Annotated in this window: 54 protein-coding genes and 1 tRNA gene (2 of these 55 only partly in view); 23 read left to right on the forward strand and 32 right to left on the reverse strand. The window is 33.8% G+C overall.

Annotated elements, in window-relative coordinates; genetic code table 11:
- On the forward strand, nt 1-155 hold the final stretch of the coding sequence (locus tag A0O34_RS02785) for an ABC transporter substrate-binding protein (RefSeq protein WP_066750932.1). It extends 577 nt beyond the left edge of the window; the window shows 155 of its 732 coding nt (coding positions 578-732); its start codon lies off the left edge, out of view; its stop codon occupies nt 153-155.
- A gap of 236 nt (nt 156-391) precedes the next feature.
- Here the strand turns inward: A0O34_RS02785 and A0O34_RS02790 are convergent, their stop codons facing one another.
- Nucleotides 392-841 carry a GAF domain-containing protein gene (locus A0O34_RS02790; RefSeq protein ID WP_066750933.1) on the reverse strand — a complete coding sequence of 150 codons (450 nt, stop codon included), beginning with the start codon at nt 839-841 and terminating at the stop codon, nt 392-394.
- A gap of 12 nt (nt 842-853) precedes the next feature.
- Complete coding sequence (locus tag A0O34_RS02795) at nt 854-2281, reverse strand: nicotinate-nucleotide adenylyltransferase (RefSeq protein ID WP_066750934.1); 1428 nt, start codon at nt 2279-2281, stop codon at nt 854-856.
- Nucleotides 2282-2335: 54 nt separating this feature from the next.
- Here A0O34_RS02795 and A0O34_RS02800 point away from each other — a divergent pair, with 54 nt between their 5' ends.
- Together A0O34_RS02800 and A0O34_RS02805 are read left to right on the forward strand one after the other, a co-directional pair.
- Nucleotides 2336-3103, forward strand: a complete 768-nt coding sequence (locus tag A0O34_RS02800; protein ID WP_066750935.1) for an MBL fold metallo-hydrolase — start codon at nt 2336-2338, stop codon at nt 3101-3103.
- A gap of 74 nt (nt 3104-3177) precedes the next feature.
- Nucleotides 3178-3259, forward strand: a tRNA-Leu gene (locus A0O34_RS02805).
- A gap of 73 nt (nt 3260-3332) precedes the next feature.
- Here A0O34_RS02805 and A0O34_RS02810 read toward each other — a convergent pair.
- Together A0O34_RS02810 and A0O34_RS02815 are read right to left on the reverse strand one after the other, a co-directional pair.
- A complete protein-coding gene (locus A0O34_RS02810) occupies nt 3333-5042 on the reverse strand; it encodes a glycosyl hydrolase family 28-related protein (RefSeq protein ID WP_066750936.1) in 1710 nt (569 codons plus the stop codon).
- A gap of 193 nt (nt 5043-5235) precedes the next feature.
- Nucleotides 5236-6654: an aminotransferase-like domain-containing protein gene (locus A0O34_RS02815; protein ID WP_066750937.1), complete on the reverse strand. Its 1419-nt coding sequence runs from the start codon at nt 6652-6654 to the stop codon at nt 5236-5238.
- 123 nt (nt 6655-6777) lie between these two features.
- On the opposite strand from A0O34_RS02815, the gene A0O34_RS02820 reads away from it, so the two are divergent.
- From A0O34_RS02820 to A0O34_RS02830, 3 genes are all read left to right on the forward strand, one after another.
- Nucleotides 6778-7293, forward strand: coding sequence for a hypothetical protein (locus tag A0O34_RS02820; protein WP_066750938.1), 516 nt, complete (start codon nt 6778-6780; stop codon nt 7291-7293).
- Between the two features lie 517 nt (nt 7294-7810).
- A complete protein-coding gene (locus A0O34_RS02825; RefSeq protein WP_066750939.1) occupies nt 7811-8176 on the forward strand; it encodes a hypothetical protein in 366 nt (121 codons plus the stop codon).
- A gap of 49 nt (nt 8177-8225) precedes the next feature.
- Nucleotides 8226-9641 carry an aminotransferase-like domain-containing protein gene (locus A0O34_RS02830; protein WP_066750940.1) on the forward strand — a complete coding sequence of 472 codons (1416 nt, stop codon included), beginning with the start codon at nt 8226-8228 and terminating at the stop codon, nt 9639-9641.
- Between the two features lie 13 nt (nt 9642-9654).
- Here A0O34_RS02830 and A0O34_RS02835 read toward each other — a convergent pair whose 3' ends face one another.
- The gene (locus A0O34_RS02835) at nt 9655-10332 is read right to left on the reverse strand and encodes a TIGR02117 family protein (protein WP_066759448.1); all 678 of its coding nucleotides are present in this window, start codon (nt 10330-10332) and stop codon (nt 9655-9657) included.
- A 360-nt stretch (nt 10333-10692) separates the two neighbouring features.
- A complete protein-coding gene (gene queG / locus A0O34_RS02840; protein ID WP_066750941.1) occupies nt 10693-11637 on the reverse strand; it encodes a tRNA epoxyqueuosine(34) reductase QueG in 945 nt (314 codons plus the stop codon).
- A gap of 124 nt (nt 11638-11761) precedes the next feature.
- Here queG and A0O34_RS02845 point away from each other — a divergent pair, with 124 nt between their 5' ends.
- Nucleotides 11762-12061, forward strand: a complete 300-nt coding sequence (locus tag A0O34_RS02845) for a rhodanese-like domain-containing protein (RefSeq protein WP_066750942.1) — start codon at nt 11762-11764, stop codon at nt 12059-12061.
- A gap of 28 nt (nt 12062-12089) precedes the next feature.
- Entirely contained in the window at nt 12090-12707 is a 618-nt protein-coding gene (locus A0O34_RS02850; protein ID WP_066750943.1) for an HD domain-containing protein, read from the forward strand.
- Nucleotides 12708-12751: 44 nt separating this feature from the next.
- On the opposite strand, the gene A0O34_RS02855 is transcribed toward A0O34_RS02850, so the two are convergent.
- From A0O34_RS02855 to A0O34_RS02920, 14 genes are all read right to left on the reverse strand, one after another.
- The gene (locus tag A0O34_RS02855) at nt 12752-13525 is read right to left on the reverse strand and encodes an alpha/beta fold hydrolase (RefSeq protein WP_066750944.1); all 774 of its coding nucleotides are present in this window, start codon (nt 13523-13525) and stop codon (nt 12752-12754) included.
- A gap of 15 nt (nt 13526-13540) precedes the next feature.
- On the reverse strand, nt 13541-14530 hold the full coding sequence (locus A0O34_RS02860; RefSeq protein ID WP_228394344.1) for an NAD(P)H-dependent flavin oxidoreductase: 990 nt from the start codon (nt 14528-14530) through the stop codon (nt 13541-13543).
- 110 nt (nt 14531-14640) lie between these two features.
- Entirely contained in the window at nt 14641-15138 is a 498-nt protein-coding gene (locus A0O34_RS02865) for a hypothetical protein (RefSeq protein ID WP_066750945.1), read from the reverse strand.
- 84 nt (nt 15139-15222) lie between these two features.
- Nucleotides 15223-16593 carry a peptidylprolyl isomerase gene (locus A0O34_RS02870; protein ID WP_066750946.1) on the reverse strand — a complete coding sequence of 457 codons (1371 nt, stop codon included), beginning with the start codon at nt 16591-16593 and terminating at the stop codon, nt 15223-15225.
- 87 nt (nt 16594-16680) lie between these two features.
- A complete protein-coding gene (locus tag A0O34_RS02875; RefSeq protein WP_066750947.1) occupies nt 16681-17604 on the reverse strand; it encodes a PfkB family carbohydrate kinase in 924 nt (307 codons plus the stop codon).
- A 28-nt stretch (nt 17605-17632) separates the two neighbouring features.
- The gene (gene gldD / locus A0O34_RS02880; RefSeq protein WP_066750948.1) at nt 17633-18190 is read right to left on the reverse strand and encodes a gliding motility lipoprotein GldD; all 558 of its coding nucleotides are present in this window, start codon (nt 18188-18190) and stop codon (nt 17633-17635) included.
- A gap of 283 nt (nt 18191-18473) precedes the next feature.
- Nucleotides 18474-19517 carry an A/G-specific adenine glycosylase gene (gene mutY / locus A0O34_RS02885; RefSeq protein WP_066750949.1) on the reverse strand — a complete coding sequence of 348 codons (1044 nt, stop codon included), beginning with the start codon at nt 19515-19517 and terminating at the stop codon, nt 18474-18476.
- Between the two features lie 115 nt (nt 19518-19632).
- Nucleotides 19633-20091 (reverse strand): hypothetical protein, encoded by a 459-nt coding sequence (locus A0O34_RS02890; RefSeq protein ID WP_066750950.1) that lies wholly within the window; start codon nt 20089-20091, stop codon nt 19633-19635.
- Nucleotides 20092-20171: 80 nt separating this feature from the next.
- The gene (locus tag A0O34_RS02895; RefSeq protein ID WP_066750951.1) at nt 20172-21536 is read right to left on the reverse strand and encodes a DUF5458 family protein; all 1365 of its coding nucleotides are present in this window, start codon (nt 21534-21536) and stop codon (nt 20172-20174) included.
- Nucleotides 21537-21557: 21 nt separating this feature from the next.
- Nucleotides 21558-22106 carry a type VI secretion system contractile sheath small subunit gene (locus A0O34_RS02900; RefSeq protein ID WP_082891087.1) on the reverse strand — a complete coding sequence of 183 codons (549 nt, stop codon included), beginning with the start codon at nt 22104-22106 and terminating at the stop codon, nt 21558-21560.
- 155 nt (nt 22107-22261) lie between these two features.
- Nucleotides 22262-24358: a M13 family metallopeptidase gene (locus tag A0O34_RS02905; RefSeq protein WP_066750952.1), complete on the reverse strand. Its 2097-nt coding sequence runs from the start codon at nt 24356-24358 to the stop codon at nt 22262-22264.
- A 422-nt stretch (nt 24359-24780) separates the two neighbouring features.
- Complete coding sequence (locus A0O34_RS02910) at nt 24781-26853, reverse strand: M13 family metallopeptidase (RefSeq protein ID WP_066750953.1); 2073 nt, start codon at nt 26851-26853, stop codon at nt 24781-24783.
- A gap of 75 nt (nt 26854-26928) precedes the next feature.
- Nucleotides 26929-30327, reverse strand: a complete 3399-nt coding sequence (locus A0O34_RS02915; protein ID WP_066750954.1) for a trifunctional glycoside hydrolase family 18/polysaccharide deacetylase/glycosyltransferase family 2 protein — start codon at nt 30325-30327, stop codon at nt 26929-26931.
- A gap of 85 nt (nt 30328-30412) precedes the next feature.
- Nucleotides 30413-31663: a CinA family nicotinamide mononucleotide deamidase-related protein gene (locus A0O34_RS02920; RefSeq protein WP_066750955.1), complete on the reverse strand. Its 1251-nt coding sequence runs from the start codon at nt 31661-31663 to the stop codon at nt 30413-30415.
- Between the two features lie 116 nt (nt 31664-31779).
- Between A0O34_RS02920 and A0O34_RS02925 the strand changes: the two genes are divergently transcribed.
- A complete protein-coding gene (locus tag A0O34_RS02925) occupies nt 31780-32256 on the forward strand; it encodes a DUF7832 domain-containing protein (protein WP_066750956.1) in 477 nt (158 codons plus the stop codon).
- A gap of 178 nt (nt 32257-32434) precedes the next feature.
- Here A0O34_RS02925 and A0O34_RS02930 read toward each other — a convergent pair whose 3' ends face one another.
- The 3 genes from A0O34_RS02930 to A0O34_RS02940 form a co-directional block, all read right to left on the reverse strand.
- Nucleotides 32435-32974, reverse strand: coding sequence for a lipocalin family protein (locus A0O34_RS02930; RefSeq protein WP_066759454.1), 540 nt, complete (start codon nt 32972-32974; stop codon nt 32435-32437).
- Between the two features lie 189 nt (nt 32975-33163).
- Entirely contained in the window at nt 33164-33898 is a 735-nt protein-coding gene (locus A0O34_RS02935) for a LytR/AlgR family response regulator transcription factor (protein ID WP_066750957.1), read from the reverse strand.
- A gap of 59 nt (nt 33899-33957) precedes the next feature.
- Entirely contained in the window at nt 33958-35730 is a 1773-nt protein-coding gene (locus A0O34_RS02940; RefSeq protein ID WP_228394345.1) for a tetratricopeptide repeat-containing sensor histidine kinase, read from the reverse strand.
- A 184-nt stretch (nt 35731-35914) separates the two neighbouring features.
- Between A0O34_RS02940 and A0O34_RS02945 the strand changes: the two genes are divergently transcribed.
- The 5 genes from A0O34_RS02945 to A0O34_RS02965 all read left to right on the forward strand — a co-directional run bounded on the left by A0O34_RS02945 (nt 35915) and on the right by A0O34_RS02965 (nt 41079).
- The gene (locus tag A0O34_RS02945; protein ID WP_066750959.1) at nt 35915-36268 is read left to right on the forward strand and encodes a hypothetical protein; all 354 of its coding nucleotides are present in this window, start codon (nt 35915-35917) and stop codon (nt 36266-36268) included.
- A gap of 117 nt (nt 36269-36385) precedes the next feature.
- The gene (locus A0O34_RS02950; RefSeq protein WP_066750960.1) at nt 36386-37336 is read left to right on the forward strand and encodes an SIMPL domain-containing protein; all 951 of its coding nucleotides are present in this window, start codon (nt 36386-36388) and stop codon (nt 37334-37336) included.
- A 102-nt stretch (nt 37337-37438) separates the two neighbouring features.
- Nucleotides 37439-38113 carry an SIMPL domain-containing protein gene (locus tag A0O34_RS02955; protein WP_066750961.1) on the forward strand — a complete coding sequence of 225 codons (675 nt, stop codon included), beginning with the start codon at nt 37439-37441 and terminating at the stop codon, nt 38111-38113.
- A gap of 152 nt (nt 38114-38265) precedes the next feature.
- Nucleotides 38266-39861, forward strand: coding sequence for a DUF4139 domain-containing protein (locus A0O34_RS02960; RefSeq protein ID WP_066750962.1), 1596 nt, complete (start codon nt 38266-38268; stop codon nt 39859-39861).
- Nucleotides 39862-39879: 18 nt separating this feature from the next.
- A complete protein-coding gene (locus A0O34_RS02965) occupies nt 39880-41079 on the forward strand; it encodes a VWA domain-containing protein (protein WP_066750963.1) in 1200 nt (399 codons plus the stop codon).
- Nucleotides 41080-41157: 78 nt separating this feature from the next.
- Here A0O34_RS02965 and A0O34_RS02970 read toward each other — a convergent pair whose 3' ends face one another.
- Entirely contained in the window at nt 41158-42363 is a 1206-nt protein-coding gene (locus tag A0O34_RS02970; RefSeq protein WP_066750964.1) for an NAD(P)/FAD-dependent oxidoreductase, read from the reverse strand.
- Nucleotides 42364-42478: 115 nt separating this feature from the next.
- Between A0O34_RS02970 and A0O34_RS02975 the strand changes: the two genes are divergently transcribed.
- Both A0O34_RS02975 and A0O34_RS02980 read left to right on the forward strand, forming a co-directional pair.
- On the forward strand, nt 42479-42859 hold the full coding sequence (locus A0O34_RS02975) for a SpoIIAA family protein (protein ID WP_066750965.1): 381 nt from the start codon (nt 42479-42481) through the stop codon (nt 42857-42859).
- Between the two features lie 49 nt (nt 42860-42908).
- Nucleotides 42909-43385, forward strand: coding sequence for a Dps family protein (locus tag A0O34_RS02980; protein WP_066750966.1), 477 nt, complete (start codon nt 42909-42911; stop codon nt 43383-43385).
- Between the two features lie 41 nt (nt 43386-43426).
- Here A0O34_RS02980 and A0O34_RS02985 read toward each other — a convergent pair whose 3' ends face one another.
- A complete protein-coding gene (locus A0O34_RS02985; protein ID WP_228394346.1) occupies nt 43427-44620 on the reverse strand; it encodes an MFS transporter in 1194 nt (397 codons plus the stop codon).
- Between the two features lie 139 nt (nt 44621-44759).
- Between A0O34_RS02985 and A0O34_RS02990 the strand changes: the two genes are divergently transcribed.
- Entirely contained in the window at nt 44760-45620 is an 861-nt protein-coding gene (locus A0O34_RS02990; protein ID WP_066750967.1) for an AraC family transcriptional regulator, read from the forward strand.
- 269 nt (nt 45621-45889) lie between these two features.
- On the opposite strand, the gene lipA is transcribed toward A0O34_RS02990, so the two are convergent.
- Complete coding sequence (lipA, locus tag A0O34_RS02995) at nt 45890-46756, reverse strand: lipoyl synthase (RefSeq protein WP_066750968.1); 867 nt, start codon at nt 46754-46756, stop codon at nt 45890-45892.
- Nucleotides 46757-46864: 108 nt separating this feature from the next.
- Here lipA and A0O34_RS03000 point away from each other — a divergent pair, with 108 nt between their 5' ends.
- Entirely contained in the window at nt 46865-47497 is a 633-nt protein-coding gene (locus tag A0O34_RS03000; RefSeq protein WP_066750969.1) for a hypothetical protein, read from the forward strand.
- 36 nt (nt 47498-47533) lie between these two features.
- On the opposite strand, the gene A0O34_RS03005 is transcribed toward A0O34_RS03000, so the two are convergent.
- Complete coding sequence (locus A0O34_RS03005) at nt 47534-48094, reverse strand: RNA polymerase sigma factor (protein ID WP_066750970.1); 561 nt, start codon at nt 48092-48094, stop codon at nt 47534-47536.
- A gap of 488 nt (nt 48095-48582) precedes the next feature.
- Here A0O34_RS03005 and tyrS point away from each other — a divergent pair, with 488 nt between their 5' ends.
- Entirely contained in the window at nt 48583-49878 is a 1296-nt protein-coding gene (gene tyrS, locus A0O34_RS03010) for a tyrosine--tRNA ligase (protein WP_066750971.1), read from the forward strand.
- Nucleotides 49879-50085: 207 nt separating this feature from the next.
- Here the strand turns inward: tyrS and A0O34_RS03015 are convergent, their stop codons facing one another.
- On the reverse strand, nt 50086-50532 hold the full coding sequence (locus A0O34_RS03015) for a hypothetical protein (protein ID WP_066759459.1): 447 nt from the start codon (nt 50530-50532) through the stop codon (nt 50086-50088).
- 269 nt (nt 50533-50801) lie between these two features.
- On the opposite strand from A0O34_RS03015, the gene A0O34_RS03020 reads away from it, so the two are divergent.
- The 3 genes from A0O34_RS03020 to A0O34_RS03030 all read left to right on the forward strand — a co-directional run bounded on the left by A0O34_RS03020 (nt 50802) and on the right by A0O34_RS03030 (nt 53418).
- Nucleotides 50802-51440, forward strand: coding sequence for an alpha/beta hydrolase (locus tag A0O34_RS03020; protein WP_066750972.1), 639 nt, complete (start codon nt 50802-50804; stop codon nt 51438-51440).
- 115 nt (nt 51441-51555) lie between these two features.
- Nucleotides 51556-52881 (forward strand): PDZ domain-containing protein, encoded by a 1326-nt coding sequence (locus A0O34_RS03025; protein ID WP_066750973.1) that lies wholly within the window; start codon nt 51556-51558, stop codon nt 52879-52881.
- 6 nt (nt 52882-52887) lie between these two features.
- Complete coding sequence (locus A0O34_RS03030) at nt 52888-53418, forward strand: hypothetical protein (protein WP_066750974.1); 531 nt, start codon at nt 52888-52890, stop codon at nt 53416-53418.
- On the opposite strand, the gene A0O34_RS03035 is transcribed toward A0O34_RS03030, so the two are convergent.
- The 3 genes from A0O34_RS03035 to A0O34_RS03045 form a co-directional block, all read right to left on the reverse strand.
- Nucleotides 53415-54434, reverse strand: a complete 1020-nt coding sequence (locus A0O34_RS03035) for a L,D-transpeptidase (protein ID WP_066759461.1) — start codon at nt 54432-54434, stop codon at nt 53415-53417. The genes A0O34_RS03030 and A0O34_RS03035 overlap by 4 nt on opposite strands.
- A gap of 122 nt (nt 54435-54556) precedes the next feature.
- The gene (locus A0O34_RS03040; RefSeq protein WP_066750975.1) at nt 54557-55033 is read right to left on the reverse strand and encodes a hypothetical protein; all 477 of its coding nucleotides are present in this window, start codon (nt 55031-55033) and stop codon (nt 54557-54559) included.
- Nucleotides 55030-56001 carry a heme-binding domain-containing protein gene (locus A0O34_RS03045; protein ID WP_066750976.1) on the reverse strand — a complete coding sequence of 324 codons (972 nt, stop codon included), beginning with the start codon at nt 55999-56001 and terminating at the stop codon, nt 55030-55032. Before A0O34_RS03045 ends, A0O34_RS03040 begins: the two co-directional genes overlap by 4 nt.
- Nucleotides 56002-56170: 169 nt before the next feature.
- Between A0O34_RS03045 and A0O34_RS03050 the strand changes: the two genes are divergently transcribed.
- Nucleotides 56171-57283 carry a LytTR family transcriptional regulator DNA-binding domain-containing protein gene (locus A0O34_RS03050; protein WP_066750978.1) on the forward strand — a complete coding sequence of 371 codons (1113 nt, stop codon included), beginning with the start codon at nt 56171-56173 and terminating at the stop codon, nt 57281-57283.
- A 50-nt stretch (nt 57284-57333) separates the two neighbouring features.
- On the opposite strand, the gene A0O34_RS03055 is transcribed toward A0O34_RS03050, so the two are convergent.
- Nucleotides 57334-57671: the 3' portion of a DinB family protein gene (locus A0O34_RS03055; RefSeq protein ID WP_066750980.1), read on the reverse strand. The gene runs 160 nt beyond the window's last position; the window shows 338 of its 498 coding nt (coding positions 161-498); the start codon falls outside the window, past its right edge; its stop codon occupies nt 57334-57336.

Below are 57671 nucleotides of genomic sequence, written 5' to 3' on the forward strand. Positions count from 1 at the left end.
CATTTAAAGAGAAACATATTGAGGAATTAAGAGAGTTTTATCCAAATAAAAAGATCATGATCGTTGATGGAGAAGCGTTTTCATGGTATGGAACCCATATTGCGAAATGTGACAATTATTTTAAAGAACTGATTTCTGAGGCGAATTTTGTTTAAACACAAATTTCACTAATGCTTTCCACAAATGACACTAATTGTAAGCTTTACTTTTAAGCTTTGGCTAAAGCCAATTTGATTTTACTATTTTCCCAAAACGGGCTAAAGCCCGTTCCTATTGATCACATTTCTCTTGAAAATTTGATACTGAATTTATTGGAGATTGAAGCCTCAAGGTCACCAATAGCATACATAAAAAAACTCCGACCAGAAGATCGGAGTTTATATTTTTTCAATTATAGAATCTTAGAAACTTCTTTGCAAAGCCATTCTAATAATTCTCGGTCTTCATCCGTAAAAGGATCTATTTTGTGAGAATCAATATCAATCTGACCGATGTTTTGTCCGTCTTTGAAAATCGGAACTACAATTTCAGCTTTCGTATCAATTGAGCAACTTAAATAGTTATCCTGTTGATGAACATCAGGAACAACAAATGTCTCATTAGAAACGGCAACCTGACCACAAATTCCTTTTCCGTAAGGAATAATATCGTGGTCTGTAGGAGCTCCAACGTAAGGACCCAATTTCAACTCGTCCTTATCTCCATTTTTAAAATAGAAACCTGTCCAGTTGAAATAAGAAATTTCCTGATCCAAAAGATGGCAAACTTTCTGAAGCTTTTCTTCAGTATTATGTTTTGGACTTTCAAGTATAGAAGAAAGTCTTTTCTTTAATTCTGACATTATATTTTGTTTTTAGGAGAATTGTTTTAGCGAAAGTTCTTGTTTATACCCGAACATTCCGCGCTCTTTTATCATTTCAGCAACACCTTCAGGAAGTTGATTTTCCCAACCTTTGATGTTCCCTGCAATTTTTCTTAATATTTCTCTTGAATAAATTTCCAAGAACTCAGGATTATAGTTTTTAATATCTACAATACGGTTGTTGAGTTTAAAATATTTATAAAGTTCTTTAAGATTTTCTTCTACTTTAAGATTTTCAGAATCTAATAATTCATGAGTTTCAGGATCTTTGTAAGGATACAGATATACTCTCATTCCGTTTCTGAAAAATTTACCGAAAGCTTCCAAAATTCCGCCTGATAAATTCTTATAATATTTCTCGTCAAATACCATCAACAAGTTATTTACACCCATTGCTACCCCAATATTCCCAGTGGTGTAAGATGCAAAATAATCAATCAATCGGTAATATTCAGAGAAGTTTGAAATAATAACAGTGTAACCTAATTTACCAAGAACGTCTACTCTATCAAGGAAATCCCTTTCATCAATATCTCCGTCTGCTCTAAGGTTGGAAATGGTAATTTCAATTAAAATTTCCGTTTCTTCATGGGTACAGACCGCATCTTTCAAAAACATATCAATCCCGTTTTGAAGCATATCAATATTTACCTTGGTCACAGGTCTGAAACTTCCTCTGATCGCAAAAATGTTTTTCTTGTATAAACTGTCTGCCGGAAGCATATTGCTACCTTGAGAGTTGAAGATAACCGCATCTGTCATGTTATTTTTAACCAACTGAAGAGACATTAATCTGTTGTCAACATACGCGAAAGCCGGCCCGCTGAAATCAATCATATCAATTTCAAGGTTATCGGTTGCAACGTCGTCGAAAAGAGATTCAATTAGCCTTCTTGGGTTATCATAATATGTAAAGGCTCCGAAAATAAGATTTACCCCCAAGTTTCCTAGAGTTTCCTGCTGTAAAGTAGCATCATTCTCTTTGAATTTTACGTGGATAACGATCTCATTATAATCTTCATTTTCCTTCACCTGAAAACGAATTCCTACCCAACCGTGACCTCTTACAGTCTTATCAAAGTTAATTGTTGTAACGGTATTGGCGTAAGAAAAAAACTTTCTGTTCGGGTTGTTATCTCTGGAAATTCGTTCTTCAATTAAAGCTACTTCATAACGAAGCATTTTACGAAGTCTATTTTGAGTAACATACCTGTTTTTAACCTCTTTTCCGTAGATGGCATCACTAAAATCTTTGTCGTAAGCAGACATCGCTTTAGCAATCGTACCGGAAGCCCCTCCTGCTCTAAAAAAGTGTCGAACAGTCTCCTGCCCTGCTCCAATTTCTGCGAAAGTACCATAAATAGTAGGATCTAGATTAATTGTTAATGCTTTTTGTTTAGGAGTTAGTTTCTGATACATTAGGACATTAAATTTTTCGTAAATTTACCAAAATTAAACCAACCTCAAAAGAAAATGAAGTTGAAATTTTTAGGAACGGGAACTTCCCAAGGCGTACCCGTTATTGGCTGCACCTGTGAGGTGTGTACATCACAAAATCCCAAAGACAATCGTTTTCGATCTTCTGTGATGATTTCTACAGAAGAAAATAAAAAAATCCTGATCGATTGCGGTCCGGATTTTCGGCAGCAAATGCTTCTAAATCATGAAAATACAATTGATATCGCTCTTATTACTCACGAACACAATGATCATGTGATCGGGCTTGACGATATGCGACCTCTTATTTTTAAAAGTGGAAAAAATATGCCAATTTATTGCTATCCAAGAGTCGGACACGAGATAAAAAATCGTTTTCCTTATGCTTTTGCGGACGAAAGATATCCTGGTGCGCCCGCATTTGATCTTCATGAAATTGAAAATGAACCTTTCACTGTTTTAGATACAGAAATTACTCCGATTGAAGTGATTCATTTTAAGATTACCGTTTTTGGATATAAGTTTAAAAATATGGCTTACATCACAGATGCCGGCTTTATTTCTGACACGGAAAAGGAAAAACTGAAGAATTTGGATGTCTTAGTTTTGAACTGTATCCGAAAATTTGATCCGCATCCGGCACATTTTATCCTTCCAGACGTTATAAAACTGTTCGAAGAGCTAAAACCTAAGAAATTATTTTTAACTCATATCAGTCATCATTTAGGTTTACATGATGTTGAAGATAAACAACTTCCGCTCGGAATGCACCTTGCCTACGATGGTTTGGAGATAAATTTTTAAAATTTTTTCTGTAAAAACTTTTGAGCATTAAAAAAAGTTTCTATATTTGCACACCAATTTAAAACAAACATCAAGCCCAGTTGGCGGAATTGGTAGACGCGCTAGACTCAAACTCTAGTATCGAAAGATGTACCAGTTCGATTCTGGTACTGGGTACTAAAACCTCCAAAATCAATGATTTTGGAGGTTTTTATTTTTATAATTGCGTCACTTTCGTGGCTATTATAATTTAATATTCAGAAATAAGATTTATTCCAACTACCAAATCAGTTCCAGAAAAAGTCGTCGGCGTAAGATGAATAACATATTTATCATTTTCATGTAACATCCCATTTCTCGGATCTAAAAGAATTAATCCTTCATCTGTATCAAAATTACCTTCTGTAATAAGTATTGTTTCTGTTTTATCAAAAACTTTGATATTATGAACTTGAGAAAAATAATTAAATCCGCCAATATCTGTTGCTTTTTTGAATACAATCTTTCTTTCAGTAATATATTGATCAGGTATATTTAAGTTAATTTTAACTGTATTTCCTAATGAAACCGTTGGCAAATAAACTCCATCAGAATTTGCATTTACTCCTGAAATATGCTTTGAAACATTCCATCCATAAGGGCTATTCTGAGCTGCTTTTTTCCAAGGTCTGTACCAAGAATTCGTATTACAGTTTTCGAAAATATAGATAGGGTAAGAAGAAATATTTCCTACTGCATTGCAAATAGACTGATTAATTTGATCAAGTGTAGGTGCAATATTTTTGAAAATGATTCTCAACGGAGATAAATAATCTTCGCCATTATCAATATCATGTGAAATTTTATAATTATACCAATTCGAACAGGTATCAAAAATAATAGTTCCCTTACCTTTAGTCTCAATAGCAGGTAAGCCATTCTTAATAGTAGATCCTCCCATGCCACAAGAATCAAATTTAAATACAAAATTAACACTTTTATTAAAGACTTGAATGAGTTTTGCGCCATTCAGTAATTCAAACCTTGGGCCCCAAAATGAAATATGCGGTTGAGTTCCTCCTCCAAAAGTATCTGGATTAGCATTGCTATTAATTCTAATAACCGTACCTCCTGCACCAGGCATAATAGAACCTTGATAATAAGAGATAGTTTGTCCTTCTATAAAATCAAATAAAATGCCAGTAAAACCTTCTATATCTGTACCATAAAATCTCCAGTTTACTCCTTGATCATTAGCAAGTTTAAAATAAACTGCTGAAGTATCTCCTCCTTTAATTTTACAATCTGTAAAAGTAACTTCTGAAGCCATATCTCCCCCATTACAATCAATGATTTGATTAAAACCTTCAAAAAAACACTTTTCAAATATCATACTTTGAGCATTTGACGCCAATGGTAAACCGCCAACAAAATTCAGAAATTTTCCTTTACTTTTAGAGGTAAATTGAATACCTTTAAAAGTAGAAAAACCAATGATTCCTTGGTTATCCAACATAAAATCATTATTGTTTTCAGGCTCATAAATAATCTCTGTATTTTGCCATCCATCACCTTCAAAAATAAATCTTGCAGAATCCATAGAAACTTCAAGAAGATTTCCGGTAATCTTATATTTCCCGGCGGGAATGACTAGTTTCATAGGATTTCTCCATCCTAAATTCGGAGAGATTGGAACTGATAGATTGTATACTTTTTGCATAGCCAACTTTAATGCATTAGTATCATCAGTAATGCCATCTCCTTTTACTCCAAACCACTTTACATTGACTCCGTTGTCAATTTGTCTTTTATAAAAAGTGTTAACACTTTTTCTATAGATATAATTATCGTCAACCAGGTTTGTTTGTGTATCACATCTTACATAGAAAACATTTTCATGTGTTATATCATCTATTAATTGTACCAAAGGGTCTAATGGTAAAGTATTTGTCGGTTTAAAAAAATCGTCTGCGTAGGTCATAATTTAATTTGTATTAAAATTTTAGTAATCTAGTTTTGTGATTGATCAATCGTTGAATATTCTAATGCAAATCTAACCCTCGCCAACGCCAAAACTTGACGTGTTTTAATAAATGATTGTTTTCCGTAAAAAAAATTATGAAATAGATTTCAGAGTTTTTAATTTTAAACTTTAGTTCAAAAAATATAAATAATTAGTTCAAAAATTCTTTAGTTTTTTCACCTACCTTTTTCAATGACAGGATACTTTCCGAAGTTATACGATCAGCAAACACAGCCCGAAAATGATATTTATATTCATCTGTAAAAGAAAAAGTATCACCTGGAGTAAATAAAATTTTCTGACTTTCACAATACTCATAAAAAGCTTCCATATCCAGATTTTGTGGCAACTCTCCCCAAATACTGTATCCACCCTGAGGTCTGTGGAAATAAGAATTTTCAGGGAAATATTTTCTTAAAGCATCTAATAATTCTATCGCCTGTTTTTCCAATTGTTTTCGAAATGAGCGCAAATGCCTATCATAACTGTTACTTTCCAAAAGTTTTATCATTAATTCCTGATAAATTGGGGTAACAGATCTGCCGAGAGAGAATTTTAATCTTTCAGTTTCAGCATAAAATTTACCTGGATTCAGCCATCCGAGACGAATTCCCGGCGCTAAAGTTTTAGAAAATGATGAAAAAGTCATCACCAAACCTGTTTTGTCAAAACTTCGAATGTTGGAAGGTCTTGTTCCACCAAAATAAAGATCTCCGTAAATATCATTTTCAATGATTGGGATTTGATGAATTTCCGCAATGGAAAGAAGTTCTTTTTTACTTTCATCTGTCATAAGAATCCCTGTAGGATTATGAAAATTTGGAGTAACGACAACTGCCCGAACAGGATTTTCATCACAAATATTCCTGAAATAATTTACATCAAAACCATCTTTATAATGTAAAGGAATTTCAATCGTTTTCAAATTCAAATTAGAAATAACCTCCAAAATAGAGAAAACACACGGACTTTCAACTGCAATCAAATCACCAGCCTTAGTTACAGACGCCAAGGCAATATAAAGAGCCTGCAACGCGCCGTCTGTGATGATCAATTCTTCTGCATTCATCATGCATCCATATTTTGCAGAACGTTCTGTAATCTTTTCTCTTAATAATAATGAACCATTTAAAGGATAATAACGAAGAAGTGAGGCTCCTTTTTCACGGATAACTTCCTGCATCTTTCTTAAAATCAATTTTTGAGGGATTAAAATATCTGTTGGCGATGTAGAATTGAACGAATTGTACTCAAAAGCTTTACTTCGTGTTGATGTGAGTTCAAGGTTCTTATTAAATAGCGAATTTTTTGCAACTGCTAATTGTTTTATTGTGTTTTCAGGAATAGTTTCCTTTTGATTAAAAGCTACAAAATAACCCGAACGCGGAATATTTTCAACCAAACCTTTCATTACAAGATAATCATATCCGTTCTGAACCGAACTTATGCTTAAATGATATTTTTCTTTGATTTCTCTAACAGAAGGCAAACGGGTTCCCAACTTCACTGCTCCACTTTTTATCTGTTCTTCCAAAATAGAAGTAAATATTTCATATTTATAAGTTTGCATACATCTCGAATCTAACTGTTCTGAACAAAATTACAAAATTTACAACTGTACCGATTCAATTTTTCATAACTGTATCTAAATTAAAGCTCAATAATCTCTTACCTTCGAATAAAAAAGAATCCAATGGAAATAGTTTCAAAATTCGCAGTAGGATCCGATAAAGGAGTTGATGATCTTTTTGATGTAAAAAAAGCATTTATTAGAGATACTTATAAGGAAATTGCTTCTTCCGAAAGTATAGAAAATTATATCAAAGAACATTTGGATCACAGGAAAATGATCAATATTTTGAATGATTTGTCGAATCAGCTTATTATGGTTTTTGTGGATGAGCAACCTGCAGGATATTGTTTATTTAAAAGTGGTTCAAACTATTCCGATGCTTCTGAAGGTAAAAAAATGACAGAGATTATAGATTTTGGAATACTTTCAGAATACAATTCATCAGAAGTGAGGATTTCACTTTGGAATAAGGTAAAATCTGCAATCAAATTCACAGATAGTATTTGGATTAATATCAATCAAAATCATCCTCAGCTTGATCTTTTTAAAGATAACAGATTTGAGTTGGTTAAAGAATCACTTTCCGATCCTTTTGGAATCGCTTCTTCCATCTATGAACTGAATATTTCAAATTAACAACACCATTTTTAAGTATAAAAACCTTTGAGATTAACCAATTTCAAAGGTTTTCTTTTGTTTAATTTGTCTCGACTTTTGATATAAAGATTATTCAAAGAATTATGCCTCTTCTTTATTAAATAACTTAGCAGTTTTTTTGACGCAAAGTTTTATGATGCAGAATGATTTATTTAAGTGAGCAAAGAATAATCAACCAAGTTGATTTGATGAAACTGTATTTTCAAGCTTCGCAAAGTAAATTTTATTTGCCTTTGCCTCCTAAAAAATCAAAAGTATGTAATAAAATCTTTGCGTTAAAAAATAAAATTCAAACAAATGAAACCTTGCATAATAAATAAAAGACTTTTAGACAACTCATAAAAGTCGAGATGATTTGGTTTACACTGTTCTATAAAAATTTTAAATTCAACTACTATTTTAAAAATAAAAACCTGTACCCATAATAATACACACTTCTGTATCTGTAACCATAATTTAAGACTTCATAGCTTTGTACTATATAAAGCAAAATATTATGGAAACTACCCTTAAACCTCAAAAACAACTTCAAATCTCAGAAGTTTATATTGCAGATATAGTAGAACTAAAGAATATTTTTCTTCAAATCTCAAACCTTGAAATAGTGACCGAAAATTTTGGTATTCCTTTTCTTATGATCAGGCAAAAAAATAATATCATAGCCTTTGCAAGTCTTATTATTAATCAAAAAGGAGAAACTGATTTTGTGATTTATGAAAAATCAAGTTTAAATGTGGAAGAAAAAGAGAACTTCTTTGCTCATGCTCAGAACTATTTTAAAAGAAATAATTCTGCAAATTACCGTGATCCTGTGCAACTTAAAAGCAGTATCGAGAGAATGATCAATTGGTTGAATATTTGATAAAATCAGCCTAAGAATTTCATACATTTACTTAAAATCCTAACCTTTTATGGCTAAAGATGTCTTATATCTTAAAATAGCAAAAATAATTACCGAACAAATACAAAGTGAGACTTTACAGTTTGGCGACAGATTACCATCACTTCGCAGCGCTCAGAAATTATATAATGTAAGTCTGAATACCATAAAACTGGCCTACATGGAATTGGAAAGCCGTTCTCTTGTTGAATCCAGACCAAAATTCGGATATTTTGTAAGCCAGACCTCAAAACGGAAGTTGGCGCTTCCTTCAGTGATAAAAATTAAAGAATCAGGATTAGAAAAACCGCCTCAAGATTTAATAGATAAGGTTTTCGGAACCATTTCTCATCCCGATCTCACCCAATTTGCATTGGGAATTCCCGGAAAAAGCTTTCTTCCTTTAGCCAAATTGAAAAAATCGATGCTGAATGTTGTGAAGAATAAAAATGACAGCGGAACAAATTTAGAACCAGCACAAGGAAATGAAAATTTGCGCCGCGAAATGGCAAAATGGGCACTGGTTTTAGAGGGGAAAATCACTGAAGATGACCTTGTGATCACTTCCGGTGCGATGAATGCTATTTATCATTGTCTTATGGCCGTTACAAAGCCCGGAGATTCTGTTGCCGTGGAGAGTCCTGTTTATTTTGGGATATTACAGGCCATCCATTTATTAGGATTGAAAGCTGTGGAAATCCCCACCCACCCTATTTATGGAATCGATCTGAATTCTCTGAAAAAAGTTTTACCTAAAATCTCAGCCTGTTGTTTTGTGACCAACTTCAATAATCCGCTAGGTTTTCAAATGCCGGATGAGAATAAAAAAGAACTGGTAAAACTGATCACTGAATATAATATTCCTTTGATAGAAGACGATCTTTATGGTAATTTATACTTCGGGACAGAAAGACCAAAACCCTGCAAATTCTATGACGAAGCAGATCTTGTGATGTGGGTCGGTTCGGTTTCTAAAACATTAGCTCCCGGATATCGTGTGGGCTGGGTGGCTCCGGGGCAGTTTAAAGATAAAATTATTCGTCAAAAATTGGTTCAGACTGTATGCAGTCCGTCATTTTATTCTGATGTTATTACTGATTTTCTTGAACATGGACGATATGATCATCATTTAAGAATGTTTAGAAATAAATTATATTCCAACTATCTTCAAATTCAAAAAGCAGTTGCTAATTATTTTCCTGACAATACTAAAGTTTCTGAACCCAAAGGTGGTTTTATGCTCTGGCTGGAACTCGACAAAAGAATCTGTACAGAAGACCTTTATGATGAAGCTTTCAGCAAAAAAATAAGTTTTGCTCCAGGAAGAATGTTTTCTCAGCATAATCAATACACGAATTGCATGCGTTTGAATTACGCACTGGAATGGACCGATCGTGTAGAAAGTGATCTTGAGAAATTAGGGAAGATGATTAAAAACAGTATTTAATAAGCAAGAAAATCTATTTATAATGCTGAAAAATTCCGGAATCTGTAGGCGTCCAGAATGCTGCTTTTTGTCCGGCTGCTTTTAAGGCATTATTCGACCAAGTGTTGCAGGTATACAGAAAACTGTATTTTCCCTGAGCATCATAAAATGCATCATTATCGCTGTAAACCGCATTGGTAGGAATCAAAATGAAATTTCCGTTTTGATCTTTATCGAATTTATCTTCAACAAACTTTGCAAGATCTTTGTATTGAGATCTGCTGATCATGATTATTTTACAATCGTCTGCTTCTTTCATTGATTTATAATAGGTACAATGCATTGCAGATTCGCCCAACCAAAATGCTGCTTTGAAAGCCGTTGAAAATTTCAGATCTGCCCAAGTCGGCGTGTCTAGATAAAAACCTTTGTCGCCCCACCCGACTCCAATATAATTATAATCTGTTTTCTTTGATTTTGTATTGGCAAAAGGGATTTTCGTACTCCAATCCTGCATATCGTTTTTCACAGGCATTACAATATCTGTATGCACCCCGTTGGTGTAAATATAAATCGGAATTTCTTTTTTCTCTCCGTCATCCTTTTCAGAAATCTCAATAAACGGCAGAAAATAAGCCATTAAGCCGTACAGAACAATAATTCCGACAATGACACCTAAAATTTTAAGGATAGACAATAATACCATCTTCACACTCATATATTTGAATAAAATTTAATTAATAATTTTTCGTAAAAGTATTTGTTTTAATCGGAAAAATGATTAAATTTAGTTACGAAATACACACAAATATGCGTAAAAACATCAAATCCCAGAAAAGATTGAAAGTAAGAGTAAAAACTGCTCCAAAAAGAGTTCAAAAAAAACGTTGATTTTCTAAGAGATTTTATCTTTTTGAAAGTCATTTTTTCTTTTTAGGACAGGCTTTTATTGAGTTTTACTTACCTCTATCTTACCCTCCTTTACAACAAAAAGTATAAGGAATGGACGATTAACCGCTTTTGTTTTGGAACCGAAAAATTCCAGACGAGGATTTATCACCAAAAATCTGAACTATTTTTTATCTGAAGTCTTTTCTAAAAATTCAATATTTCTTTTCAAACCTGCAAATTTTGTTCTCTTGACAGGAGATTTTCTGAAAATTTCTGAGAATAATTCCTGAGTAAGTTCTTTCCATTCCACTTTTTTGAAATTTCTAAGAGCTTCATTCGGTGCAAATCTGGTTTGAAGATTAGGTGCTGAAAATCGATTCCACGGACAAACATCCTGACAGATATCACAGCCAAACATCCAGTCTTCCATTTTATCTTTAAAAGAATCCGGAATTTCATTTTTCAATTCTATTGTTGCGTAAGAAATACACTTGTTTCCATCAATAAGCTTCTCAGAAACGATGGCATCTGTGGGACAAGCATCAATACATTTTCTGCAAGTTCCGCAGTGATCGGTGGTTTCATGATCTGGAATTAATTCTAAATCACAAATAATTTCTGCTAAAAAATAAAAGGAACCATTTTGTTTTGTTATCAGGTTTGCATTTTTTCCAACCCAGCCAATTCCTGATTTTCTGGCCCAGCTTCTTTCCAAAACCGGTGCAGAATCAACAAAAACCCGACAATCAAAATCTCCAATCTCTTCTCTTAATTCATCAACCATTTCACGAAGAATTTCTTTTACCACTTCGTGATAATCCTCTGCGTAAGCATATTTTGAGATCTTATAATTCTCTAATGTTGAAATTTTTTCTTTGGGGAAGTAATTATAGGAAAGTGAAATCACGGATTTTGAACCTTCAACCAACAATCTTGGATCAAGTCTTTTATCAAAATAATTTTCCATGTATTTCATTTCGCCATGAAAATTATTCTTCAACCAATTTTCCAGATTTCTAGCATCTTCTTCCAAAAAATCAGCCTTAGAAATACCATAGCTTTGAAACCCAAAACGCTTGGCTTTGGATTTAATTAATTGTGAATATTTTTCGGCATTCGAATTCATGATTTTTACATTGCAAAACTAAGATTATTTTATAAATTTGTTTAGGCTTTGAATAAATGAATTAAAGCAGGACTTTTTTTCAAAAATCCATGGTCTATATTTAACTTTAAATACAAATACAATTATGTCTTTAACAGAAGTATTAAAATCAGGAAACTATGAATTAATCGACGTTCGTGAGCCAATGGAATTGGAAATGGACGGCAATATAGAAGGTGCAAAAAATATCCCGTTAGGCGAAGTAGAAGATAGAAAAGAAGAATTTTTATCTATTGAAAAGCCTGTGATCATCTTCTGCAGAAGCGGAAACAGAAGCGGAAAAGCATTGGAATATCTTAATTCTCAAGGCTTGAAAGACGGTTACAACGGCGGTGGCTGGGCAGACCTAAAGGCAACTATTGAAGCAAATCAAGGAACTTTTTAAGTTCCTTTTTTATTTAAAATATTTTGTGATGGAACTTAAAGACAGATTCAATCAGCCTTGTTTACAATTTACCCAAGATCAAAACTTGATTGAAAATTTGTGGCTAGAAATTGAAAAGAAATATTCTGAAAAAGGCAGACATTATCATAATCTGGAGCATTTGGAAAATATGTTTTCTGAACTTGAATCTGTGAAAAATAAAATTTCAGACTTCAATATTATTTCTTTTTCAGTTTTTTATCATGATGTAATTTATGATGCTTCATCAAAATCTAATGAAGAAAAAAGTGCTGAGTTTGCGAAGACAAGACTTGAAAACTTAAATATTGAGAAACAATCGATTGAGATAATTTTCAACCAAATTATTGCTACAAAAGCGCATCAAAAATCTGATGATCAAGACACCAATTATCTTTTAGATGCTGATCTTTCAATCCTTGGAAAAGATGTTGAAACCTATCTTGAGTATACCAAAAAGATCAGAAAAGAATATTCTATTTATCCAGATTTTCTTTACAAGCCGGGAAGGAAAAAGGTTTTACACCATTTTTTAGAATTAGAAAATATTTTTAAAACTGATTATTTTAAAGAAAAATATGAAGTTCAGGCGAGAGAAAATATTGAGTTTGAAATTAGTCTTTTATAAGTTTTGGCTAAAGCCGATTTGATGGTTTCAAATTTAAAAGCGGACTAAAGTCCGCTCCTATTGATAAAATCAACCGATTTACTTAAAACCAAATCAGGAACTTCTTTATGAGGTGTGTGCCCAACATTCGGAATAATATATTTTTCTGACTTTCCACTAATCTGACTGATTGTTTTTTCAACCTGATTCAGCGTTCCGTATTCATCCTTTTCTCCCTGAATAAAAAGTAATGGACTTGTGATATTTTTTAAAAGATATTCAATATTCCAGCTTTTGAATCTGTCGCTTAGCCAAATTTCCGTCCAAGCTTTAACGATCATCGGAACTTTATCGCCGTGATATTTTGCTAAACGTTCCGGTAAATCGGTTGTTTTATACGCTTCAAAAGCATCTGAAACTCCTTTAACCGTAATATCTTCAACGAAAATATGTCCAGCCTCACAAATTACAGCTTTTACCTTTTCAGGATATTTTGAAGCGGCAATTAAAGCAATTGTTCCGCCGTCGCTGTGACCAAAAAGAATTGCATTATTGATGTTTAATTCTTCTAATAATTCATTCAATACATCTGCTTCAAGCTCCATGTAATTATTTTCCCTTTCATGAGAAATCATAGGAAAAGATTTTCCGTAACCCAAACGGTCATAAACTAAAGTATTACATTGGGTTTCTTCCGTAATTTTAGAAGGAAAATCTCTCCAAAGTTGTGTACAGCCTAAAGAATCGTGTAAAAAGACGATTGTTGGTTTATTTTTAAATGAATTATCATGTTCTATATAAATTTTTTCACCCTGTACATCTATTATCCTTCCTTCCATTCTGATCAACTTTAATTAAAAGCTCGGAGCTTTTGCTTCTTCAAATTCTCTCAACAAATTACTGAAAACGTTTTCTACAGGTAAAATATCATGAATCAATGCTGAAACCTGACCGATTTCCAATTCGCCATCTTCCATATCACCTTCAAACATTCCACGCTTGGCTCTTGCACGGCCTAATGAAGCAACTAAAGCCTCTGTATTTCTTCCGGTCTGATAAATCCCCTCTAATTCGTTAAAGAACTTGTTTTTGACCATTCTTACGGGTGCCAATTCCTTTAAAGTAAGATGGGTATCGCCTTCATTAAGTTCTGTGATCTTCTTTTTCCAGTTCTCGTGTGCGCTGGCTTCAGTGGTTGCGGCAAAACGAGATCCAATCTGAACTCCGTCTGCGCCAAGAATCATGGCAGCTTTCATTTGGGAACCTAATGCGATTCCGCCGGCTGCGATCAAAGGTTTAGAAATATGTAGTTTTACATTCGGAATCAGACAAAATGTTGTTGTTTCATCTCTTCCGTTGTGTCCGCCCGCTTCAAAGCCTTCTGCTACGATCGCATCAACTCCGGCATCTTCACATTTCACTGCAAATTTGGTGGAGGAAACAACGTGAGCAACTTTTAATCCTTCTTTTTGAAGAGTTTCGGTATATGTTTTAGGATTTCCAGCAGAAGTAAAAACAATTTTCACTCCTTCTTCAATAATGATTTGAATTACTTCATCCAAATTCGGATATAACATGGGTACATTCACTCCAAAAGGTTTATTGGTAGCCTGCTTACATTTTTGGATATTCTCTCTTAAAACGTCAGGATACATGCTTCCTGCGCCAATTAAACCTAATCCGCCACAATTAGAAACAGCGGAAGCCAATTTCCATCCGGAATGCCAGATCATTCCCGCCTGAATAATCGGATATTGTATATTAAAAAGTTCTGAAATTCTATTCTGACTTTGCTGCATCTCGTGAAGTTTTTTAGCTGAATTAAAATCTATAAAATTGCTCATGCTGTAAAAATAATATTTTTTAACGCAAAGGACGTGAAGGTTTTTACTAATGTTGAGAATATTTTTCGTTCGCAAGGGCGTTTCACTCAGCAATGGCTGTTTGGATCCGGCTAAATTTTAAAATGGCTTAAAGTTTCATCAATAATTGGACTGATTTCTAAAAAGCTTTGGCTTAATTTAATAATATCTTGTTGAAGATTTTCAGTTTTTAATTCGAGCCAACCTTGCATTAAAGTTAATGGACCATATTTTACACTTACATTGTCCCAATCTTTTTGATATTTTGTAAATCTATTTCTAAAATCTTCGGCAAAATTCCTACTTTGTATTTTATAGCCTTTTAATTCCCTTAGTTTCAATGCGTGAATGTTATAATATAATCTACCCTCTTCAATCGTTTTATCGCTAATCCATATTGAAAAGAATATTCTGCTTGAAGAGTCTATCGGTGAATAAGGATCATTTGACCATTCGGATTTGTAGATTTTTAATGCGACAGATTCCAGAATTGTTTCAACTGAAAGTTTTAAACCTAAATCATTAAACTCTTTTTGAGAAATCTGGTCAAGCGCTTCTTGAAATTTTTTTTGATAAAAATGATAATCCATTTGTATTGTTTCTGAATTAAAATTAAAAACTTTTCGGTAATTAAGGCACAAAAAAAACCTCCAGAAATTCTGAAGGTTTTGATTTTATTTTTTGGTTGTCTGTTTCTTCCAAGCTCCTTTGAAGTTACAAGAATCATAACGTCCGTTTATTGATATGAATGTCGTCGGTAATTTTGAATTTACAAACTTCTCAATCAGTTCATTTTTCTTTTTGTTAAGCGCCATTTGTTTTATTCTGTCATAATCCGTCTCCATTGTAATTTTATGAGCAGGAATTACATCTTCCATTTTCACGATCTTTACAACCTTTCTCTTTCTTTCATCCTCGTCGTCAAAAGCACTTGTAATATCTCCTTTATTTAAACCTGCCAATTCGTAGCTGATTGATCCCGGAATACTTTCTCTTTCAATTTTGTTTGAACCATCTGCTCCAGGAATGATTCCTGCATTAAATTTAGTTCTTTTGTCATCTGAAAATCTAAAAGAAGCATCTTTAAAGGTAGTTTTTCCATCGATGATCAATGTTCTGATGCTGTCCAACTTTACTTTAGCCGTTTTAATTTCAGCTTCAGTAGGCGTTGCCATCAAAAGAATGTGTCTTGCATCGTAAACTTTTCCAGCTTTTCTTACTAACTGAATGATGTGATATCCGAATTCAGATTCAATCGGATCTGAAATCTCACCTTCCTGAAGGTTCAAAGCAGCTGCTTCGAATGGTTTTACCATCTGGCCTTTAGTAATATTCTTCATCAAACCACCATTAGGCGCAGAACCTGGGTCTTCAGAATAAATTCTTGCCTGACTTTCAAAACTTTCTCCTCCTAGAATGTCCTTTTTAATTTTGTTAAGCCTGTCAATAATTTCCTGCTTGTGAGCTTCTGTCAATTTAGGGTTCATAACAATCTGAGCCAAAGAAACTTCGTCTTTGATCTCCGGCAACTGCATTTTATACAGGTTAAAGAAATCCGTAACCTCGTTAGGAGTAACGTCTGCCTTCTCTGTAATTCTCTGATATTTTGCCTGACCGTAATAGGTATCTGTATCGATCTTTTCGATAGCATTCTTCATTTCGTATCCCGTTCTGAATTTATAAGCTGCCAACATCGACTTTTCGTCCGGGAACTGAGAAAGTAGCTGAGCATATTTCCCATTTGCCTGTTCTTTGATCGCAGCAGAACGGTTTTCAATTAAAGTATCTTTTTTTGCTTCGTAAACAAGAAGTTTATTGTTGATCAAGTTCTCCAAAAACTCACATTTATCTGTATTAGAAGCTCCCTGCTGTTTTGCATAATTCATTTGTTCGTTCACATCAGACTCCAGAACAATCTCATCTCCAATTACCGCAGCAATCCCATCCACTAGTTCTCCAGGTTTTAGTTGAGCTTTCATCATATTTGCTGAGAACAAAATCATGAAAATTCCAAAAAGAAAAGTGATCTTTAGTTTATTTGTCATTTTACTATTTTAAACAAGTTGCAAATTTAGAATTCTTAATGAATTATGCTAAATTTTTTATTATAAATATTTCTTAAAAAGACGTATTTATTGTAGTTCTACATCAAATGTCGTCAATTCCTTGAATTGTCTTAATCTACTGAACATATCAGCTTCGCTTACTTCTTCAATTCTTTCTGTTCCGAATTTTTCAACCGTGAACGATGCCATTGCAGAACCAACGATTAAAGCAGACTTCATTGTTTCGAAATCTATCTTTCCTTTTTTAGCTAAATACGCTGCAAAACCTCCCGCAAAAGTATCTCCCGCTCCAGTTGGATCGAACACATCTTCTAACGGAAGAGCCGGGATTGCAAATACTTTACCGTCGTGGAAAAGTAAAGCTCCGTGTTCTCCTTTTTTAATGATAACATATTTAGGACCCATTGTATGAATCTTTTTAGCCGCTTTTACAAGAGAATATTCTCCTGAAAGTTGTCTTGCTTCTTCATCATTAATCGTGATTACATCAGTTTTAGCAATCATTTCCATTAAGATATCCAACGCAGAATCCATCCAGAAATTCATTGTATCTAAAATAACCAATTTAGGACGTTGGTTCATTTTTTCAAGAACAGACAACTGAACACCTGGGTGAAGGTTTCCAAGTAATAAGATCTCAGAATCTTGCATAGACGCAGGAATCTTTGGATCAAAATTTTCCAAAACGTTTACTTCGGTCGCTAAAGTATCTCTTGTATTTAAATCGTTGTGGTATTTTCCTGACCAGAAGAAAGTTTTTTCTTCTTTTACGATCTCAAGTCCCTCGATATTGATGTTTCTTTTTGTAAACATATCAAGGTGTTCTTGTGGGAAATCTCCTCCTACTACAGAAACAATTCCGGATTTTACGCCCAAAACAGATGAAGTGATCGCGATATAAGTAGCAGCACCTCCTAAAATTTTATCAGTTTTACCAAATGGTGTTTCGATTGCATCAAACGCAACGCTTCCAACAACTAAAAGTTTCATATATTTTTCAATGTATTTTTTAAAGTAATTATTTTTTCCATTCGAAAGTATCCAGCAAATGTTTCATATCTTTTTTGATATAATCCACTGCGGGAGCCAATGAATCCGGTTTAGGTCTTGTATTAAAGTATAAATAAGCAGTCACAAAGTGTTTTGTGCTGTCTGTAATGTAAAATTGAAGATTAGAAGCACTCTGTCCTTTCAACTCATAAAAATTTCCGTACACCTTCTTTTCAGGATATTCGAAAGATTTTGTGTCTATTGAACTTGCTTTAATGGTATGTTCGTACACCATTTTCTCGGCTTCTTTGATATGTTCAGCAAAGTCATTATTAATCGGATAATAGGTCACGAACAATTTTGCCCTCATTTTAGGATAATTCAAATAATACCAACATGGCTTTTTAGCATCGGTAATTTTCGCAAAATCTGAGTATTCAAATGTGTAAGCACAGTTGTTTTCAAATTTCTGATATGTTGGTGTGGGATACTCTAATCTCAGTTCTCCATAAGGTTTGAGAACGGGATCTTTTCCACATGATATTAAAAGCAATGACGCAAATATAAAAATGACCTTTTTAATCATTTTGCAAAAGTACAAATTAGATTTCAGATATAGGAAGACAAATTTCAGGATTTCAATGAGTTTTGGATTTGAATTTTATTTAAATATTATTTTTATTTGTTTTAAACGCAAAGGGCGCTAAGATTTTTTTGACTACTAACTGCTTTTAAGTTCGCAAAGGCGTTTCACTTAGCAAAGAACGCTTTTAACAAAATGCCGTTATTCTGAACGAAACGAAGTGTAGTGAAAGAATCTCAACTTAATTCTTAAAGATTGCCTCGTCGCTTCTCTCCTCGCGATGACATCACAAAATTCGATACGCAGTATGATAATTTTGGATATAAGTTTCCAAAGGTTTTGGGAAAGATCTTTCATAAGAACCTTCAAAATCTGTAATGATGTAATTATTTTCAGCAATAAAATCTGTCCAAACAGTTTCAGAATCAACTTCTACGTTGAAAATTTCTATGCTTAAATTTTTATGTGTCAATTTGTGATTAACTGTTTTCGAACTTTTAATGAAATGCATTAATTCTTCAGAAATCTCAGGTGGAAATTCAAATAACTTTTTCCAAATGAAATCATCTTTTCTTTGTTGAATTAAAAACTGTCCGTTTCTGTGAACAAAATAATATTTTAAACCTAAATCTGCAGCTTTTACTTTTTTAGTTTTAACAGGAAATTCAGAAATTTTATTTAATGAAAAAGCTAGACAGTCTTCATTTAAAGGACATTCTCCACAAAATGGATTTCTGGGTTTACAGATTTCGGAGCCTAAATCCATCATCGCTTGGTTAAAATCTCCTACATTTTCGGGCAAAACTAAAGTCGCCAATTCGGAGAAATAATTAAAAGCTCTAGAATTAGATATATCAAAATCATCCGCAAAAACTCGGCTTAAAACACGATAAAAATTTCCGTCAACGGCAGGCATTTTTCCATTAAAACAGATACTTGAAACCGCAGCAGCAGTATATTTACCTACACCTTTCAGTTTTAAAATTTCATCATAATCAGAAGGAAAAGTTCCTTGATAATCATTCATGATCTGTTGGGCAGCTTTATGAATGTTTATCGCTCTCGAATAATAACCTAATCCTTTCCAATACAGCAAAACCTCATCTTCTTCAGCATTTGCCAACGTTTTCACATCCGGAAATCGTTTGATAAAATTATTGTAATGATTAAGTCCCTGATTGATCCTTGTCTGCTGAAAAACAATCTCGCAGATCCAGATTTTATAAGGATCTTTTGTCTGTCTGAAAGGTAGATCTCTGGCGTTTTGTTTGTACCAATTGAGGAGCTTGTTTCCGATGTGTTTGAAGTCTTGACTTTCTGGATGTTTCAAAAATTTTCGCTTTAATTTTGAGAAAATTGTTTCTCTTAGTGCTTTTTATCTAAACCTAACAGGTTTTAAAAACCTGTTAGGTTTGAATTGTTAAAATTATCAATACAAAGATAATTTAATTTTCTTTTTTTACAGAATAGACCGGAGCGTCTTTTAGCCATTGATATTTAAGACTCTTATCTTTTGCGATAAAACGATAGCCTTCAAGTTTTTGAAGATAAATATACATCGCCTCTTTTTTCAAATCCAGTTTTTGATTAGAAAGAAACTGAAAAGGAAAACTCACTATAGAATCTCTTGTTGTTTTCACGACTTCACCAGCATTAACTTTATATATAAAAATAGGTCTTCCACGTCCGGAATAACTGTCCACAAGCTTCACATTTGAACTTGCGATTACCATTGCGCTCGCTTGGCTTGATTCTTCCGCACTCATTACATACGCCTTTCCTTCCTGGCGCTGGTCTTTAAAAAGATCTATTGCATGTTCAGGGCCCTGAAGTTTTTTGTCTTCACAGCTTACTGCAAAAACCATAAGAAAAATCGGCAAAAGATATATTGACCTGCCTTTCATATTACTTATTTTGAGATTTGGTAGAAAAAAACCGATGTAAAAAAATGCATCGGTTTTTTAGTATAAAAATTTGATTTAGTTTAGTCCTGTGTGTATTGAGACTCCCATTCGTTACCATCATCTCCTTTGTGTCCGTCTAATTTAATAACGAAACTTTTTGTAGGAAAATAAGGCGTCAAACGAATATCAAGCCATACTCTGTCTTTGTTTACTTTATCCTGCTCAAAACGCACGATTTTGAACTTCTCGATCAGTTTATCAGCACCTTTGATACCATCTAAGAATGTAACAATCTGTCTTCTCAGATCATCTTCATTTTTAGAACTCCAGTTTTCGAAAGCTCTTCTGTTTAAGAAATCCAATAAAACTTTAGTTACATAATCGAAAACACGAACAACTGAATACGTCTGAAGTCCGATGTTATCTCCTGTAAACAATGTTTTTGCAGAGAAAGCCATGATCTTACCGTATTCGTTAACCATAGGAACCAGTCCCATTTTTTCCAACTGAGAAATTTCACTTTTCTTCAATTCGAATTTTACAGCATCAACCTCGTTAATGTTACCATGCTTTTTACCGGCAGCAACCTGAGACATCAATGTTTTATGAATTTTTCCGGCTAATGAAGTTGAAGGCGGAAGCTCTACGTTTTCCTCTTCACCTACTTCTTCAGCTCTTCCACGGCCAACAAGCCAGTTACACGTCATAATTACATTACTTCTGTGTAATTCGCCACCTGTAAGATTCGCAGAATGGAATAAATCTACCACATCATCCGGCTTATCAAGATTAGCAAAATCCGTAACCAACATTACTTTGTTTTCGTTACAAATCTTAGCCCATTTTTCGATCACTTTATTTGATCCTAAGTATCCCGGAATCGCCAAAATAGAATAGTTATCTCTAAGATCCAAACGGTCGTAGTAATTCTTAAATTCATCAGAAACCGCATCAATGAAAAGCGGATTATCAAGGTCTGAAACCTGCTCTAAAGTTGCATTAACGATACTTACGTTGTCAACTTTGTCAAGTTCGGTATTTTTGTAAAACTGAGCGACTGTTCTATAGCTTACTTCCAGCTGACGAACTGCGTCCAGCGTATTTTTTAAGTTTGTTTTTAAACTCTGGTCTGCCTGCAATGCTTTCGTTTTGCAGGTATCAGCCATTTTATCAGCAGATTCGTTACCTTCTAAAAGATTAACCCAAAGATTAATTTTTTGAAGCAACTCTTTTCTTTCATCTGTCTTATTATTATCGGTAAGGAAAATTTCTTTCCTTGCTTTTCTTGTAGGGTTCATGTTGGCGATGCCATCCACAACTGATTCAACAAATCCGAAACCTCCAATTTTATTGAGCTCGGCGATCGGGTTACCTTTCGGCTGACCTCCCTGTTGTTGCTGTTGACCTTGTTGCTGGTTTTCTGCCGCTTGTAATTTACTATCCATGATTAATGTAAAGTCTTTAGATTATTTTTCAAGTTCTTGTGCCACTTCTTTCAATACTTCCACAAACGCAGCTCTTGTCTGATCGTTTTCCAGCATATTACGCAGAATCTTATTAGTTTTCAGCTGGCGAACAATTTTGTTGTATTGCTCTTGCTCCATGCTAAGTTCTTGTAAGTAATTTGATTTCTGAGTAAGATTTTTGGGAGTGAAGTCCGCAAGATTTTGAAAACGGAATTCCTCTTCTACCACACCACCGTCCTCTGTTTCGTGCTGTACAGACACAGAAGGTTGGAAATGTTTGAAGACGTCGTCCACAGTCTTTAATCCTGTTACAATTTCAGGGACATAGGTTTCGTCGGTCGTAAGCTGACTCACAATCAGTGACTTATTCTCTTGTATTTCCTGAATAGCTTCATTAGCGTCTACTTTTACCTCGTTTCCGCCAACACCATAATTAAACATTGCCATATTATTATTATTTTGAGATTTTAGATTTTGGTGTGAATTGGTTTTATCATCATCAAATAACTTACCAATCCAATGCTTAAATTTAAAAAAAAACTGTAACATACAAAATTTTGTTAAGATTTTTCTTGAAATATTTAATATTACGTATTATTTATAACCTAAAGTTACGATTTTACGATGTCACTAAACTATGAAAAATAAATAAAAAAACGCATCATTTCTGATGCGTTTTTCTTTTCTAACAATTTTTGGCTATGTTACCAAATTTTTATTCTGTCCTGAGGAGCTTTATACATTTTGTCTCCAGGCTTAATATCGAAAGCTTTTATGAAAGAATCCTGATTAACCAAAGGTCCGAATGCTCTGAAAACTCCAGGCGAGTGCGGATCTGTTTTAACCTGATTCGTCATATACTGATCTGTAGATTTTGTTCTCCAAACTGTTGCCCAGCTCATGAAGAATCTCTGATCTTGTGTAAATCCGCTGATTAATCCCGGATTTCCTTTGTCTTTAAGGTACATTTGAAGCGCATCGTAAGCAACTGCTACTCCACCCAAATCACCGATATTTTCTCCACTGGTGAATTTTCCGTTTACAAAACTTCCTTTTACGGGTTCGTAAGCGCTGTATTGTGAAGCTAACTGACCTACTTTAGCATCAAAGTTTTTACGATCGGCATCTGTCCACCAATTATTAAGGTTTCCATCACCGTCGAAACGAGAACCGCTGTCATCAAATCCGTGAGAAATCTCATGACCGATAACCGCTCCAATTCCACCAAAATTTACCGCTGCGTCTGCATTAGGATTGTAGAAAGGTGGCTGAAGGATCGCTGCAGGGAAAACAATCTCGTTGTTTGAGCCATTGTAGTAAGCATTTACCGTCTGTGGAGTCATTCCCCATTCTGTTTTATCAACAGGTTTTCCTACTTTGTCTAAACTTTTCTGATATTGCCATTCAGACACATTTTGAAGATTAGAATATAAAGTTCCACTCACTTTTGGAGATTCTACTTTTAATAAACTATAATCTTTCCATTTGTCAGGATAAGCGATTTTTACTGTGAATTTTGATAATTTTTCCTGAGCTTTTACTTTTGTTTCAGGAGACATCCAATCCATATCATTGATATGCGTTTTGAATGATTTTAAAATATATTGAATATATGTCTCCATCTGAGCTTTTGCTTCCGGAGTGAAGTATTTTTCAACATATAATTTACCAAAAGCTTCTCCAAGAACGCCATTTACAAGAGTCAATCCTCTTTTATTCATCGGACGTTGCTCTTTTTGGCCTTGAAGATATTTTGAATAGAAATCAAATCTGATCTGCTCTAAATTTTCATCTAAATTGGAAGCATTTCCATTCACTAAATGATATTTCAGATAATCTTTCAATAACGGAAGGTTTTTCTGCGTGATGAACTGATCCATATTTTGGTAATATTTCAATTCACCAACGATTACTTTATCGGTTTTTACTCCTGCATCCGTTAAATATTTTGCAAGATTTACATTTTTAACCAACCCAGATAATTCAGATACATTTTTAGGGTTGTATCTTAAATTGGCATCTCTGTTTTGCTCAAGAGTCAATAAATAATTGGCCAGTTGTTTTTCGAAATCAACTACATTTTTTGCAGCTGCATCAGAATTTTTATATCCCAAAACTCCGAATAATTTCCCAACATACGTTTGATATTCAGCTAATGTTTTCGTGTTGGCTTCGTTTACTTTTTGATAGTAATCTCTTCCTAAACCAAGATCCGGACCGCCAAGATATACCGCATTCATAACAGAATTCTTCATATCTGCGCCTACTCTCCATCCGTAGAAAGAATTGTCGCCTAATTTTGTAGCATCCAACAAATATTTCTGAAGATCATTGACGTTTTTAATAGCATCAATTTTTGCTAAATCTCCTTTGATTGGAGCCAGACCGTCAGCATTTCTTTTCGCTGTATCCATGAAAGATGCATACAGATTCTGGATCTTTTGACCCTCTGAACCTGTTTCATACTTTTCAGATAAAATTTTGTTTAAAATATCCAAAGAAGCATCATCTACATTTTCTCTCAATGCATTGAAAGATCCCCAGCTCGCTTTATCAGAAGGAATTTGAGTAGTTTTCACCCAATTTCCGTTAACATAGCTAAAAAAATCATCCTGTGGACGCACACTTTTATCCATATAAGATAAGTTGATCCCCTCTTCTTTTGCTTCTTTCTTCACAGGTTCTACAGCAACCACTTTAGGCTCTGTTTTTGTACTTGTTTCGGCAGTTTTTGTCGCACCACACGAATTTAAAAATACGATACCCGAAAGAGCAAGTATCCCAATATTTAGCTTTTTCATTAAAGATAATTTTTGATTTTACACAAACTTACCAAATATACGAATTTATGTTATAAATAATAAGTCATAATTGATAAATGATCTTGAGTTACTAGTCATATGTTATGATTATGAGTGAAAAAAAGTGTATTTAAATTTAAGTTTTGGCTAAAGCCTTTTTTGAAATTTTTGAAGTTAAAAACGGGCTAAAGCCCGTTCCTATTGATGTCATCCTTCAACTCCGCTCAGGATAACATCGCTAATACTTACTTTTTAAATAACAGACCGAAACCCTAGCCCCGATTGGCGCGGCATCCTTTTTGGTTGCGGCGGAGCGAAGCGGAGCCGTAACCAAAAAGATATAGCAGAAAGCGGGATAAAGCTCCTTAAAAACAAAAAAACCGCTCATTTCTGAACGGTTTGTAATATTATTTATCTGATTATTACCAGATTTTGATTCTGTCTGCAGGAGCTTTGTATAATTTGTCTCCAGCTTTTACATCAAATGCTTTGTAGAATGCATCAACATTGATAAGTGGTCCAAAACTTCTGAAATATCCAGGAGAGTGAGGGTCTGTTTTCACTTGGTTAACCATGTATTTCTCACTTGATAAAGTTCTCCAAACGGTTGCCCAGCTTAGGAAGAATCTTTGATCTTGTGTAAATCCGCTGATTGATCCAGGGTTTCCTTTATCCTTCAGATACATTTGTAATGCATCGTAAGCGATGTTTACTCCACCTAAGTCAGCGATGTTTTCACCGTTTGTGAAAGTTCCGTTAACGAAAGTTCCTTTTACAGGCTCATACTTGTCATATTGAGAAGCAAGAGCTTTAGTCGCTTTTTCGAAGTTAGCTTTGTCTTCAGGAGTCCACCAATCTACTAAGTTACCATCTGCATCAAATTGTGCACCTGAATCATCAAATCCGTGGCTCATTTCGTGACCGATAACTGCACCAATTCCACCGAAATTAACAGCAGCATCAGCTTGTGGGTTGAAGAATGGAGGTTGAAGAATAGCTGCAGGGAATACGATTTCGTTGTTTACCGGATTGTAGTAAGCATTTACAGTCTGTGGCGTCATTCCCCATTCTGTTTTGTCTACAGCTTTTCCTATTTTAGCTAAATCTTTATTGTACTGCCATTCTGAAAGGTTCTGAAGGTTTGAATATAAATTTCCACCTTTAGATTCAGGAACGATTTCTAATTTAGAATAATCTTTCCATTTGTCAGGATAAGCAACTTTTACTGTAAACTTATTCAATTTCTCTGTTGCTTTAACCTTCGTTGTAGCAGACATCCAAGCTAAGTTGTTGATGTGAACTGCAAAACTTTTCTTTAAATAATCGATCAATTCAACCATCTGAGCTTTAGCTTCAGCAGGGAAATATTTCTCAACATATAATTTACCGAAAGCTTCACCCAGAGAACCATTGATTAACTCATATCCTCTTTTGTTAAGTGCTCTTTGCTCTTGTTGACCTCTTAAATATTTACCGTAGAAAGCAAATTTCATGTTTCCAAGGTTTTCGCTAAGGTAAGAAGCACTTCCGTGGATCATGTGGAACTTCAAATAATCCTTGATTACAGGAAGATTTTTAGCATTCACCAATTGATCAAAGTTTTTGTAATATCCGATTTCTCCGATGATTACTTTATCTGTAGTTACTCCAACTTTTTTAAGGTAAGCAGGAATATCAACCCCTTTTACCAATGTTGAAAGCTCAGCCATTGTTCGTGGGTTGTACTGAAGCGTGTTATCACGGCTCTGCTCGTTCGTTAAATATGTTTTTGCAATGCTCTTTTCGTAATCAACGATTCCTTTTGCAGCAGCATCAGCATTTTTATATCCTAATTCTTTCAACATAGAAGCTACATATTTCTGATATTCAGCAATAGCTTCTGTGTTTTTTTCGTTTACTTTCTGGTAATAATCTCTTCCTAATCCTAAAGAAGCGTCTCCTAAGTAAACAGCGTTCATTTTAGAATCTTTCAAATCTGCATCAACTCCCCAACCGTACAACGTATTTTCTCCGTCTTTCGTTACAGAAATAAAGTAGTTTTGAAGGTCTGCAAGATTTTTAATTGCATCAATTTTGTTGATGTTTTCCTGGATAGGCTTAATTCCGTCTGCATTTCTCTTCTCCATGTTCATGTACGTTGCGTACAAATCCTGGATTTTTTTACCTTCGCTTCCGTCAGCAAATTTGTCCTTTAAAAGAGAGTTCAGGATCGTCATTGAGTGATTATCAGTATCATCAGCCAATTTGTTGAAACTACCCCAAGTCGGTTTGTCAGAAGGGATCTTGGCAGTTTTCATCCAAGTTCCACTTACGTAGTTATAGAAATCGTCTTGTGGACGTACAGATTTATCCATCAAACTAAGGTCTAAACCTTTGTCTGATCCTCCTTTTTCAGTAAGTGCCATTGCTGCTTTATTTGATTTAGACTGAGCCGTCACTGTATTTAGTGAGCAGACTCCTGCTAATAGAAACAAAGAAAGTGTTAATTTTTTCATTATGATAACAATTTATACAATATGTATGTTCTTTTAATTATTTGTTACTTTTATTTGAACAAATTTAAAAAAATATCATGAAGTTGTAATTTCTTTAACGTTCCCTGTTCTCTTTAGAAAGCCCCAAGACTGCATTTCGCCTTTCAAAGCTCTTCTCAAACTTCTGAATAACACAATATACATCAGCCATCTGTACCCGAATCTTTGCGGAATAACATACAGTAAATTCACCAATTTCTCTCTCTGCATCATAAAAGCAATTATTGCCAATGACGCGTCTACCAAAAGAAACAGTAAATAATAACTGAATATTTTTTCTCCATTACCCGATAAAATTCCAAAAAACATAATGACATCGGCAAACGGCGAGAAAAACGGAATAATATATTGAAACAATAAAATATTCGGCATTGCCCAAAGTCCTAAACCTTTATATTTCGGGTTTAAAAATGTTTGTCTCTGTTTCCAGAACATCTGCATAATTCCGTAGGTCCAGCGAAAACGTTGTTTTAAAAACTGACTCACTGTTTCCGGAGCTTCCGTTATAGCAACTGCTCTGTTTTCATTCGCAACGGTGTAGCCTTCTCTTAAAATTTTCACTGTTATGTCGCAGTCTTCCGCCAAAGTATCTGACGAATATCCTCCAACTTCATGAATCACTTCTTTTTTAAACGCTCCGATCGCTCCAGGAATTACGGTAATTGCATTAATATTAGCGTACGCCAATCGATCAAAATTCTGACTGGTCGTGTATTCTATAGCCTGCCATTTTGTTAACCAGTTCACCTGATTTCCCACTTTCACATTTCCGGCTACCGCAGCAATTTTCTCTTCTGGGGCTGCATTTAAAAATCTTGCGATAAGATGTTTCACAGCGTCTTGTTCCAGTTTTGTATCCGCATCAATACAGACAACATATTCAGCATCGGTTTTAGAAATTCCAAAATTTAAAGCGGTTGCTTTTCCGCCATTAGACTTGCTGAATATTTTTAATTTTGGATGATTTAAAAACTCTGAATTTGCTTTTTCATACGTCATATCTTTACTTCCATCATCCACCATGATGATATCAAAATTGGGATAGGTTTGCTTTAATAAATTTTTTAATGATGAAACAATATTCACCTCTTCATTATAAGCAGGAACGATAATCGAAACTTTTGGATAAGAATCCAACACAGGGAAACTGCCTAGTTTTTTCTCTTTTTTTCGTTCTTTAATTGCCCAATATGCCATCAATAATAATCTGATCAATCCTAATCCTATGAAAATAGTGAAAAGTGCTACCAGAAAATGACTGATTCCATAAATCACAGTTGCCAACACTAAGTTAAGTTGCATTACGTAATATGATCTCGTTTTAGGAACTTCAGGCATCAATTCGTTTTTACTTTTATGTAAAATACTTGAAAGATTGGTAAAATGATATCCTTGTTTTTGAAGCATCGGAATCAAAATTTTAAGTGCTTTAATTGTTTCTTCTCTTGTATCTCCGCCTGCATCGTGAAGCAGAATGATATTTCCTCTCTCCTGTTTGATTCCTGCCAAGACACGTTGTACGATTTGATCTGCTTTTATTCCGGGTTGCCAATCTTCCGGATCTATACTTTCTCCGATATCCAAATAATTCTGTTGTCTTGCCAACGCCACAGGAATGATCTCCTCAGAAGTCGTCGGCTCTGAATCGGCATTATAAGGCGCTCTGAATAAAATTGTGCTGTGTCCTGTGATACATTCTATCAATAATCTTGTCAGTTTTAATTCCAACAAGGCTCTTTGAGGGCTTACTTTTGCAACGTTCTCGTGCGTAAAAGTGTGATTTCCGATCTCGTGACCTTCTCTGTAAATTCTTTTTACAAGCGGAAGATTTCTTTCTGCATTTAATCCTATTAAAAAGAAAGCTGCGGGAACATGGTATTTTGATAAAATATCTAAAACCTGTGGTGTATAAGTTTCATCGGGGCCGTCGTCAAAGGTCAGAACAAGCTCTTTCTGCGGTGCGCTTCCATATTTTTTAACCTCGTAAGAACTTGGATAAGTCACATAATTTTCATCGGTAATGATCTTTTCTTTGGGATCTACTTCCAATGAAATTTTGCCGTCATGTGGTGTATTTAAAACATCCAGAACTTCACCGTCACCGATATAATCGACCATGGTTTGTCCTTTCACATTTTCCAGTGTTTTAAAGTTAAACTTTTGCATTCCTGCTAAAGTCAGATCTTTATCATAGAAATTCCAAATTCTGCTATCTTCACTTCCCAATCTCCAGATTGCGGTTCCGGCCAGCGGATATTCAGAAGAAAAACGCATCGTATTGAAAATAGAAGTCGCATCGTTAAAAAATACGGTATGTACGTTTTTATTAGAGTCAGTATAAGAATAATTTAGGTTAAAAGTATCATCATTAAAATTGATATAAGACTTGCTGGCATGCGCCTTTGTGATCGCCTGCATGTAAGTAACGGAAGTGTTGTCGTCTTTGTTGGTACTCCAGTCATATCCATAAGCTCCAAGCCCTAAAATAACTTTATTAGGTGTTGTTTTCTTTAAAATTTTACCGGTTTGTGCTTCTATCCATTTTTGAGAAGAAATAGGTCCGGCATCACTGTCAGAAGAGTATTCATCATAAGCCATCAAGACGAAATAATCTACGTAAGGATTTAGCTTTTCGATGTTATAATCATCATTATCCGTCATCACATCCATTGCGACCAACAGATTATTCTGCTTGAACGTCAATGAAAGTTCCTGCATAAAATCAATAAGAAACTCATCAGAATCCAAATTCATATCTTCAAAGTCAATATTGATTCCTTTAAAGTGAAACTTAACGCATTGTTGCGCAAGTTTTTGAATAAGTTTAGTTCTAAGTTGTGGACTTTTCAGGACTTTTCCCAATCCTTCGGAGCGGAATTCACGATCAGAGTTATTACTTAAGATCGGCATGGCTGCAACACCTGTTCTTTTAATGATTTTGTAACCTTCTGGATCTACATTCGTTTTTAGATCTCCCGTTTTAGGATTTAGGAAAAACCATTCCGGAAAAACTAGATTGATGTGTTTAATATTTCGTTTCAAAGACATCAAAGACTGCGGATCCCACGCTACATAAAACGCAGAACGAATACCTCCGGGAAATTGTGACCAGCTTCTGTTTTGATTTTTGAGTCTTTCAACTCTTGCTTTTTCAATTTTTGAAAGACTGGTATGAATTGTTTTTTCTGAAATAAAACTTCTGAATCCTTTATATTCTTTCGATATTTTATTTTCCTGAAGATATGGCTTAGCCGCTGTAATAATAGATTTATAATCTTCTTTGAAGGGAATTTTAGGACTTTTATCCAATTTCATCATCATCCCTAACGCCAAAAACAGCAGTACGGCTACGAAGATGAAAATACGAGATCCCCACTGCACATTTCTCCAGCGTTTCTTATTATTGGTTTGAAAAATTTGGTTTGATTTTTCCACTTTCTTACATTTTCGGATTCAATGTCAAAAAGCGTGAAAAAGTATATAAAATTTAATTAAAATAAAATTAAAAATGAATTGGTTCTTACTCATTTATAAGTATTCCCACCAAATCCTGCAGAATTTTCTGTGATACAAAATTCATAAAATCCAGCCTTTCTAAGTGTGGCATGTATAATTTTGAACTATGTTCTTTATCATTAACCCTAATAGAATAGAAAACGGTTCCAATATCTTTTCCATCCTCTCCTTTTCCGGGACCTGCAACTCCGGTTGTGGATAGTGAAATATTGGTATCAAATAAATTCTGACAACCTTTTGCCATTTCCTGTGCAACCTGTTCGCTTACAACGGTAAACTCATCAACTGTTTCTTTTTTAACCTTTAAAATCTCAATTTTCTTTTCTGTTGCATAAGGAATAATTCCACCCAGAAAATATTTTGAACTTCCCGAGTTTGAAGTGATCATTTTTGCCAATTCTCCTCCGGTACAGCTTTCAGCCGTTGAAATAGTTAATTTTCTTTCAATTAAAAGTTCACCAAGAATTTTTTCAATTTTATCCTCAGTTGTGGCGATCACATTATCTCTAATTAAAGGAAGTAATTTTTGAATTTCTTCTTCTAATTGTTGCTGTAAATACAATTCATTTTCACCTGTGGCAGTCAATCTTAACTTTACTCTGGTTCCGATTGGAAGATAGGATAACGCCAAATTTTCAGGAAGAGCAAGTTCCCAATCTTCAACAATATCTGCCAAAATACTTTCAGGAATTCCAACGACGGAAATAATTCTTGTCGTGATATAATTAAGACTATATTTTTCCTTTAAATAAGGAACTATCTGATCTTTAATCAAAGGTTTTACTTCATAAGGAACGCCCGGAAGACTGAAACATAATTTCCCATCTTGCTCCATCATCATACAAGGTGCCGTTCCGAAATTGTTTTGAAAAACCGTAGATTTTGTAGGAACAAAGGCCTGTTCGCGGTTTCTTTCCAGAATTTCCAGTCGGCCACGTTTTTCCATATACGTTCTCAAATGCTCAAAAGTAACCTCATCCAATGCAATTTCATCATTGAAAAATTCGGCAAGCGCCTTTTTTGTTTTATCATCTCTGGTTGGGCCTAAACCACCTGTTGTAATGATCAAATCTCCAATTTTAAACGCCTCTTTTAAAGTGTTTTTAATGGTTTCAATTTCATCTGAAATAGTGAAAATTTGCGAGACTTGTACGCCTATATTTTTAAGTTCAGTAGCAATAAAATTAGAATTGGTATCAACGGTATTTCCCGAAAGTATCTCGTCTCCAATAGTAATAAGAACAGCTTTTTCCATATTATAATTCTTGAAAAAAATTCTGCTACAAATGACGGAAAATTCTGTGTAGTGAACAAAAGAAAACGATTTTTTATATCTTTGGTTTGAACTGTTTAAAACTATAATTAAAAATTATGTCTAAATATGATGATGCTTCATGGCATTATGGAGGAGATTTTCCTGAAGGGCTTCCTTCTAAAAACGGCGCCACACATACAGGAATGTTTCTGAACTGGTGCATTCACAACAACTTGCATTCCGAAGAAATGAAAGAAGATTTCAAAGATGAAATTGAAAGTTTAAAAAGAAGAGAGATTACCGGAGCAGAATTTCTCCTTGAAGTATGTGATGGAAAATTCACTGAACATGAGCTTAATGATCTTGGAAATAGTTTTGCAAAAGATTATTACGTGGATGAAACAGATTTTGCTGATAAATTCAGTTCTTTCGCCACAGATTATATCAATATTTTTGACAATAAAGCCGAGGAAAGTGATTATGAATATGAAACATTCTATCATATTGAAGATACCTATGAAAATTATGACTTGATGAAACTTGCCATTGATCATCGTTTTGAGGAATGGAAGGAGTATAAAAATTTGAATTAATTTTTTTGTCATTGCGAGGAGCGTAGCGACGAAGCAATCTCACTTAAACAGAGTTAAACTTAACTTTTCTTAAACTCTTAATATAACTTAATGGTTAAAAATTTGAAACATTAAGATTTATTTAAGTTGTTAAGATTATTAAGAGATTGCTTCGTCGCTACGCTCCTCGCAATGACTGTTAATCATGTTTTACCCAGATTAATTCATCTGTATTGTAACCTATTCTTTTAGCTTTTTCTAGAAAACGTTGTTTGATGCTTTCAGGAATTTCTTTAGTTCGGGATAGAATCCAGATATGTTTTAAACTGCTTCCGACAATCAATGCGTATTGATAATCATCGTCAATATCAATTACGTTATATCCGGCCCAAATGGGTTTAAAAAATGATACTTTTAATCGAGCTTCAGTTTTATCTTTTACAAATTTGGCTTCACCAATTGACTCTTTCCATTCTTTTTTGATGTAATTGTAGCCTTTATTATCTACTCGGATTGTTCCGTTTGGATTTTGAGAATAGGTTGCCGTCACGTTATCCATGTTTTTCTCGAACCTGTAATCGAAACGGGCAATTTCATACCACTTTCCTAAATATTTTTCTGCATTAAAATGGGTAACTGCTGTTGCGCCTTTAGGAATTCCTGTTGAACATGAATTAAGAATAATGAAACCCAAAATCCCCAACGAGACGGGAATGGCAATTTTCTGAAAATTTTTCATAATAATATACATTTCGTGGTTACTATGGAAGCTTCAAAAATAATGCCTGAAAAATTTCAATGTTAATTTATGAAATGGTATTAATTTTAACACAAAGTGCACAAAGTTTTTTTTAAACTACTAAATGCTTTTAAGATCGCAAAGGCGTTTCACTCAGCAAAGATCACAAAAATCTCGAATAATTATTCGTTAAGAAAAAACCTTCAAAAAGTTATCTTTAAAACTTCCGGAAACCTCAATTTCAGTACTATCAGAAAGCGTTGCTGTTCCGCTTTTATGGTAAGATTTTACAAAATTGGTATTGATAATATGGGAACGGTGAACTCTTACAAAAGGGTTTTCAAGCAAATCGTCAAAATGTTTTAAAAATCTGCAGACCATCTTTTTAGAACCATCCGTAAGATAAACCTGTGTGAAATTTCCATCTGCCTGAAGCCTGACAATATCTTCCGTTTTTACAACATCAAAGCCTTGCAGTGTTGGAAGTATCAATTGTTGTTTTTCGGGTTTCAATTTTAAATTTTTAAGGAGAATTTTATTACGGTTAAGTTCATCTTTATTTTCAATATTTTCTGCGACTTTATTTACCGCCACAATAAGCTCCTGAATATCAATTGGCTTTAAAATATAGTAACTAGCAGATTTATTCAGTGCCTGTAGAGAATATTGAGAAAATGCTGTAATGAAGATCGTTTCGTAGGAAAATTCTTTTGTAGCTTCCAACACATCAAAAGCATTTCCGAAAGGCATTTCTACATCAAGGAAAACAAGTTGGGGTTGTTTTTCAGCAATCAAAGGAACTCCTTCTTTTATATTTTCGGCTTCACCTAAAATTTCAACTTGCGGACAATATTTTGTGATGTAGTTTCTCAAAACTTCTCTTGCGATAAGCTCGTCGTCTACGATTATGGCTTTTATTTTCATATTTTTAGGGTTTAGGAAATAGGAATTAGCTAAATGTTAAATATTTACAATTGACTTTTTCACAATTTATAGCTCACTTCCACCAAAACTCCTGGTTCAGTTTTTTTATCTGTGATTTTACATTGAATATCACGATTGTACAAATCATTCAATAAAGTGATTCTTTCGAGCGTATTTTTCATTCCGCGACCTTCTCTGTTTTTTTGGTGCTCTGTCTTTTGCTTTTTGCTTTCTTCAATTCCAATTCCGTTATCTTCAATGATTATTTTTAGGTTTTGATCGTCCTTTTCAAAACTTAATTTTAAAAATCCTTTGGTCGTTCTGTAACGTAATCCGTGCCAGATCGCATTTTCTAAAAATGGTTGCACCAGCATTCCGGGAACTTGCAGACTGTGCATATTCAGATTTTCATCAAATTCAATTTCATAATCAAACTTGTCTGAAAAACGAGTTTTTTCCAATGCGAGGTAATTTTGAAGCAAATCCAATTCCTGCTGAAACGGAATAAAATCTTCCGTGGAATTTTCCATTACGCCACGCATTAATTTTGAAAATTTGGTTAAATATTGGTTGGCTTCCAGTTCATTATTCATCGCAATGAAATGGTTTACACTATTTAAACTATTAAAAATAAAGTGTGGATTCATCTCTCTACGAAGCGATTGCAATGCTATTTTCTTATTTTTAATCTGAACTTTTTTTAATGTTCTGAAAATAAAAACGATCAACACCGTCAACAAAACTAAAACTCCGATCAGGCTGTAATTAAAGACATTTTTCTTGCGAATTAATTCGTCTTTTAATTCTCTTTCCTTTTCTAATTGAGAAATTCTCTGTTCAGTGTCTTCCAGAACTTTATTATCTACCAAACTTCGATCTTTAGAAACCAGATCAGGCAATTTTCCAAGAAAATCTCTGTACAATTGAACGGAAGCATCCGTATTATTTGAAGTATTGTAAAGACTGTCAAGCCTTTTTACGCTTTTCTGAGCTTCCAAAGTATGGCCTTTTTCTAAGGCAATTTCGTAGGCTTTCTTTAATAATTTAATAGCTTCTTCCGCATCATCTTTTTTGATATAAATATCCGCTAATTCCTGAATTTGATTGACTTTCTCCTGAGAATTATCTTGAACGAAATCTTCTTTCAAGACTTTCTTTTTCGCTTCAATCGCTTTGTCGAAATTTTTGTTTTCAACATAAAATTTGGTCAGTTTCTGATTGATTTCTAACGCTTGCTGAGGTGCTCCTTTTTTAGAAACCTGATAGGCATTATTTAAGTTTTCCTCGGCTCTTGGAATATCTTTTTGCTGAATATTGACGTCCGCCATTTGGCTGTAACTCGCTGCAAGATCTTCTTTTTCATTCGCTTTTTGGCTAAGATCAATATTATTCTGAATAGCTTCTGCTTTCATGTCCTGCGAAGGAGCAGAAAGTCTTGCTGCATCATTAGAATTAACCGCTTTACTTTTTGATGAATAATTAACTTCCGCAGCACGGCTATAATTACTGATCGCAGGAGTAATTTTATTTTGTTTTTCCTGTGACTGAGCCAATTTTCGGGTTACTTTTTCGATATTAGGTTTATCGTTGAGTTGTTCGTAGATATTTTTAGATTTAACAAAATACTCTTCACCTTTCCCAAAATTTCCATTATTGAAAAATGATTCCCCGATATTGTAGTAAGAATCCGCTTGTGCAGAGATGTCTTTATTATCAACTGCTTTCTTAAGCTTTTTACTTTCGGTCACAACTTCCTGCGCAACATTTGTAGTTTGAGAATAGATTTTATTCCCAAAGCAGATCAAAAAAAGAAGTACAAAAAGTTGAAGCATTTTCATAAAACAAAGATATACATATATATAGTTTGCTCAAAAACTATTCACCAAGTGAAATTGGCCACTCACCAAGTTTTCATCATTAAAAATCTGATATAAAGTCATTTAGTAAAATAAAATTGAAACTGAGTTAACATTAACAGAATCTGCTTTCCTTACATTTGTAATACACCCAATTATCATGAAAAAAATTTTTATTTTCTCCTTTTTAATTATTTTGTTTCTCCAAAGTTGTTCATTTCTTGAACAAAATAAATTTATTGAAACGAAAGTGATTTCAAGCGACCTCAACGAGCAAATTATCTATAAATTTTACCACTTGGGAATCAACAAATATAAGGTTGATTTTTATTCGGTTCATCAATCAGATTCTACTAAATTGTTCGAGCATTTCAGTAATGATGCATTGTTTAGTTCAAATATTTATAAAATTTCTCAGAGTAAAAATGAGATCGTTATAAGTACACAACTATTTTCTAAAGAAAAGAAGTTGATTACACGAAATGGGAAATCTATTATTCTGACAAACAGATAAAAGCTGTCTTTTCATTGAACAGGAACGCTCACCAAGTGAAACGTTCTGTTCACCACTTGCTCCGTTTTTTCAAATGATTCCGTGATTAAGTTTGTGCATAATTTAAACTTAATCATTATGAAAAACATTTTATGTTTTGCTTCGGCTCTATTATTTCAATTTACATTTTCGCAGGTTTCAGGGAATATTAATTATCAAAATCAAGTTCGTTATGTTGATAATAATATTGCAGTTGCTATCCCTTCAAATAATGAAATCTTCATTAATATTAAAGGACTTGCCAATGTAAAAGCAGAAAAGTATGTTGCTATTTTCAGTCTTACGCAGGTGGGAGAAACTGCAGAAGAAGTGAATGAATTAATGGATAAGCGCCTTAACACAGCACTTTCCCAAATAAAAACAAATAAAACAATAGAAACTTATATTGATATGGTTTCGTTTGTTCCTGTTTATAATTACACTGTTGAAAAAAAGATTTTCAGCAGAAAAACATACAATGAAGTTCCGGGTGGATTTGAATTAAAGAAAAATCTTCATATTCAATTTACAAATCCTTCGCAGCTCAACGATATCATTACCATTCTTTCTAAAAATGAAATTTATGATCTTGTAAGAGTAGATTATTTTGCAAGCAGTCTGGAAACCGTGAAAAAGGAATTGATGAACAAAGCAAGAATCACTCTTCAGGAGAAGGTTAAAAACTATGAAACGATGCTTGGAGAAACTTTTGCTAACACAACCAAAAGCATCAACGACGGTTTCAAAACTTCACTTCCCACGGAAATGTATAAATCCTACGAAGCTTATAACAGCTCTACTCTAGCGCTTTCAAGGATTGCTAATGTTAATCAGGCTGCTAAAACGGCAACACTCTATTATCAGCCGATTCTTGACAAGGAATTTGATTTCGTCATCAATCCTACAATCTTAGAACCTGTAATTCAGGTGATGTATGAAATTAAAATGGTTATTTCAAAAGAGAAAAAAAACCAGAAGGAAAACAAATCATATATTTTGATTACTCCAACCGGAGAAATGAAAGATTTAAACATCAATAATCCTCAATAAATCTTCCACCAAGTGAAAACCTAATTTCACCAAGTCTTCCGATTTCAAGCTTTAAATGTGCCTAATTTTACTCTAGAAGTTTAAAATTTAAAACAAGAAATTATGAAATTAGGACATTTTTTAATGATCGGATTACTAACATTTGGAAGTCTGATCAATGCACAGGAAATCAAGAAAAACGCAATCGAAGTAACAGGAGTTGCTGAAATGGAAGTAGAACCGGATGAGATCATCTTTAACATCGGCATCAAAGCTGACAATAAAAATCAGCTCGCCGACAACGAAAAGCTTTTATTTGAAACACTGAAAAACGATGGAGTGAAAAATGAAGACATCAAATTCAAATCGATGTATCAAAATCTTTACCCTAAAACAACGAAGTTTACAAAGAGTTTTCAGTTTAAAGTAAATGCAAAAACCAATGTGAGTAAGCTTTTTGAAGATTTAAACCAAAAATGGGTAAGCAATCTGAATATCGCAGAAATCAAGAATACAAAAATTGCAGATTTCAGAAAAACGGTTAAAATAAATGCGTTGAAAGCTGCCAGAGAAAAAGCAGATTATCTCTTAGAAAGCATCGGTAAAAAGACCGGAACTCCGCTTGAGATCGTTGAAGTTGAAGACTATATGAGCGATTCTGTTCTTCCCGTTGCGTACAAAAGCAGAATGGCCAATGTACAAATGGAAGCTGCCGATGCCGGAGCAGATTATTCTTTCGATAACATTGAAAATATCAAGCTGAAATACAGCATCAAAACCAAATATGAGATTCTTTAATTAACAGATTTAAGAGACAGTCCGAAAGGGCTGTCTTTCTTTTTTTTAGTCAATTCCAAACTTCACCAAGCGAAAATGCCATTTCACCAAGTCTTCAAATTTTCAGCTTTTAATTGAGATAATTTTACTGTAGGAATTTAAAATAATACACTATGAAACGTTATTTAATACTACTCATTTTTTCAATTTCACTTTTTAAAGCTCAAGAAATTAAAAAGGAAATTGATGTAAAACAGGCAACGATATTTTTGCAAGGCGCAAAAGTTTTCGGAAGCACCAATGTCAGTTTACAGAAAGGAAGAAATATGGTAAAAATTATCAACCTTCCCAATGATCTTGATGAAAATACCTATAAAATAAACCTTGAAAAAAATACAACTCTTCTTTCTATCACTCCACAAAGTAATTTTTTGAAAAATGATGAATTATCTGAGGGCGAGAAAAAGCTGGAAACGGAAAGAAAAAAACTGCAGAGACAGGTTAGTCTTTTAAATATTCAGATTTCAAACTTATCGGGTGAACAGAATATTATTAAGGATAATTTAAAGATTTCAGATAGTAATAAAGTTACACCTCAGGAACAGCTTATCAAGCTCACTGAATTTTATAGAAAAAGAATGCTTGAAATTGATAATCAGGTATTTCTTCTGAACGAACAAAAATCTGTTTTAGATGAAAGTATTGCAAAGATCAACAAAGAGTTTACAGAAGAACAAACTCATAAAAACACCAATAAAAAAGAACTTTTGCTTGAAATTTTAGCGGATAACGATACGAATTTGGATTTAGGTATAAGTTATATCGTTTCCAATGCAGGCTGGATTCCGTCTTATGATTTGAGAGCCGAGTCTACAAAAAAACCGCTGGAAATGGTTTATAAAGGAAAAATCTACCAGAAAACCGGACAAGACTGGAATAATGTAAAGCTTTTTGTTTCGACCTACAGACCTTCATATAATCAAAACAGACCTATTTTATCTCCGCTTTATGTTGCTGAATATAAGGCATACAATCCGCAAACGGAAGTTGCTGATTATAAAATGAAAAAGGTATCTGCGGAAGTCAATTCATATCAAATGAGAGATGATGTTGCAAAACCAAGTCAGATTCCTGTGGCAACTGTTTCTGATAATCAAATGAATGTAATGTATGAATTGAAATACAGCCAGACCATTGTAAGTCAAGAAAAAGAACAATACGTGATTCTCGACAAAAAACAAATTGATGCGACTTATAAATATCACGTGGTTCCTAAGTTGAATAATCAGGTTTTCCTGATGGCTTTTATTAAAAACTGGCAAAACCTCAACCTTATTTCTGGTGAAGCAAATATCTATTTTGAAGACAATTACATCGGAAAAACCAATATTACAAGCAATTATGTGAAAGATGAATTCCCAATTTCTCTTGGCGTAGATGAAAGAATTAATGTAAAAAGGATAAAATTCGAAGATAAAACCGCTCAAAAGAATTTCAACACCAACAAATGGGAAACAGAATCTTACCAAATAAGCATCCGAAACAACACCAAAGAAAATATTGAACTGGAAATCCTTGATCAGCTTCCTATCAGCGAAAATTCTAAAATTTTAGTGAAAACTTTAGAGATCGGCGACGGAAATCTTGATGAAAAAACCGGAAGTATTCTTTGGAACAGAAAAATCGGAAGTGGAAGTTCAGATAAAATCAATTTCTCTTATGAAGTGAAATATCCGAAAGACATGCAAATTCAATATTACAGCAGATAACCCCATAAAATATTAATTATGACAACTTTAAAAATCTTAACATTAGCGATAGGAACAGCAGCTTTTTTAAGCGCTCAAAACCCTTCACAAGTTGGCTGTATCAAAAGAAATCCTACAGTTACAGCACAAAGAAATTTCATTCAGAATGAAGATCCGAAATCTTCAATCATCAGCAAAGACAATAAAATTCAGGTTGCATTGTTATTGGATACTTCAAACAGCATGGACGGATTGATCGATCAGGCAAAATCCAGGCTTTGGAATATTGTAAATACGTTAACAACTTTAAAATACAGCGGACAGGCTCCACAGATAGAAATTGCCCTTTACGAGTACGGAAATGATGGATTGAAAGATGAAAATTACATCAGACAGGTCACTCCTTTAACGCAGGATCTCGACTTAGTTTCAGAAAAATTATTTGCTTTGAGAACCAATGGTGGAAGCGAATATTGTGGGGCCGTAATTCGCGATGCATCCATGAATCTGAATTGGGACAAAAATGATAAAAGCATGAAGTTGATCTATATTGCAGGAAATGAACCTTTTGATCAAGGAAGAATCAATTATAAAGAAGTAATTTCTACCGCCAAAACAAAGAAAATCTATACAAACACCATCTTTTGTGGAAATAGAGATGAAGGAATTCAATCGTTCTGGCAAAACGGAGCTTCTTTAGGTGACGGAAAATATTTCAATATCGACAGCGATAGAAAAGTGATCTACATTGAAACGCCTTATGATGTAAGAATTTCAGAATGCAACGCAAAACTGAACGATACTTACATTTATTATGGAAGCAAAGGTTCGGAATATAAGACCAAACAGATTGCTCAGGATAAAAATGCTGAGGTTCAGTCCGCTGCCAATGCTGTTGAGAGAACGGTTGCCAAATCTAAAAAGAATGCTTACAATAATGAACATTGGGATTTGGTAGACCGTGCCGAAAAAGACGCCAATTTTATTACAACTGTAAAAGAAGATGAGCTTCCTGTCGAATTAAAGGGAAAAAGCAAAGAAGAAGTTAAAAAAGCAGTTGCCGTAAAATCTGCTGCCCGCGATAAAATTCAAAAGGAAATTGAAGAATTATCTAAAAAACGTCAGGATTTCATTGATACTGAAATGAAAAAACGTGGAAGTGCAGATTCTGATGACCTTGGAAAAGCTATTGAGAAATCTATTCTTGAATTGGCCAAAAGAAATGGATATAGTTCGTAATTGATTGTTAGAAAAGCTGCCTGAATTGGGCAGCTTTTTTGAAGTTTCGGGCTTCGCCGAAGCCGAAGCCCGAAACCTTTATCTTCCAAACTTAAAATATCTGGACAAAAGATGTTTTTTATTTTTCATAAACTGAGAGGTCATTTCCATTCCGGTGACAGAAAAAGTGATTCCGTTTCCGCCGAAGCCAAGAACAAAATATGAGTTTTTAAATTTTGGATGTTCACCAATATATGGAAGTCCATCTTTCGTTTCTCCGAAAGTTCCGGCCCAAACAAAATCGGTGTAAAAATGATAATCGGGTTTTATTTTCTTTAAAACTTTTAAAATTTCCTTTTCCTTTTTGTCGAGTAAAGCATCACGTTTTTCAGGATTTTGGAAGTCTTCATCCCCGCCACCAATCAGCATTCTGCCGTCATCCGTTGTTCGCATGTAAATGTAAGGTTCATCGGTATTCCAGACCAATGTGTCGGTTATATTTTTGAATTTATCATGATCAATTTCAGAAACAACTGCGAAGGTACTTTTTAAATCAACAAAGTCTTCTTTAATTAAATCTTTGCTTTCGTAACCAATACAATAGATGATTTTTTTCGCTTTTATCTGAGGACCGTTTGTTGTGGAAACCAAATTATATCCTTTCAAATATTTAACCGATTTCATCTCCGTTTTATCGAAAATTTTTAATCCTTTTCTTACATTTAAATCAAATAATTCATGGGCAAATTTAAAAGCATCGATACTTGCACCCTGCTTTGAAACAATTCCTCCAAAAGTATTTTCAAAACCGAATTTATCTAAGATTTCTTTTGATTCAAGCCATTTCACATCAAATCCTGCTTCTTTTCGGGCTTCAAATTCCTTTTTTAACCAAGAAACATCTTTCTTTTTTGATGCAAAGTATAAAGATTTTTTTCGCTTAAAACCTGCTTTGGATTTAATCTTTTTAGTTAGTTTTTCAAGATTATCAATTGAATCTGAACAGGCTTTATAACTCGCAATTGCGCCCTTCTCTCCTATCTTTTCAATTAATTCATAAAGAGGAACGTCTATTTCGTATTGCAGCATTGAAGTTGTTGCTGAGGTACTTCCGTTGCAGATCTCCCGCTTATCAATAAGAATTGTTTTGTAGCCGTCTTCCACCATTTGATGGGCAATTAAACTTCCTGTAATTCCGCCTCCGATGATTAAAACATCACATTCTTCATCTGATTTCAATGATGGATATGAGGTCATCAATCCATTCTTTAAAAGCCAAAATGGTTCGTTAGATTTTAAATCCATATTAATATTTTAAATGAATTATAGCAATAATTATGACTTTTTTAACTATTCCTGAATATTTGTGGTTTAATTATTGTTATTTAACATAATCTCAAACCACACTAAAATATATACTATGATAACGATTATTCCAGAAGCTCCGGAAAATGTTGCGGCTTTTAGTGCCACCGGCGAAGTGACAAAAGAAAATTTTGAAAATCTTGTAATTCCACACGTAAAAAAGAAAGTTGAAGAGTTTGACGAGCTTAATTATCTCCTCTATCTCGATACAAATCTTGGTAATTTCACCGCAGGAGCATGGTTGCAGGATATGTTGTTAGGTTTAAAAAATCTCACAAAATGGAACCGAGCAGCTATTGTAACGGATAATGAAAGCGTACAGAATTTCACCGATATTTTCAGCGTTCTAATGCCTGGCGAATTCAAATCTTTCCCGAAAGAAAATCTATACAACGCTTTATACTGGTGTAAAAACGGAAATGAAGTCGAGGTTTAATTTTAAATCTTTCATTTAATCATCAACACTCATTAAAAAATTAAATAATATGAAACCCAATTTAGGTATCACAGACAAAAACCTGAAAGCTATTCATGGTATTTTAAATAACGTTCTCGCAGATGGAAACATTCTTTACATCAAATTGAGAAAATTCCACTGGAATTTATCCGGTGATAATTTTATGGAACTTCATTTACTTTTTGAAGCACAATATACTGCTGTTGCCCAAAGTATCGATGATGTTGCAGAAAGAATCAGCACGTTGGGAGGAACTGCAATTGGAACAACTTCCGAATTTGCAAGTCAATCTCAATTAAAGGAAAATCCAGGGAAAGTCCCTACCAATCAGGAAATGCTGAAAGAATTGGTAAGTGATCACGAATCAATTGTAAGAGCTCTGAGAAAATTTGTAGACGATACAGACGAAAAATATAAAGACGCCGGAACTTCAGACTTTTTAACCGAACTGATGCAAGAGCATGAAAAAATGGCTTGGAAACTGAGAAAATATTTCAAAGATTAAATCTAAAATAAAAAAGAGAAGCAAATTGCTTCTCTTTTTTGTTATTTATCACATGGAACGCATTCCACATTGAGTTTTTCAGATTTTGATGATCGATACAGATACATGTATCGGATGCTGATGATCAATCCGATCAATGTCATTCCAACTCCGACCAATGAAGGATAATTGAATGATAGTCCATGCTCCAAAGGAATTCCGCCAAAGAAAGCGCCCATCGCATTTGCTATATTGAAAGCTGCCTGCATAAAAGCGGCTGCCATCATTTCACTTTTTGGTGCTGCTTTCATCATCATGATGTTAATTGGTGCAGCCACAGACATTGATAAAGCTCCACAAATAAATGTTAAACCTAAAGCTAAACTTTGATATTCAGAAAGGAAAAATACACCCGCTAACGAGATCATCATTAAGAAAAGTAATAATGAACAGGTTTTTTCGGGACCGAGTTTATCTGATAAAAATCCGCCTGCTAAGTTCCCGACAACCATTCCGGCTCCGGCAAGAATCATTACGTAAGCCATCTGACTACTTTGAATTCCTGCAACAACAGTCATTAAAGGTGTAATATAACTAAACCAAGTGAAAAGTCCTCCGAAACCAATTGCTGTGATCATTAATACCAACCAAGCCTGTTTTCCTTTTAAGAATTTCAGTTCTTCTAAGAAATGGGTGTCTTCATTTTTATCCATCGCAGGAAGCCAAAGTTTTAACGAAACCAAAGCTATCAAACCGATGACAGCGACAATCGCAAAGTACCATCTCCAATGAAAAGTATGGCCAATATAAGTTACCAACGGAACCATCGCGAGATTGGCTACTGTAAGTCCTGTAAACATTAATGATATATAAAATGCCTCTTTTCCTTTTCCGGCAAGTCTTGAAGCTACGACAGTTCCCACTCCGAAAAATGCTCCGTGAGGAAGGCCAGACAAGAATCTAATAATCAACATCGATGTGTAATCAGGCGCAATAGCCGATAAAGCATTAAATATTGTAAAGATGACCATCAATGCCATCAATACTTTTTTAGGTGGAAATTTTACGGAATATCCAATTAATATTGGCGCTCCAACCACAACACCTAGTGCATAAGCAGAAATCAAATGTCCTGTTTCCGGAATTGTGATTTGTAACGTTTTTGCAATATCAGGCAGCAACCCCATCACCGTAAACTCTGTAGTTCCGATCCCCAATCCACCTATTGCGAGTGGAATTATCCTTTTATCAATCATCCCGATATTATTTATATATTTTAAAGATGCAAAATTCGCAAGAAATAATCTTTTATACTTTAACTGAAATGATATAAATTTGCTCTGTATTAACCTTTTTAGCTAATTTAAAAATCATAATCAATCAAAACAGAACCTAATGAAAATCCAGAAAGAGATCATTGAATTTGAAGACGGAAAATCTTTTAAGCTGTTTTCACCCTCCCTGAAAAATTGTTTTTTCTGGCATTATCACCCTGAAATCGAGCTTGTTTATGTAGAAGCATCAAACGGAATCCGTCATGTTGGGAAAAATATTTCTGATTTTAGGGAAAGTGAATTGCTTTTAATTGGTTCTAATGTTCCTCACCTTAATTTTGATTATAAAATACAGACAGAATGCAAACAGCTGGTTTTGCAAATGCGCGAAAATTTCCTGCAAGACCTCATTTTTCCTGTTCCTGAATTTGAAAATATCAAACATCTTTTAGACCGTTCTTATCTCGGATTATCTTTTTACGGTGAAGCTAAAAAAATTGTTGTCGAAAAACTTCATCGCATGAAAGATGAAAATTCTTTCGAATCTTTAATTGGTTTAATTGAAATTTTAAACATTCTCGCAAATTCAGATGAAGTAAAGGAACTCAACAATGAAGACACCCGAATAAAATGGTTTTTAAACGATAAAATCAGAATGGGAACTATTTACGATTACATTAATGAAAATTACGATAAGAAAACCAATGTAAACGAAATTGCTCAAATTGTAAGTTTGAGTACTCCTGCTTTTTGTCGATATTTTAAAAAACAAACCAATATGACTTTCACTGATTTTGTGAATAACTACAGAATTAATCAGGCTAAATTATTGTTACTGCAAAATTCCTGCATTACGGAGATTTGTTTTCAGGTGGGGTTTGAAAGTCTTTCTTATTTTAATAAATTATTTAAACAGCATGTAGGAGAAACTCCCTCGGAGTTTAAAAAGAAGCATTTGAATAAGGTTGAGGGGATGATTTAAGTGTTTTTTTTAACGCAGAGGTCGCAATTTTTTTTTAATGTTTGAGAATATTTTTCGTTCTCAAGGGCGTTTCACTCAGCAAAGAACGTTTAAATTGTCATTCTGACGAAGGAAGAATCTTTATGTGATAATTTTAGATTCTTCATTCCATTTCGTTTCGTTCTGAATGACAAACTGTATGTTTAATTCTTTGATGAGATTGCTTCGTCGCTTCGCTCCTCGCAATGACAATAAAAAAAATCGCTCCGAAAACGAAGCGATTTGTATTTTTAGTGAATATGTTTTTCTGCGTGGTAAGAACTTCTTACAAGTGGCGAACTTTCAACATGTCTGAAACCTAAACTTCTTGCAAAATCTCCGTATTCATCAAATTCTTCCGGCATAATGAATTGTTTAACAGGCAAATGTTTTTTAGTCGGCTGTAAATATTGACCTAAAGTGATAATATCTACATTTGCATTTCTGATGTCTTCAATCGTTTGGAAGACCTCATCTTTAGTTTCTCCTAAACCAAGCATCATACCCGTTTTCGTTCTTCTTTGTCCAGCTTCTTTCAGATATCTTAAAACCTCAAGGCTTCTTTCATATTTAGCCTGAATTCTTACTTCTCTTGTCAAACGTTTTACGGTTTCCATGTTGTGAGAGATCACTTCCGGAGCTACATCAACCAATCTGTCAATGTGTTTTGTTAACCCTTGAAAATCAGGAATCAGAGTTTCCATAGTGGTTCCTGGAGAAATTCTTCTTACTGCATTTACGGTTTCACCCCAAAGGATTGAGCCCATATCTTTCAAATCATCACGGTCTACAGAAGTTAAAACGGCATGTTTGATCTTCATTAATTTAATCGAACGCGCTACTTTTTCAGGTTCATCCCAGTTTACATCCATTGGTTTTCCGGTTTTTACTCCGCAAAATCCACAACTTCTTGTGCAGATATTTCCTAAGATCATGAAAGTTGCTGTTCCTTCTCCCCAACATTCACCCATATTTGGGCAGCTTCCACTCTGGCAAATCGTATTTAATTTATATTTATCAACCAAAGTTCTCAATTCTCTGTAATTCTTTCCCGTAGGCAGTTTTACACGAATCCATTTTGGTTTTTGAACAGTAGTATCTTGAACTAAATTTTCCATTTATTTCTCAAATTGAAGGTTCAAAGTTAAGGATTTTTTTATCGAAACAATCAAAGACTGGCATTGATAGAACAGATAATTTCGTAAATTTAAAGCTTAATATTTCCTATGAAGACAACATTTTGCTTTCTATCTATTATTTTCAGTACATTTTGCTTTGCTCAAAAAGAATTTCAACCGGAAGATTCAGAAGTCATTCAATCTGTTGACGGTGATTTGGATGGCGATAAATCCCCTGAAAAAGTGATTGTTTACAATACAAAAGATACAACTGATATGGGAAATATCCGCGAACTTCAGATTTTGAAAAAAATTAATGGAAAATGGACGATCCTAGAAAAATCAAGAAACGCAATTCTTGAAAGCAGAGGTGGCGGAATGATGGGAGATCCTTACCAAGATATGGAAATACAAAAGGGGATTTTGATGATCACTCAAGCAGGAGGAAGCAGCTGGAAATGGGGTTATACGGATAAATACAGATTTCAGAACGGTCAGTTTGAATTGATTGGGTATGATTCTACCTACGGAAAACCCGAAGAATATTTTTCGAATGTAGAATTTAATCTTTCAACCGGACAGCTCAATTTCGAAAAAGAAGTTGAAAATACTGCCGAGTATGGAAAATCTAAAAAGGAAACTTTTATTAAAAAAGGATTGAAAATTAATCTTCAAAATAGAAATCAGGACAAACAAAGAGAAATTTTGCTTCCTCAGACTAAGGAGAAAGTTTATTTATAATCTTTTATTCTTCTGAAAAACCTTGTCAAGGCTCTTTTAATTATCATCAAACTCATTATTTTTCAATAATTCAGCAAGAACTTTTTTAGCGCGCATGACACGTACTTTCGTGTTAGCAACAGAAATCCCCAATTCTTCTGCGATTTCTTTGATACTTTTTTCCTCGAAAAATCTTAGCTTGATAATATCCTGATAATTAGCATCCAAAGATTCAATGGTTTTGATGATCTTTTTTTGCTCTTCATTGGAAATCATTAGCTCTTCGGGAGATTTTGCGTATTGATTTTTTACCTCGTCCAGATTTTCGGTTGGATCTTGGTTTTCTCTTGATTTTTTTCTCCAGAAATCGATGATTGTGTTTTGAGCGATCGTTAAAATCCAGGTTTTAAACTGAAAATGTGGATCAAACAGGTCTAGTTTCGACAGTACTTTTGAGAAAACATTTACTGTAATTTCGTCTGCATCATTTTCATCCCCTACTTTCTTCATCACAAAAGAGAAAACATCCACCCAAAAAACATTAATGAGTTTGGTTTGAGCTTTCTGATCTTTTTCCTTGGCTTTGTTGATGAGCAGGAATAATTGTTCGTCGTTCATTACTAACAAATATAATTTATTTTAGGTAAAAAGGCAAATATCTTAATTTGATTTAATTTTAAACGGAAAGATCCCAAAAGCTTCGACTCCCCTCAGCCTGACATCGCTACAAATTGGATGTTTAGTATTAGAAATGTCAGGCTGAGCGGAGTCGAAGACCCATTACATTTTATAGAATTTTTTCATTCATCAAAAGGACAGTACTATTTATTCAAACCTAACAGGTTTTGAAAACCTGTTAGGTTTAGATTTGCCAACATAGTCAAGGACAAACCTTGTAGCGAACGTGATAAATTCATAAGAACGACCACAACCCTAGCCCAGATTGCAGTGAAAATCCTTTTTTGAAAAAAAAAGATTGTAACGGAAAGCTGGAAATAGCTCCTAAAAATTATAAATTTTAAATGATGAGTTATGAATGACGAACGGTTATCTACTTAACTTCGAATTTATTATCTTTGCACATTAAATTTTAAAGAAAAAAATCAATGAATTCCTTTATAGAAGAACTAAAATGGCGTGGTCTTTTTGCCGATATGATGCCCGGAACCGATGAACAACTGAATAAAGAGGTAACTACTGCATATATTGGTTTTGATCCAACTGCTGATTCTTTGCATATTGGAAGTCTTATTCAGATTAAAATTTTAGCACACTTTCAACAGCATGGTCATAAGCCGATTGCTTTGGTAGGCGGTGCTACAGGTATGATTGGAGATCCATCAGGAAAATCTGCAGAGAGAAATCTTTTGGACGAAGCAACCCTTTTACATTATGTTGATTGTTTGAAAAACCAACTTTCAAGATTTTTGAATTTTGAAGGAAACGAGCCTAACCAAGCTGAATTGGTGAACAATTATGATTGGATGAAAAATATTTCATTTCTTGATTTTGCTAAAAATGTTGGAAAAAACATCACGGTAAATTACATGATGGCAAAAGATTCTGTAAAGAAAAGACTTTCCGGAGACGCTGGTGTTGACGGAATGAGTTTTACAGAATTTACATATCAATTGATTCAGGGATACGATTTCCTTCATTTATACCAGAACAATAATGTAAAACTTCAAATGGGAGGTTCTGACCAGTGGGGAAATATCACTACAGGAACAGAATTGATCCGTAGAAAAGCCCAAGGTGAAGCGTTTGCATTAACAGTTCCTTTAATCACTAAAGCTGATGGTTCTAAATTCGGAAAGTCTGAAAGCGGTGAAAATTACTGGTTAGACAAGAAGAAAACGTCTCCTTATAAATTCTACCAATTCTGGTTGAATGCAACGGATAGTGATGCTGAAAGATTCATTAAATTTTATACTTTCTTAAGCAAAGAAGAAATTGATACTTTGATTGAAGATCACAAAACTGCTCCACACGAGAGAAAACTTCAAAAGAGATTGGCTGAAGAAGTTACAGTTTGGGTTCACGGAAGAGAAGAATATGAAAAAGCTTTGAAAGCTTCTGAAATTCTTTTCGGACGTTCTACCGCTGAAGATTTGATAAGTCTAGATGAGGAAACTTTTTTGGAAGTTTTTGACGGAGTTCCACAAAAAGAAGTCGCAAAAGCGGATGTTTTAGGAATCAATATTGTTGATTTACTTTCTGAAAAATCAGGTTTTTTGAAATCTAAAAGTGAGGCTACGAGAGAGATTAAAGGAAATTCAATTTCTATCAACAAAGAAAAAGTAAATGATACTTTTACAGCCAATGAAAGTGATCTTATTGACGGTAAGTTTTTATTACTTCAAAAGGGTAAAAAGAGTTATTTTATCGTAAAAACGGTATAAGTTTATTTACTATATAATTAAAAAAGCAGGAATCATAACTCTTTGATTCCTGCTTTTTTATGTTTAAATATGTTTTATTCTGTGATGTATCATATTTTATATTTAGCTTATAAAATCTTTCTTCGTGATAAGTTTATAAAACATAATCGAAAATAAAAAAACCACCCAAAAAAGGTGGTTTTAATATAATTATTTAATTATTTTCTCTTATAACTCTAAGAAACTGTGCGCGATAGTAGCACTTTTTGTTCCCTGCCCTACTACAGTATCAGTTTCTGCAATTTCTCCATCAATCCAAATGCTTATGATAAGCTTAGAATTAGTATTTAAAAGTTCTGCATTCGCTCCTAAGTTCAATTGAGATTGGCTAGAGTTTACAAAAAACTCTCCGCTAGACCAAACTAATCCTGTAGGATTAAAAGTATTCTGCTGATTTGTTCCTACCTGAGTAACTACAGTCTTGAAATAGCTGATAGGCGGAGGTGCAGTAGTACCACCATGAACTATTTTTGCTTCAAACTGAACAATATGATCAGTAAACTCCTCGTCATCGTCGTCATCTTTACATGAATTAACTACAGAAATTGTGGAAAATAATACGATGAATAAAAAAGAAAGTCTAAGTAAACTTTTAAGGTTGTAAAATTGCTTCATTTCTCCAAATAGATTTTTTAATGTTTCAAATATAGGTTTTTTATCAATATAAAAATAACTTTTATGAAAATTTTCTAACAAAGATTTCTAAATAATATCAAATCAATAAAAATACAACATACAGTTCTTTTATTCTGTTTATTAATATTCAAATACAATTCAAAACACTCATTCTCAAATAATAAAACGCTTATTTTACAACTAAATTTTTAAACAAAATATTGAAAATATAGGATTTCGTAATATAATTTATTATTTATCTTTGTTGTATGAATTTAGATTACATCGTAAGAGAACCTGAGAATATTTCATCAAATACTCCTATTCTTTTTATGCTTCACGGTTATGGAAGCAACGAACAAGACCTTTTCAGTTTCAGAGAAACACTTCCCGCAGACTGGATCCTCGTAAGTTTCAGAGCGCCGAGAGAAACTCAGTTTGAAGGATATTCTTGGTTTGATATAGATTTTAATAATCCTGAAAATTTCATAGATACAGACCAAGCAAAGGAATCTTTGAATGCTGTATTAGAAAACATTCTTAAAATTGTAAATAAGTATGGATTAACAGAAAGTAAAACTCACCTTTGTGGCTTTAGCCAAGGTGGTATTCTTTGCTATTCTTTAGCTTTAAAATATCCTGAAATGTTCAATTATGTAGCTTGTTTAAGCAGTTTTCCTGAGGAAAAACTTCTGGATAATATCGTAAAAGACAAAAAGAAATTAGAACACCTTCGATTTTTTGTTTCGCATGGAAGCGATGATGCTGTAATTCCTCTAGAATGGGGAAGAAAAGCAGCAGATCTATTGTATGATCTGAGTTGTTACTTTACTTTCAGGGAATATATGAGCGGACATGGCGTGAATCAAAAAAACTATATGGATTTGATGGAGTTTTTTTCTAAGTAAATCAATTTTACGAAAAACAAACCGTTTACAAATATTCATTATAAAATATTCAAACATTCTCAAAATTGGGAATGTTTTTTAGTTCCTATCCGGATAATTTTACTAAATTCAGTAAATGAAAAGACTGTATTTTATTATGATTTTATTCCTAAGCATTTTTGGAAATGCCCAGAATAGTTTTGAAATAAAAGATGCTAAAAAAACCGTTGTTCCTTTTAAATTTATTAATAATTTAATCTTTATTCCGGTTACAATAAATGGTGTTGAACTTACTTTTTTACTCGATACAGGTGTTGCTGAAACTTTACTTTTCAGTTTAGAAAATAAAGAAATGAAACTTACCAATATCGAGAAAATAAAATTTTCCGGTTTGGGCGGAGATCTGAGTATTGACGGTTTAAAATCGGAAAAAAACCTCGGTGTAATTGGGGGAAACTGCATTAATAAATCGATGACCCTTTTCATCATCGTTAATCAGGAGTTCAACATTTCTTCTCATGTTGGAATTCCTGTAAATGGAGTTATTGGCTATCATTTATTTAAAGATAATCCGATTTCAATAGATTATACATCAAAGAAAATAACGATTTATAATGATAAAAATCTGTTTCAAAAAAAGGTTAGAAAATCAGAAGAACTTCCCATCACCATTGAAAAAAGTAAACCTTATATCTACGCAGATATAGAAATGACCAACGAAAAGAAAAGTTCAAAATTATTAATCGACCTCGGAAACAGTGATCCTATTTGGCTTTTTCCGGCTCTTATCAAAGATTTTGTGTATAACAGGCCTAATATTGAGGATTTTTTGGGAAGAGGATTTAACGGAGATATTTTTGGGAAAAGAAGCAGAATTCATAACTTCTATCTTGGAGATTTTAAGTTTGAAAAACCGCTCACGGCAATGCCAGATGAATATTCTATTCAGCATGTACATTTGGTTGATGATAGAAAAGGTTCTGTTGGAGGTGAGATCATGCGTCGTTTTACGGTTGGTTTTGATTATCCCAATCAGAAATTATATTTAAGAAAGAACAGAAATTTTGACGATCCCTTTCATTTTAACATGAGCGGACTTGATTTTAAGCAGGACGGACTTCAATGGCAGGAAGATCTTGTAAAAATTGAAACGACTAAAACAAAAAGTTCCGCCAGTGAATTCGTTGCAGGAGGTGATAAATTTCAATATAAATTTGCTTTAAAACCCATATTTTCAATTTCCGGAGTAAGAAAAGACTCTCCTGCTGAGAAAGCTGGCTTTAAAAAAGACGATCAAGTATTGACCATTAATGGAAATAAAACCTCAGAAATGACCTTAGAAAAGATTATGGAATTAATGAAATCCTACGAAGGCAGAACCATTAATATTGTCGTACAGAGAAAAACAGCTAAGTTAACGTTGAGTTTTGAGCTTGAAGATCCTATCCCCTATCAAGAATAAAAAAATATGCAAACCGAAGAAACGACATTAGATAAAATAAGAACCCGACCGAGATTCAAAATGTTTACGCATTTGACTAAGGAAGAATATGCCGAAAATCTAAAGAAATATCTTGCCGAACATAAAGATGAATTTTCAGGAAACATCAACAAAGAAGTCGCAACCATCTGCGTTGAAACTGAATACGACAATTACTGGAAACCTCGACTATCATTAAGAATAGAGATAGAAGACGAACAGACCGCCATCCGAGGGGTTTTTGGCCCCAGTTCAGCAGTCTGGACATTTTTTATGTTCTTGTATTTCTCTTTTTCGATTTTTTGGATGGTTTTCTTCACGATGTATTATGTAGAAAAACAAATCAAAACCTTTGAATATCCTTGGGCACTACCCGCTTCATTTGTAATGATTTTCCTGATACTTTTAACGTATGCAGCAGCAAGGTTCGGGCAAAGCAAAGGCAAATATGAAATGCAAAAACTCAGACGATTTGCCGAAGAATCTACATTACAGTTTGAAAAAATTCAGGATATTTAAGGAGCGAGAGTCTTAGGATTCTCTGGCATTTGCTCAATTTGTGCTTTTGCCATTTTCATAGAATCCACTACTTTTTCTCTGTTCGCTTGTTCTTTTAAGATTTTCTCAATATTAGGCTCAATAAGCTTGCTCATTTGTTCAACAGAAATGTTATTGGAATTAGGATCATCCAAAAGTTTTTTCCACGGTTTTCTTGCGCCCCATTTGTAATCTCCGAAAACCATTACAGCAGTTCCTTTTGCTTTTGTAGTCGCACCTCCGGGGTTCAGAACCCAAGTATCAGCATAACCATACAGCCATTGGGCATCTTTCATCAACAATCTTAAACATGAATGCGATGCAGGATAACCGGGAAGGTCATATTGATGCCATCCGATTCCGCCGGTATTGAAAATATTGAAGTTATAAGGTAATTTCCATTCGCTGCTTACTGTAGAAGTGGATAATTTCTTTTTCCAGTTGGCAAACGTAAGACCTCTTGTTGTCTGTGCTGCTTTTTTTCCCATACTTGTAGGTCCCCATTTCACCAAACTTCCGTTTGAATAAACACCGTAAGCCTGAATCGGATAAGAAAAAATAACAAACTTTTTCACACCACTCAACACATCCATCTGCATTGGGAAAGGCGAATAAGACATCAAAGTCGTATCTATTTTTGCAGGAACAACTAAGGTGTCGGCATTCCATTTATTTTTTGAATCTAATCTGTTTAAAGCTAAAATAGCATAACGCTCTCTCTCACTATATTTTTTGCTGAATTCAGAATATATAGAATCTCTCATTTTTTTATCCTTTGGAAGAATAAAAGCATTATAAAAGCCTGTTTCCTGCATGGTTGGAGGTACAGATTCTTTCATTACTACAGAGTCTTTTTTAATGGAATCTTGTTTTACAGCAGGAGTTTCTGATGTAGAACTTGAAGTATCTTTTAAAGTGTCATTAATTTTTTCAATTTCTTTTTTACATGAAATTAAAAACAACGCGATTATACAGCTGTATAGGAATGATTTTTTCACAAATATGTTCATTATAATAAATTGGTCTTTTAATAGTTTTTCTACTCAATACAAATATCAGACCTAAAAATGGAATAATAATCACCATCTATGAAAATACCGTAAAAATACGGTGGTAAGCTCTACGGCGAGACTGCCATTTTTTGAGAAAGGATTAATTTTTTTCTTTGATTATTAGTCTTATCATTTATTTTTGCCTTTTTTAAAGCCTTTCCCTGGAATATTTCGTATACATTAACTCCTTTATCCAGAAAAGTAATTTTCTCAACAAAAATAACCTCTTTTGGAATATTAGCGCCAAACCATAATTCATCCGATTTTTGTTTCCAGGTTACTTCGTAAAGAACTGCATTTTGGGGATAATTGGAATTAAAATTAGTTTTAGCATAATTGAAAGCAATATCATTTCCATACAACGTCGACATTGTTTTTTCCTTTGGCTGAATAGAAGATGTGATAGGCTTCATCAGAAGCGGATTTTCTTTCAATTCATCACTTTGCTGAATGGATGCTTCTTCATTAAGAACATTTTTGGAATTCTGCTGACAAGAAATCAATAGTAGAAACCCGAAAATTAAATATAAACTATAGTTTTTCATTTTGCATTAATTTTTTTAAGTTGAGAAATCAAATATAACGGTGGAGTAAAAACATAATCCCGATCTGCGACAGGCGTATGACATTCGATACATTCCTGCTCAAAATTTGGGATATCTCCTCCATAAGGTTTTAAATCGCTTCCTTTCCATCTTGCCCAACCCCAGCCTTTTGTTTTTGAATATTTTTCGGCATCTTTAATCATAAATTCTACTGCTAAAAATTCACCTGAAGAAATATTTCCATTTGTTTCCATCTGTTGTTTCCAAACCGTTTTTGCAAACACTGCCCCATCCGGCCACGGATTTACTTTATGCTCTTGAATTGCTTTCACGGCAATATCATTTCCAAAAATAATCCGCATCGTTCCGTTATCAAAACGGTCTGTTGTGCTGATGGCTTTCCAATTTCGATAATCCGGAAAATAGTGTATTCCATTCGGAGCATCTTTTACATGAGGTTTCTTCAACTCTCCATTCACCCAAGAATTGTATTGTTTTTCCGCTTCTTTTATTTGAGAATCATCCGAAACTTTACGGGGAGCGATTGATAAAGCATAATTTTTCAACGTTTGAATCTGTTCCTGACTCAATTTCGCAGATGAATGAACAGCTGCATAACTCGGAAGTGGCATTTCACCGGACAAAACTTTGTTGATCGCATAATAAATCGTTGAATTCTGTTGTGCTTTTGGCCAAGAATCCCATTTTGAAAAGTTTAATACTCCGCGAGCTTCTTTAATGTGAGACGTAACCAGAAAATTGGCAGGAGTGATTTTATCGTACCATCTTAAATTCGTTTCTGAGGAGTGACAATCAAAACATGAGCTTCTCAAAATCGCATTGACTTCCTTTGGAACGTTGGTCAGATTTTGCGCTTTTGTTCCGTGATCAATTTTTTCAGGTCGAAAAAACTGTAAACCGACGAATCCGATAAACAAAACCAAGATCAGTTTATTTCTATTTTTCATGAGAGAATCATTTTATAGTTTATTTAAATTCTGAAATCGAAGTTATACTAAATCAACACTTTATCTTATAAATTTATTAATGAAAGGGAAAAATAAGACCTTAAAAGCGAATATTTTCTTGCAAATAAATGAGTAATTTTGAACCGAATTAGAAATTCTTCCATCATCAATGAAAAAGATCAATCTTTATACCATCACTTTTCTCGCAATAAGTATTGTTATTTTACTTATCAGTTTTTTTTCTTTCCGATATTTATATTCATCTTCTAAAAAAGATGTTTTCGACAGCACGTTCGAGGCTGGGAAAAGAGAAGCGAGGGAAATTGGTAAATTGTTAGAGTTACAACTTAAGCAAGGTCTTTCAAAAGAAACCGTTATTCAGAATCTTCAAAGTAGCATTGTCAATACAGATACTCAAAGCGGATTCATTTGTATGTATAATCAAAAGGGTATTGAACTTTGTCATCCCAATCCGGCTTTAATTGGTCGTAAAGTAGAGAAAAACAGCTCAGAATTTATTTTAGACAATGACAAGCAGTTTGATTTTCTTGAAATCCTAAATTCTGGAAAAGCGAATACAGGAATACACAATTTTAATAGAAACTCAAACCGTACCTCTGAAATTGTAAGTTTTTATCCGGTAGAAGGCAGTAATTGGATGGTAGCTTCACATGCCAACATTGATGTAATCGAAAAGCAGATTTCCGATCTATATTTAACTTTTTTAATTGTATTCTTACTTGCCACTTTATCAATTCTCGGAATAAGCTTCTTTCTGATCCGAATGATTTATAAAAAATATGAAAATCAGAAAAATGATGAAATTAAAAACCTTAATGATGAAGTTAATTCTTTAACAGCAATAAATACACAGCTTCATTTAATTCATGAAAAGCATAAAGAAAACAATAACAATTTCACAAGTGATGAATCAACTGAAAATTCAAAGAAAAGAATTATTACCTATCATAAAGACGAATTAATCTCTTTAGAAACCTCAGATATTGCTTATTTCTTTCTTGAGAATAATATTGTTTACATTAAAACATGCTCAGGAAATCAATATTCGATCAACTCGAGTCTTGATGAATTGATCAAAACTTTAGATCCACAACTATTTTACAGAGCCAATCGCCAATTTATTATTAATGTAAAAGCGATTAATAATATCCTTGTGTATGGCAAAAATCAATTAAAACTTGTCGTAAAACCTGAAAGTGATGAAATAATACTCATTAGTAAAAATAGAGTTGCAGAATTCAAAAAATGGCTGGAACAGTAACCTATTTTTTCTCGGAACAGATATAAAACCCGTATTTCATTCACACAATTTTAAATAGGTTTCTTAGCTTGGCCTACCCAACCTGGCGCATTATCAATTGTCTGCCTTAAAAACAAGTTTAACTGAGCCGAATGATGTTGAATATGTCTAATATTATAAATCAAAATTTCAAGCAACGAATAGTTTTTGTATTCGTTGATCCATCGTTCATTTAATTTTTCTGTTGTCAACTCCGATGTTAGTAAATATGCCTTTTGTCGGCAATGCTCTAAGTAGGTAAGCACTTCAATTTTTGTATATGTTCTGTCTGGCAGTTTACCAGATGGATCAAATTCTGAAAATGTAAAAGGTACTGGCGGAACAAATTTGCTTGGGTCGGTTGTTAAGT

This window comes from Chryseobacterium glaciei, from assembly GCF_001648155.1.
Taxonomy (GTDB): domain Bacteria; phylum Bacteroidota; class Bacteroidia; order Flavobacteriales; family Weeksellaceae; genus Chryseobacterium; species Chryseobacterium glaciei.

Coding starts and splice junctions, on each gene's coding strand:
- A0O34_RS02790 (WP_066750933.1), bottom strand. CDS start 841: ATGTCAGAATTAAAGAAAAGACTTTCTTCTATACTTGAAAGTCCAAAA.
- A0O34_RS02795 (WP_066750934.1), bottom strand. CDS start 2,281: ATGTATCAGAAACTAACTCCTAAACAAAAAGCATTAACAATTAATCTA.
- A0O34_RS02800 (WP_066750935.1), top strand. CDS start 2,336: ATGAAGTTGAAATTTTTAGGAACGGGAACTTCCCAAGGCGTACCCGTT.
- A0O34_RS02810 (WP_066750936.1), bottom strand. CDS start 5,042: ATGACCTACGCAGACGATTTTTTTAAACCGACAAATACTTTACCATTA.
- A0O34_RS02815 (WP_066750937.1), bottom strand. CDS start 6,654: ATGCAAACTTATAAATATGAAATATTTACTTCTATTTTGGAAGAACAG.
- A0O34_RS02820 (WP_066750938.1), top strand. CDS start 6,778: ATGGAAATAGTTTCAAAATTCGCAGTAGGATCCGATAAAGGAGTTGAT.
- A0O34_RS02825 (WP_066750939.1), top strand. CDS start 7,811: ATGGAAACTACCCTTAAACCTCAAAAACAACTTCAAATCTCAGAAGTT.
- A0O34_RS02830 (WP_066750940.1), top strand. CDS start 8,226: ATGGCTAAAGATGTCTTATATCTTAAAATAGCAAAAATAATTACCGAA.
- queG (WP_066750941.1), bottom strand. CDS start 11,637: ATGAATTCGAATGCCGAAAAATATTCACAATTAATTAAATCCAAAGCC.
- A0O34_RS02845 (WP_066750942.1), top strand. CDS start 11,762: ATGTCTTTAACAGAAGTATTAAAATCAGGAAACTATGAATTAATCGAC.
- A0O34_RS02850 (WP_066750943.1), top strand. CDS start 12,090: ATGGAACTTAAAGACAGATTCAATCAGCCTTGTTTACAATTTACCCAA.
- A0O34_RS02855 (WP_066750944.1), bottom strand. CDS start 13,525: ATGGAAGGAAGGATAATAGATGTACAGGGTGAAAAAATTTATATAGAA.
- A0O34_RS02860 (WP_228394344.1), bottom strand. CDS start 14,530: ATGAGCAATTTTATAGATTTTAATTCAGCTAAAAAACTTCACGAGATG.
- A0O34_RS02865 (WP_066750945.1), bottom strand. CDS start 15,138: ATGGATTATCATTTTTATCAAAAAAAATTTCAAGAAGCGCTTGACCAG.
- A0O34_RS02870 (WP_066750946.1), bottom strand. CDS start 16,593: ATGACAAATAAACTAAAGATCACTTTTCTTTTTGGAATTTTCATGATT.
- A0O34_RS02875 (WP_066750947.1), bottom strand. CDS start 17,604: ATGAAACTTTTAGTTGTTGGAAGCGTTGCGTTTGATGCAATCGAAACA.
- gldD (WP_066750948.1), bottom strand. CDS start 18,190: ATGATTAAAAAGGTCATTTTTATATTTGCGTCATTGCTTTTAATATCA.
- A0O34_RS02890 (WP_066750950.1), bottom strand. CDS start 20,091: ATGAAAGGCAGGTCAATATATCTTTTGCCGATTTTTCTTATGGTTTTT.
- A0O34_RS02895 (WP_066750951.1), bottom strand. CDS start 21,536: ATGGATAGTAAATTACAAGCGGCAGAAAACCAGCAACAAGGTCAACAG.
- A0O34_RS02900 (WP_082891087.1), bottom strand. CDS start 22,106: ATGTTACAGTTTTTTTTTAAATTTAAGCATTGGATTGGTAAGTTATTT.
- A0O34_RS02905 (WP_066750952.1), bottom strand. CDS start 24,358: ATGAAAAAGCTAAATATTGGGATACTTGCTCTTTCGGGTATCGTATTT.
- A0O34_RS02910 (WP_066750953.1), bottom strand. CDS start 26,853: ATGAAAAAATTAACACTTTCTTTGTTTCTATTAGCAGGAGTCTGCTCA.
- A0O34_RS02920 (WP_066750955.1), bottom strand. CDS start 31,663: ATGGAAAAAGCTGTTCTTATTACTATTGGAGACGAGATACTTTCGGGA.
- A0O34_RS02925 (WP_066750956.1), top strand. CDS start 31,780: ATGTCTAAATATGATGATGCTTCATGGCATTATGGAGGAGATTTTCCT.
- A0O34_RS02930 (WP_066759454.1), bottom strand. CDS start 32,974: ATGAAAAATTTTCAGAAAATTGCCATTCCCGTCTCGTTGGGGATTTTG.
- A0O34_RS02935 (WP_066750957.1), bottom strand. CDS start 33,898: ATGAAAATAAAAGCCATAATCGTAGACGACGAGCTTATCGCAAGAGAA.
- A0O34_RS02940 (WP_228394345.1), bottom strand. CDS start 35,730: ATGCTTCAACTTTTTGTACTTCTTTTTTTGATCTGCTTTGGGAATAAA.
- A0O34_RS02945 (WP_066750959.1), top strand. CDS start 35,915: ATGAAAAAAATTTTTATTTTCTCCTTTTTAATTATTTTGTTTCTCCAA.
- A0O34_RS02950 (WP_066750960.1), top strand. CDS start 36,386: ATGAAAAACATTTTATGTTTTGCTTCGGCTCTATTATTTCAATTTACA.
- A0O34_RS02955 (WP_066750961.1), top strand. CDS start 37,439: ATGAAATTAGGACATTTTTTAATGATCGGATTACTAACATTTGGAAGT.
- A0O34_RS02960 (WP_066750962.1), top strand. CDS start 38,266: ATGAAACGTTATTTAATACTACTCATTTTTTCAATTTCACTTTTTAAA.
- A0O34_RS02965 (WP_066750963.1), top strand. CDS start 39,880: ATGACAACTTTAAAAATCTTAACATTAGCGATAGGAACAGCAGCTTTT.
- A0O34_RS02970 (WP_066750964.1), bottom strand. CDS start 42,363: ATGGATTTAAAATCTAACGAACCATTTTGGCTTTTAAAGAATGGATTG.
- A0O34_RS02975 (WP_066750965.1), top strand. CDS start 42,479: ATGATAACGATTATTCCAGAAGCTCCGGAAAATGTTGCGGCTTTTAGT.
- A0O34_RS02980 (WP_066750966.1), top strand. CDS start 42,909: ATGAAACCCAATTTAGGTATCACAGACAAAAACCTGAAAGCTATTCAT.
- A0O34_RS02985 (WP_228394346.1), bottom strand. CDS start 44,620: ATGATTGATAAAAGGATAATTCCACTCGCAATAGGTGGATTGGGGATC.
- A0O34_RS02990 (WP_066750967.1), top strand. CDS start 44,760: ATGAAAATCCAGAAAGAGATCATTGAATTTGAAGACGGAAAATCTTTT.
- lipA (WP_066750968.1), bottom strand. CDS start 46,756: ATGGAAAATTTAGTTCAAGATACTACTGTTCAAAAACCAAAATGGATT.
- A0O34_RS03000 (WP_066750969.1), top strand. CDS start 46,865: ATGAAGACAACATTTTGCTTTCTATCTATTATTTTCAGTACATTTTGC.
- A0O34_RS03005 (WP_066750970.1), bottom strand. CDS start 48,094: ATGAACGACGAACAATTATTCCTGCTCATCAACAAAGCCAAGGAAAAA.
- tyrS (WP_066750971.1), top strand. CDS start 48,583: ATGAATTCCTTTATAGAAGAACTAAAATGGCGTGGTCTTTTTGCCGAT.
- A0O34_RS03015 (WP_066759459.1), bottom strand. CDS start 50,532: ATGAAGCAATTTTACAACCTTAAAAGTTTACTTAGACTTTCTTTTTTA.
- A0O34_RS03020 (WP_066750972.1), top strand. CDS start 50,802: ATGAATTTAGATTACATCGTAAGAGAACCTGAGAATATTTCATCAAAT.
- A0O34_RS03025 (WP_066750973.1), top strand. CDS start 51,556: ATGAAAAGACTGTATTTTATTATGATTTTATTCCTAAGCATTTTTGGA.
- A0O34_RS03030 (WP_066750974.1), top strand. CDS start 52,888: ATGCAAACCGAAGAAACGACATTAGATAAAATAAGAACCCGACCGAGA.
- A0O34_RS03040 (WP_066750975.1), bottom strand. CDS start 55,033: ATGAAAAACTATAGTTTATATTTAATTTTCGGGTTTCTACTATTGATT.
- A0O34_RS03045 (WP_066750976.1), bottom strand. CDS start 56,001: ATGAAAAATAGAAATAAACTGATCTTGGTTTTGTTTATCGGATTCGTC.
- A0O34_RS03050 (WP_066750978.1), top strand. CDS start 56,171: ATGAAAAAGATCAATCTTTATACCATCACTTTTCTCGCAATAAGTATT.